Below are 57,671 nucleotides of genomic sequence, written 5' to 3'. Positions count from 1 at the left end.
GAATAAAAACGCTGGCTTCAACATGTTAGAGTAAATTTCTTTCCAATCTAATTTTTTATATTCATCCCATTCAGTTAATACAGCAACTGCATGCGAATCTCTACATGCATCTTTCGCTGTATTAACAACCTTTAATAAAGATCTATTTTCATTTTCACTTCTTGTACCTAGATAATCTAAATCTGCATATATTTGCTCTTCAGTCACTTTAGGATCATAGACTATAATTTCCGCTTGCTCATTCATTAAATAATCTGCAACATAAATAGCGGCAGATTCTCTTGTATCATTCGTGTCTTTTTTAAAAGCCCAACCTAAAATTGCTATTTTTTTTCCAGAAACAGTATTGAATAAAGTCTTTACTATTTTTTCCGCAAACCGTCTTTTTTGATGATCATTAAGTATAATAACTTGCTCCCAATAATCTGCAACTTCTCCTAATCCATAAGATTTAGCTATATAAACAAGATTTAAAATATCCTTTTGAAAACATGACCCTCCAAATCCAACGGAAGATTGCAAAAACCTGGAACCTATTCTAGAATCCATTCCAACCGCTTTGGCAACTTCATTTACATCTGCACCAGTTTTTTCACACAATTCGCTCATTGCATTAATACTTGAAACCCTTTGAGCCAAAAATGCATTTGCTGTTAACTTAGACAATTCTGAAGACCATACATTTGTAGTTAAAATATGTTCTTTTGATACCCAGTTTGCGTAAACATCTACCAAAGCGTTCACAGCTTCTTTACCTTTTTCTGAATCAATATCTCCACCTATCAAAACCCTATCTGGAGTTAATAAATCATCAACCGCAGTTCCTTCTGCTAAGAATTCTGGATTGGAAAGAATTTGAAATTTCACACCATTTCCAGTGTTCTCCAATATATTTTTTAAGGCTTCTGCTGTTCGAACAGGTAATGTCGATTTTTCCACTACAATTTTATCCGATGTTGAGACACGCGCGATTTGTCTAGCACATAATTCGATAAATTTAAGATCTGCAGCCATACCCTTACCCATCCCGTAGGTTTTGGTTGGAGTATTAACGGAAATAAAGATCATGTCAGCCTTGTCTATTGCATTATCAACTTCAGTAGAAAAGAACAAATTCCTTCCTCTTGCCTCTTTTACTATATCCGATAATCCAGGCTCATAGATTGGAATATTATTTACATCTTCATCATTCCAAGCAGCGATCCTTTTTTCATTAATATCTACCACTGTCACATTAATATGTGGACATTTTTGCGCAATTATTGCCATAGTAGGTCCGCCTACATATCCAGCCCCAATACAACATATATTTTCAATCTTCATTCTATAATTTTTTATCACATTTATTCCCTAAAACTCCTTTAACATCGTAAACTACAGCATTAGCTTTTTTTAGACCATTCAAATCCATGTCCAAAAATTCCTTATGTGAAACTGCTAAAACAATTGTATCAAATTTTTCGTTTGGTAAAGTTCTAGTAGTTGGTAATGAATATTCATGCGCCACTTCCTCCGGATTAGCCAAAGGATCAAAAATAATAACATTCATTCCATATTCCTTCATATTGCGAATAACATCAACCACTTTCGTATTTCTCACATCAGGACAATTTTCTTTAAAAGTAATACCTAGAACTAGAACATTTGCACCTTTTACCTTAAGATCATTCTGAAGCATTAATTTAACAACTTCAGAAGCAACATACTGCCCCATAGAGTCATTCATTCTTCTACCCGCCAATATAATTTCTGGATGGTAACCTAACTCCTGAGCCTTCTGAGCTAAATAATATGGATCTACCCCAATACAGTGCCCGCCAACTAGACCCGGTTTAAAAGGCAAGAAGTTCCATTTTGTTCCTGCTGCTTCCAATACATCTTGTGTATCAATACCCATCATGTTGAAAATCTTTGCGAGCTCATTAACAAAAGCAATATTAATATCTCTTTGGGAATTTTCAATTACTTTGGCGGCCTCAGCAACTTTAATGGTTGGCGCCAAATGCGTTCCGGCAGTAATTACGTTAGAATAGAGTTCATTTACCCTCTTCCCAACTTCTGGAGTAGAACCCGCTGTAACCTTTAATATTTTCTCTACAGTGTGCTCTTTATCGCCAGGATTAATTCTTTCTGGAGAATATCCAGCATAAAAGTCTTCATTAAATCTAAGTCCACTTATTTTTTCAAGTACTGGCACACATTCATCTTCTGTAACTCCCGGGTATACAGTAGATTCATAAATAACGATATCTCCTTTTTTCAAAACCTTCCCGACACTTTCGCTACTTTTATATAATGGTGTTAGATCAGGCCTGTTATTCTTGTCTACAGGGGTAGGAACCGTGATTATATAATAGTTACAGTTTGTAATATCATCTAAATTGGTCGAACAGTATAAACCATTTTTTTCTGAAGGAAATTCTACCAATGCAGATGCCAACAGTTCATCTTCAACCTCTAAAGTACTATCATGCCCTCCCATTAACTCATTAACTCGGTCCTGATTAATATCAAAACCAATTACAGGGTACTTGGACGCAAACAATCTTGCTAAAGGCAATCCTACATATCCTAGACCAATGACTGCTATTTTTGTATCGTTGTTCATTTTTTTTTTATTATTTATAAATTCTCACATAATCAAATCTGAGATGAGAACCAAAGTGTTTGTTTATTATAAATTTTCCCAGTACCATTTAACAGCCTCTTTAAGACCAGACTGTATATTATACTTTGGATCATAATTTAATATTGTTTTCGCTTTATCTATGGAAGCTAAAGAATGGGGAATATCTCCTGCTCTTTCTGGACCATGCTTAATTTCAATATCTCCTATTTTAGAATCATACTCAGAAAGATATTCCTTCAACAGTGTAGTTAACTCAAGTAAATTGGTTCGATCTCCAAAAGCGGTATTATATACCTGATTCAAAGCTTCTTTATTATCTGTTGTTAAGGCCAATAAATTCATTTGAACAACATTATCTATATATGTAAAATCACGGGAATAGGTACCATCCCCATTTATTACTGGAGATTCATGATTCATTAGCTGAATAACAAATTTTGGAATTACTGCCGCATAAGCGCCATTTGGATCCTGTTTTCTACCAAATACGTTAAAATATCGCAAGCCTATGGTGTCAAGATCATATGCGTTTTTAAAAATATCTGCATATAATTCATTAACATATTTCGTAATAGCATAGGGAGAAAGCGGTTTACCTATAACATCTTCTACTTTAGGAAGATTCTGAGAATCTCCATATGTAGAAGAACTTGCAGCATACACAAATCTTCTAACCTTAGCATCTCTGGCTGCAACCAACATATTCAAGAATCCAGAAACATTTACTTCATTACTGGTAATTGGATCTTTTAAAGAACGTGGAACAGACCCTAACGCGGCTTCATGTAGGACAAAATCAACCCCATTCGCCGCTTTCTGACAAGTTTCTAGATTACGAATATCCCCTTCTATAAGTGTGAAATTAGGATTATCAAAAAATACACTTAAGTTTTCCCGTTTTCCCGTTGCAAAATTATCCAAACAAATAACTTGAGCACCTAACTCCAAAAGCTTTTCACAGAGATTAGAACCAATAAAACCGGCACCCCCTGTTACCAGAACCTTTGAATTATTTAATGAAGAAAACTGCTCCTTATTCATTTATAACTATTTAAATTAATTTTAGAATTTGCAAAGATAGTATTTCTAATTTAAGCCATGCGTTTGTATATCTTAAAGAAATGTAAAACAATTCATGAATAGCTGTCAATACTGTCCGCCAAAAGGCACAACCCTAGTTGTGACTAGTGCTTCTTACCTTTACTGATATTCTTAACAGATACTCACTATATTCATTTTTACCTAAGAGCTCAGCTAGTTTCAAAAGTTGTTCCTTAGAGATATATTTTTTATCGAATGCAATTTCCTCTAAACATGCTATTTTAAGACCTTGACGTTTTTCGATTGTATGAATAAAGTTTGAAGCTTCGAGTAGAGATTCATGAGTTCCCGTGTCTAACCATGCAAAGCCTCGCCCCATTAATTGAACATCTAATAAATTTTGCCCAAGGAAGTCTTGATTTATAGTCGTTATTTCTAATTCCCCTCTTGAACTGGGTTTGCATTTTTTAGCCATTTCTATTACTGAATTCGGATAAAAATAAAGCCCGGTTACAGCATAATTGCTTTTTGGTGTATTTGGTTTTTCTTCAATACTTAAAGCTTTTCCTTTACTATCAAATTCTACCACACCATATCTTTCAGGATCCTTCACGTAATATCCAAATATAGTTGCCCTCCCGTTCTTACTAACATTATTAACAGCTTCAGACAAGAGCCCTGTTAAACCTTGGCCGTAAAAAATATTATCTCCTAATATCAGACAGACATCGTCTTTCCCTATAAATTCTTCCCCTATAATAAAAGCTTGGGCTAAACCATCAGGAGAAGCCTGCTCTTCATAATAAAAACGTAATCCTAATTCCTCTCCTGTCCCCAACAACTTTCTGAAATTTGGAAGATCTTCTGGAGTAGAAATGATTAAAATTTCTTTTATTCCCGATAACATTAAAACGGATAAAGGATAATATATCATTGGCTTGTCATAGATTGCCAATAATTGTTTTGATATTCCTCTTGTAATTGGATAAAGCCTCGTTCCGGTTCCACCTGCTAATATTATTCCCTTCATATAATTTATTAAATTGGAGCTTAATCCATATGATACTTCTGATATTTTCCGGATACTATATTCTGCATCCACTCTGAATTTTCAAGATACCAGTCTACAGTTTTCTCTAAACCTTCTCGAAATGTAACTGATGGCTCCCACCCTAGTTCCTTATTTATCTTTGTGGCATCTATAGCATACCTCTTATCATGTCCAGGGCGATCCTCAATATGCGTTATTAATTTAGCTGAAGCCCCTTTCTGCCTATTTAATTTTACATCCATTATTTCACACAACACCTTAACCAAATCTAAATTTTTCCATTCATTGAAACCCCCAATATTATAAGTAGACTTATTTAGACCTTTATGAAAGATTAAATCTATAGCCTTTGCATGGTCTATTACGAATAACCAGTCTCGGGTGTAATTACCATCCCCATACAGAGGTAAAGATTTATTCTCTATAATATTAGATATAAAAAGCGGTATCAGTTTTTCGGGAAATTGGTTTGGCCCGTAATTATTAGAGCAATTACTTATAACATAAGGTAAATTGTAGGTTTCCCCATAGGATCTCACAAAATGATCTGAACTTGCTTTTGATGCTGCATAAGGGGAATTGGGAGAATAGGGTGTTTTTTCTGTAAATAAACCTTCTGTTCCTAAACTCCCATAAACTTCATCTGTACTAATATGATAGAACCTTTTATTATTATCAAAATTAGGTCCCCAGAATTTCCTTACAGCATTTAACAAATTAACTGTTCCAATAACATTCGTCTTTACAAAAATCATAGGGTCATTTATAGACCGGTCTACATGAGATTCTGCTGCTAAATGAATTATATTATCAAATGCAAATTCCATGAAGAGATCTTCTATCGCTTGGGAATTATTGATATCGGCCTTTAAAAAAGTATAATTAGCAGCCTTTTCAATATCCTTCAAACTTTCTAAGTTTCCGGCGTAGGTGAGAGCATCTAAATTATAAATTTGATACTCTGGATATTTATTAACGAATAGACGCACTACATGAGACCCTATGAAACCGGCACCTCCTGTAATTAGAACTTTTTTCATGATTGATTTACCTTTTCTCTTATGGAATCCATTTTATTCTACTACACCTAGACTTAATTCAAATTAAGAACTATTCTTTTAAATCGAGTATAAGATCTCCGTATTTGAATGGAAAGTCAAATATATTAAATCTAAGTTTAGACTAATCTAATAGCAACAAACATCTTCTTTAAAAAAGGTTTGAAATCTTTCCCCTATAACTTTCAATATTCAAGTTAAACTTATACTAAACACTCTTCCGAATTTGTATTTGCCCGAATAGCAGAGTAATTTTATGTGAATTCAACCAAAAAAATTGATTATGAAAGATTACGGAACATTGTCACAAGCAATAAATAAACTGAAATTAGAGGAAGGATACGAATATGATTTCAATCTTCTAGATGAAAAAATAGAATTAAAGTCAGAAAAAGAATTCTTCCATCATGACGAATTTGAAGTGGATAAAGTACTTCGATTTGAAGGAATGAGTAATCCGGATGATAATGCCATTCTTTATGCTGTAACCACTAATAATGGCAAGAAAGGAGTTTTAGTAGATGGTTATGGTATCTCAAGTGGGCAGATTTCTAAAGCCATGTTAGATAAACTTGATCTGAAAGAGGATCGACCTATTTCAGACCGTTAAAATTGTACTAAACTAAACGTGAAAATTGCAAGAACCTGTGCGCTATTGTAAATTTATATCGAATTTAAAAAACTAATAAATTAAATCTATGAACTATTTAGGATTAGACGAGAAAAAAACTGCTAAAACCGTTGAGGAACTTAATGTGTTGCTTGCAGATTATCATATGTACTATCAAAAATTGAGAAACTTCCACTGGAATGTTATTGGAAAGAACTTTTTTGATCTTCATGAAAAATTTGAAGAATTATATGATGATGCTAAGTTAAAAGTAGATGAAATTGCAGAGCGGATATTAACTCTAAGATTTCAACCCACTAGTAATATGAGTGAGTACTTAAAGGCTTCTAACTTAAAAGAATCTCCTTCAGATATATCCGACTCAAAAATGATATCTACTCTGCTTAATGACCACGGCATTATTCTAAGTCAGATGCGAAAAGTAGTAGAGATCGCTGAAAAAGGCGGTGATGAAGGTACTATTGATCTTATTGGGGCTTATATTAGAGAATTAGAGAAAACAAGCTGGATGCTAGATGCATGGAAAATGAAGACGAGTGAAAATCATAAGACTGTATGATCTCACTGTACTTTTTGAAGGGTTTTAATTTAAATGAATCTATAAAGGGCATATGGAGCAAACTCTTGGGTTGGCTCGATGCCCTTATTCTTAATTTACCAAACTTTGTTTTGGCTGCTTTGGTATTTGTACTATTTATAGTAGTTGCCAAATACACTGCTAAAATTATTGATCGCATCCTTCGTAAAAAAGGATCCCAAGATTCCATCAGGCAAATCACTACTAAGGTTGTAAAAGTTGTAGTGATTTTGATAGGCTTCTTCTTCGCCTTAGGCCTCCTGAATTTAGATAAGGTATTAACATCCATTTTAGCCGGTGCCGGAGTAGTAGGTTTGGCCATTGGTTTAGCACTACAAGGCACATTAAACAACACCTTTTCTGGAGTTATACTTAGTTTCTTACCTGAAATACAAATTGGAGATTGGGTGGAAACCAATGGTTATAGTGGAGAGGTCACTGAAATTACTTTAAGAAATATCGTCATTAGAGGGTCTGACAATAATTACGTAGTGATACCTAATTCCAAAATTGTAGATGAACCTTTCAAAAACTTTACTTCTACCAAACGCTCTAGGGTTATGCTTAATTGCGGAGTTGGTTATAGCAGTGATCTTGAGTTTGTTCAAAAGCTTACCATAGATACGCTATCTGAATTATTCCCGCCTAGAGGAAATGAAGAAGTGGAATTTATGTATACCGAATTTGGGGATAGCTCCATTAACTTTGTCGCCCGTTTCTGGACAGATGTTTCTAAAAATAGAGATATTTTAATAGCAAACAATAAGGCTATAATAGCAGTTAAAAAAGCATTTGATAAGAACAACATCAATATTCCGTTCCCAATTAGAACGATCGATTTTACAAATCAATTATCAATAAATAATCCTAGCAAACAAGATTAAAATCTATTATTTAAAACACAAAGCCTCCACGTTGTTAACCAACTCTGGAGGCTTTTTTCATTCCATAAATTCAAAATTAATCGAACCAAAAAGAGCTATTTCTTGTCTCCCCTTTTTTTCCTAAGGTATTGAATTTATAGCTGAAGCTTAGCATGAAGTATTGTTGTAATACAGTACTCTCAACGTCCTCTATATAATCTTCACTCGCGGTTCTCCTGGTGTTGGTGTTTTGATTAAGTAAATCATACACTTTAAAGCTTAGCGTACCCTTGTCTTTTAAAATGGAATAAGCTAATGAACTATTCCAAAACACTGAATTTTGCTCAAACCCTGATTGTACATTAGGATTATGAACATACCTTATATCATTACTCCACTCCAATTTTTCAGGATACGATGTTGTAGTTCTCAACCTTAGCTCATGTCTCAAAAAATTCTGATCTTCGAAAGCATCTAAATCGAAGGTGTTTTTAGTAATATTCAGTTCATAGCTCGGTCTAATTTCAAAAAGATCTTTCCAAATAAAACGAAGCCCTAAATTAGGGCTGTATGTAAAAGTTTTGCTGGCATATTTGATGTTATTATTGAAATTAATATTTCTGTTTGCATTTACACTTGTTCCTATCTCATAATTAAGAGATCTAATACTATCTAATTCTATCTTTTTACTGTAGTTGATATTTGCATAAAGCTGATAATAGCCATTCACATTCTCATAAGTAGTTGTTCTAACAAATGAAGGATCTATAAACGACTTCTGAACTACTCTATCATCAGCAAAATTTAAATTAACATAGCTATAAATACCTGTTCTGGATTGAAAATCGTAATTATTGAAATTGAGATATAATCTATGAGTTTTTGCAGGTTTTAAATCGGGATTACCTTGAATGGTATGTAAAGGATTAGAAACATCTACGTACGGAGATAATTCTCTAATATCAGGAACACTATTATAATAATTATAGCCGCCATATAAACTTGTCTTCTGACTAAATTTATATCTTAAATTCCCGCCAAATTCAAATGCATTAAAATCATTTTCAAAGTTGATGTCTCTTAAAGCATCTTCACTTTCCAGTGTTCGAAATACATAAGCGGTGGTGAACCTAATTCTAAATTTATCTACATCATATATCAAACCTAACTCGGGTCTGGAACTTCGGTCCCTATTTGTAAAATCTGTACTTTGTTCTAAGTTAAATAAAGAATATGAGTCACTTTCCTCGTTAAAATCATACACTAATTGTCGATCATCTTTTTTACTATTGCTGAATCTATATTCTGCCTCCATAAACATCTTGTTTGAATAAAGAGGGACCCTCCAATTAGTACTAAGTTCCAGATCATTTGTTTTCTGATTTCCATCGGTATACTGATTTCTTAATATTTGCTCAGGATCCTCACCAAATATGAGGGTTTCCGAATTTAAATAACTATCAGAATCGGTATCATTAATCTTATTTTCCATGCTGAGACGTACAAATCCGCCATTAGATCCATATTTCTTATTCACACTTAGGTCATTACTAAAATCTCTTCCTTCCCTAAAATTACTATTATCATTATTAGAAGAATTGGTAAGTACCCGATCTTCATTTAAAGTTTCTTCGAGATTAGAGTACTTGGAATCAGATTTGCTGTAATTGAATTTTGGTCTTGCTTCTATCAAAAAGGTAGTATCAATCTTAGTTTTAAAATTTAAATTAACAGCATGATTATCACTGCTACTCACCGTGTTGGATGTAGAATTTGAAAAATAACGGCCATCCGGTAAAATATTCTCTCTGCTTCTTATCCTATCTTCATATGAATTGGAAGCTGAATAAAAATAGTCGGAACTCAACTCTGTCTTTTTCCCTAAATTATCGGCATAATTAGCACCTGCAGTTCTGGAATTCGTAATTCCCTGTCCGCCTCCAAATACTTTCCCTCCAAAGTTCAAAGTCCCATTATTAATGCTTATATATCTGGCTGAACCAAACATCTTCTGAATTTCTCCAAAACTAAACCCGGGAGAGTTGATGTTATTCCCCCCTGCCAGCACACTAATTCTCAAGTCATTATCGAAATAGTTTATTAAACCAGCATATTCAAAGCGTTCATCGGTTCCTCCACCTGCAGCTACCCTTCCAAAAATCCCTTTGTTCTTCTCTTCATCGATGGTAATATTAATAGTTTTATTCTGGTCGTCTCCAGCCTCTCCATTAAATGCCTCAGAATCCGATTTGGTATCGGTAACCTGTATTTTTTCAACGATCTCTTTGGTAAGATTTCTAGTGGCAATTGTTGGATCGTTTCCAAAAAAAGGTTTTCCATTAACCAATATTTTATTCACAGATTTTCCATTTACGGTAATATTCCCTTGCTCATCTACCTCTACTCCCGGTAGCTCCTTCAATAGATCTTCAACATTTGCATCTTTTTTCGTCTTAAAAGAATCTACATTAAATTCTAGGGTATCCTTTTTAATAGTGATTGGGGGACGTCTAGCTTGAACTACAACATCGCCTAGAGATTCTATCTGTTCTTCCAAAGTAATTTCCGGTAAAACCATATCCCGATTTTCAGAAAAACTGATCTTCCTCTCTACTGGCTGATATCCCACGAAGGAAATTAGTAGGTTTACTGAAGGAGATTGAGTCTGACCTTTCAAGTTAAAATTCCCGCCTTTATCGGTAATTGTATAGGTTATTAAAGAACTATCCTTTAAGGTTTCCACAAAAACGGTGGCAGCCTCCACTGGAGCTTTACTGTTAAAATCTATTAATCTACCCGAAATAGAAAACTCTTGAGAATAACTAAAAAAGGAAATTGCTGTAAAAACAACTGATAGGAAGAAACGGTTAAACATATGAATTTAGATTTTCTTAAGCCACTAAGAACCGAAATAATGCTATAACTATAGAAATAGTTGATTTTATTTAAGAAAAAATTAACATCATGTATGAGATTAGAAATTTCACTTGTTTATAAAAAAAAGATCCACAGTAGTGGATCTCTTAATCTGTTATAAGCAAGTTTAAAATTTGAAACCGAAGCCGAAGGTAAATCGTGTGCCTTCTCCCCCACCAAAAATACTGAAGGTCCCATTAATCGCTTCAGCACTATTTATCCAAACTCCTCCACCATAACTGTCATGCCAAATTTTACTATTGTCCGATTGTTCCCAAACTCTACCTACATCGTATCCTCCAAAAATTCCAATTTGAAAGGGTAGAAAAGAAGTTTTAAACTGGTTGAAACTATATCTAAGATCAGCTCCTGCGGCAAATGAAGTCTTCCCTGCAAATCTGTCTAATCTATATCCTCTTAATCCATTATCTCCTCCTAGGGTAGCTGCCTGATAGAATTCATAATCATCTTCCATATTAAACTGAGCTTGGACATTCGACTTAAGCACCAGTTTTCTATTTGGAATTAAAGCATTATAAAAACCTAAATAAGGTTTGAAGTATCCAAAATGACTATCCGTATCGGTTACATCTAATTTACCTCCAAGATTCATTTCGAATTTCATACCTCGAGTTGGGTTTAAATTATTATCGTAGCTCTCATATCTATAGGTAGCATCCAATCCTGCAAAATATTTCCTTTTGAATAGATCGGTATCATCACTTGTAAAATCTTCAGTAATAAAACGGTTTGCAGTTTCATCTACCTTAATACCTTCTATGGAGGCCATATAACCAAAATAACTTCCGAAGGGTGATTTTCTTACAAATCCGAATTCAACTCCAAGTTTCTCAATTTTAGCGCGGTTATAATCAAAATCCACTTCATCGTCAAAATTTGGAGTTTCATTTCCAAAGCCAAAGAAATTATTGGTAGAATTAGGGCTCTCGTAATATCCTCCTATTGCCAAATTAAATTTCTTAATAATACTGGCAAACTCACCTTGATAATCGATATTGAAACCATTGGTTCCAAAATAATACCCTGCAGAAAAAGTATGTCTTGCAGTAAAAGGATTCCTCTTGAATCCATTAATGGTAAGAATGCTTTGAACCCCTAACTTAAAGCCATCATCCGGATTATATCCCAAACCTGGTAAAATAGAATTCGATTTAAAGGTTTTCTTATCCTTATCAAAGGTATTTATCTCATAATTATCTCGAAATCTGAGTTTTGCCTTACCTATAGATTCAACCGTATTAGGTTTAGATTTGTGATCGTATATTTTAATCTTCTTACCGCTATCTTCGGCAACTTTATAAACATCGTTATTTTGCCCTCCTATTACTCGTACAAAAATAAGGTCTTTAGTAGGCTTTCCTGAAACTTCAAAAACATCATCATCATCAAGACCGTAAACCCATATTTCTTTTGTTTCTGACTTCTTATAAATTTTCTCACTAATAACTTCGGCTTTCTCTCCATCTTTGATTCTTGAGATTTTTACTCTGGTTTGGTTATTTTCAAGTCTAGTTATTTCAATATAATCATCCTTATCGGTTCCAGTAACAATTGCAAGTTTACTTACATACCCATAATATCTTTGGGCGATATCAACTATATTATCTCTTCTACCTTTTAAGCTTTTTATAAGATAGTCGGTACTTTCTCCACGAGTAGCCTCCGGAAGTTTGAGAAAGGCTTGTTCTATAATCTCATCAGTAAGATGTTCCTGAATATGTTTAGCCTGTTCAACCCAGGCTTCTTTGCCAAGATTTTGCAAGAGTGTTCTATCCAATCCTGTAGCAGCAGTATTAAACCATTTAACATCTTTTATATCATCACTATATACCGCAAACTGATTAGCAAAACCTGCGAGCCCCCGCAGTGTTCCTAGAAAAGCTCCATCAAAATTAGCAAAAGCCTGGTCCCTATCTCTTGGAATAGGTTCAAATTGAAAATTCCCGTCTGCATCTTCAAATTCAGCCCATCTCCATTGGTCTTGGTGCCTGTCCCAATCTCCTATTAGCATATCAAATATACGAGCTCTTATATAGGCCTTTTCATCTAAATGATATTTTTCATCTCTCCTTAATCGCTCAAACATTCCTGAAGTACTCTGTATATCATGATTTGGCTCTCCAAATGAGTTCAGCCCTAACCAACCATCTTCAGGCCTTTCAACAATCATATAAAGCTCATCACCATATTCGGCATTGTATTTTCCCAATGCTTTTTGCTTAGGAACATAGTATAATTGCGGATTTGTATGATAAATTCCTGCTGCATTAGACAGTGTGGGTATCGTTAGAAAAGCGTATGGATGTGCAGCTGTATAAAAATCGTTTAGCACATTTTCGGCAATAGTATTTTCCAATTGTTCCTGAATTGGGACATTTTTAAAAGCAACAGTTTGTAAGAATTGAACTGCGCTTTTCTTAATTCTACGCATGTTATATTCTCTTCCGGTAGTATCTTTTAATCTAACAGAAAGTGTTTGATGCCCACCTCCCTTTAATACCGGGGTAAGCCCTCCGTATAAAGTGTCAAGATCTGCTACCTTTACCTCTACTTCTTTCCCATATAGCTCTCTGTACCGCTGCCCCCAAACACTTTCATACAACGCACTTTTCTCGGTTTCCTCTTTATTATAAACCGAAGCTGAGATCTTAGAAGGGAATTTTTTCGGCAATTTCGAAGTGTCATATTCCTGGGGTGCAGCAAACACCTCATGTCTAAATAAAAGTTTGGCCTTATTATTCTCATTACCATAAAAACTTGCCCATGAAGATCCATCTTCAAAAACATCATAAACTGCAAACCCCTGATCTGGATATGCAAAAAGGCCATCATTGCTCAATACTGCATAAGAGCCTTTCGAACCTGAACCCGACACAATTTGCTTGATTTTACCATGTTCAATATATTGTAAAGAATGCTCATGCCCAGAAACGAATATCAGCCTATCAGAATCCTGAGCAATCGTTTCCAATCTATCTACCAGCGACTTATAACGCTCATTTTGCGCGTCTTGAATAGAAACTCCTCCACTGGTTCTAATAAGTGCTGCTAGGGAGCCTAACACAGGAATTGGAATTTTCTTTTGCGAAGGATAAATATGTCTGGTGAAATTGTATTGCCCACCATGTACTCCATTTGTATAAAGTGGATGGTGTAATGCTACAATAATAGTTTTATTTTGATTCTTACCCAGCTCCGATTCCAGTTCCAGGAATAAAGCTTCTCTGGTTTTTATGTTCGGGCAGTTATCATTAATTGTTGGGTGTTTATCCCAATCTTCAAGATACCATTGTGAATCAATAATTATCATCTGAATATTGTCAGATATTTCAACAATATCAAGACCACAACCAGATTTTGGGGAAAACTTGAGTTTCTCACCAAACTGCTCCTTTAAATAACTTTCCTCTCGCTCCAACCCGGCTATACCTTCATTATACCAATCATGATTTCCAGGAATAACAATAACGTTACCTTCATATTTTTCAATGGCATCCAACTGAGCATCCAGTCTATATTCAGCAGTTTCTCTTTCCGGACTATCCTTAGGAGGCAAGCCTACAGGGTATACATTATCTCCTAAAAACAGGGTATAATTATTAGTAACTTTAACTGAATCTATAAAATCTTTAAAAGCTATCAGGCCCTCTGAAATTCCACCCGTAGGAGAGTATCCACCATCTCCAAGCAGGTAAAAAGATTTTTCAATTTTTTTATTGGTAGGGTAGCCAAAATCTTTAGGCAGGTCTTTATCTCTATATTTCGCATCGTAGGTAGAACATCCAAAAAGGAGTACTGAAATAAGAAAAGATAAAAATATGTTATTTTTTTTCATAGAATTTTGCTGGAGCTTTTTTTTTGTAATTTGGCATTATATTTAATCTACATTTTAATGACTGAATTGATTAGTAAAACGGATGCTTTCGTACTTGATTTATTCAAGGAAAAATTACCAAATACCTACATCTACCATAACTATAATCACACTCAGCGTGTGGTTAAAAGTACTAAAGAATTAATTGAGAATTCCGAAATTAATGTTAAAGAAGAACAGATCTTGCTGCTCTCTGCCTGGCTTCATGACACGGGATACACTGTGAAATTTGTAGATCACGAGCATGAAAGTGCTAAGATTGCTAAGAAGTTTTTAACAGAAAATAATGTGAATCCGGAGATAATAAGCGAGGTAGAAAAATGTATTCTTGCAACAAAATTTGATTCTACTCCAAACGGCAAATTAGAGGAGATTATTCGCGATGCCGATAGTTCACATTTCGCTAAAGATTATTTTGATGAAACAAGCGAATTCTTAAGACAGGAATTGCAGCTGCTAAACATTCGTAATTATACTTCGGCAGAATGGATAGATGAAAATATTAAAATGTTTACCGATAGACATAATTATTATACCGATTATGCTTTAAAAAACTGGAAACCTTTAAAAGACCAGAACCTATCCAATTTATTGGAAAAACAAAATAAAGAGGTTAAAAAATTAAAGAAAGAAGAAGTTAAAGCGAAACTAAAAGCAGAATATAAAAACAATAACCCGGAAAGAAGTATTCAAACGTTATTTAGGGTTACCCTAAGAAATCACATCAAGCTTAGTGATATTGCCGATGCTAAGGCAAACATCCTGCTTTCTGTTAATGCCATCATCATATCGTTAGCGCTGGCCAATATAATCCCAAAACTTGATGCCGCTTCTAATAAACATCTTTTAATACCAACCCTAATTTTGGTAGTATTTAGCGTTGCATCGATTATACTTTCCATAATGTCTACAAGGCCTAATGTAACTGCAGGCGAATTCACAAAGGAACAGGTGGAAAACAGAGAGGTTAACCTTTTATTCTTCGGTAATTTTCATAAGATGCCTTTCGAGCAGTTTAAATGGGGTATGAATGAGATTATTAAGGATAAAGATCGGGTTTACGAATCGCTAATGCTCGACCTGCATTTGTTGGGCCAGGTGCTTAACCGAAAATATAAATTGCTGAGATTAACCTACACAGTATTTATGGTAGGTATTATCATATCGGTAATAAGTTTTGTATTAGCTTTTTACTTGGTTAAATAATCTACTAAACCATCATAGGTTATAGTTTTATCAGTAGAGTTTTCATCCGGGTGATATAAAATATTTACCCGGATAGCTCTTAACCCAATTACTCCCTGCACATCTTCCAATTCTAATAATTCTACCTCTTCCCCTAAATATTTCTTGGTTTGCAGATACTTTATATAACGTAAATACTCTCTTTCATCGCTGCTTTGAGAGTAAATTATAGCTATTTTCCCTTTTTGAGTAATACGCTCTTCGGTATTTTTTATAAAAGCTTTATCTATTCTCTTCTTAATAATCTCATAACGAGCATTATAAGTGCCATCCACATCAAACTTTTTCTCATCCATTCTATATCTTATAGATAAAGTACTGTTGAAAACCAGGATCAATGAAGCTGCATCTAACTGGATTGGCGTTGACCTTTGAAGCTGATAGAATTTATTTTCCATCTCACACATGGTACCCAATTGCCACAATCTTAAATTATAAAGGTAAACACTATTAAAAGGTTTATTATTGGTAAGCGAAGCACCTATATACATATTATGGTCTACCCCATCGGTTTTATACCTTTCAAAATAATGAGGATAGATCTTTTGAGCAGCTACTTGTTTTTTATCCAGAAAACGAGCCATCGTACGGTTTATGCGCTGTACAGTCTCATCATAATGCTTTCTGTGATTATATACTACTCCGGTTTCAGGATTGAGTTGTTTTTGATATTCCACCACCAGTTCATGCAGCTCTCCCGACTGGTTACTTAAATGATCCATCAACGGATTCACTTCGCGCTGCAACAAGTTGAAAACCTTCTGCTCACTCGAGGCGTTTAAATTATCGTCCAGATCTTCTTTGAATTCAGTAATTCTAAATCTTACCTGATCATATATTGGCAATTCCTCTATTTGATATGCCTTGTCTATAATAGTTTCAATAAGGTCTAACTGATGCATAAGATCCTTTTGAATGGCACAGTTCCGTGCTTCCGATGACCCCACGATATCAATTTGCCCGTAAAGCGGGTAGATGTCCTTAAAGGCGATATCTTTAAAAGAAGCCAGCCCATCTTCATCTAAATCCTTGATAAAGCGCTTTGCTTCTTTTTCAAAGATCCATAATACACTAGGATGTATAGAAGTACACTCACTTTGAATTACAGCCTTCACCCTATTTTCAAACTCACTTCTATTTCTTTCTACAGAGGTAACAATATATGGAAGGATGTCATCTAATTTAATAGCATTAATACTATTAAGTTCATTCTTTCTGGGAGAAACTATCTCTAAAACCCCAAGCAAGCTGGTATCATTGGCAATTGGGGCCAAAATACAACTCTTCACTCCATTTTTAATAAGGTTTTGCGAAAGGAGGTTATTAGAGGTTTTTTTTGCATATTCATCAATATTGGCAATACTAAAATAATTTTGTTCTTCTATAAGCTTACGAAAAGAAGCTTCACAAATTCCCGTTTTACAGTCATTTACCAATTCCTTATTCAGTATAAAGCTGTTGGCCGCCTTATTATCCATTCTCTCAAATACCATATCCCTTTTATTGAACACAGTAAAACCAACTCTTATATCGGGGATCCTGAAAATTGACTGAAATATCTCCTGAAACTTTAAAAGTTCATCCTGATTTGACGTCTCTTTATGTAGCAGAGTGGTTTTTAGTTCGGAGATGGCGTCATCTATAGTTACATCTATTAAATTAACAATTGTAAAACCTTTAAAATTCCAGCTATGTGGTGGGAATTTCTTTTTCCAAAGTTCTGCATCTTCAATATTCTGAATAAGAAGGTCTACATCCTCTTCGGTAATATCAATGGCGTTCTCACCCGGTTCAATCTCAATAAAATCTGCATTTAAAGCAATTCTATAATGTTTTAAGATGCCATTTTCATCTGGAATATCATAATATAAAGGCCTTGAAAAATCTATATCATAACCATAATGTTGATTCAAAATAAGAATACAGCCATAGATATAGAACATATCCTCGTCTATGTTCCTTATTATCAGCTCAAAATCGTCTCCGGCATTGGCAAGGATCTTCCTAAATCTATTAGAAGAATTAAAAATTATACTATGAAAAGGGACTGTGGCGGCCTTTATCTCGTTATTACTTAAAATACTCGGAAAAAGATCATCCAATAAAATGCGAATTGCATCTTTATATTTATAAAGATCATCTGGATCTTCTATCCCCTCCTCCAATTTAGGAAAGGAAGTCACATATTTTAATACTTCCTGAAGATAGTTTTTAGCAATGCTGCTCTGTTCTTTTTCAACCTGCTGCTTATACTGCTCTATAATTTTATGGAAACTAATTTTTATATGTAAAGGAAAGTCCTGTAGCTGATTTTTCATATTTTGAAATATAGCATAAAATTAGCGTTTCTTTAAAGCCGTTGCTCACAACTCATTGAAATTAACAATTTTTTATAAACTTAATCTCCTATTCAATTTCCAGTTATGTATTTTTGCCGCAAAATTATTTATTTATGAAACAGTTTATAGCTGCAATTTTTATATTAAGCCTTATTGGATGTAACAAATCATCTGATGGTTATTCAATTTCAGGAGAGCTGAAAGGTATTGAAAATGGAAAAATGGTGTATCTATCTGAATTAGATAAGAACCTTCAACCCACAAAGATTGATTCGACAGTAGTAAAAGATGAAAAATTCTCATTGGATTTACCTGAAGTTACACAATCTAACCTGAACTTCCTTGCTGTTGAAGGCGTGAATGGAAGTATTGTTTTTATTTCTGAGAACGAACCTATTGAATTTGAAATTTATAAAGACAGTCTCCCAACATCTGATGTTAAAGGAGGAAAGGAAAATAAAACCTTCTATACCTATTTGCATCATTTAAAAGATGTCAACAAAAAAGTTATGGGGGTAAGAACAGATATGCGTAAAGTGATGACTACTTCCCGCGACTCTGCTGAGATAGCCTCTTTACAAAAAACAGAATCTGAATTGAAAGATAACGATATCACTTTTAAGAAAAAGATAATCAAAGAAAACCCGAAAGCTTTCACCTCTGTACTTGTTCTTACAGATATGATAAATATGGGAACTCCTGCAAATGAGATAAAAACGCTTTTTGAAACCTTAGATGAAAAGCTAAAACAAGCTCCTTTAGCCGTTTCTTTAAAAGAAAACTTGGATAAAAGAACTGCGGTGGAAATAGGAAGTGTTGCACCAAACTTTACCGCACCAGATACTGAAGGAAAACCGGTTGCCTTGAAAGATGCTATGGGAAAAGTTACATTAATAGATTTTTGGGCTGCCTGGTGTAAACCGTGTAGAATGGAAAATCCAAATGTAGTGGCTACTTACAATAAGTACCATGATAAAGGTTTCAATATTATTGGGGTGTCTTTAGATAAGGAAAATCAGAAAGACAAATGGCTACAAGCTATTGCTGATGATAACTTAACCTGGACTCAGGTTTCTAACCTTAAATTCTGGCAAGAGCCTGTAGCGCAATTATATGGAGTACAAGCGATTCCTGCACAATTTATTCTTGATGAGAATGGGGTAATTGTAGCCAAGAACTTAAGAGGAGACGATTTAGATGCAAAGATCAAGGAACTGCTAGAACAGTAGTTTTTATTAAATAAGCAAAAAGCCTCGAAATAGATTAATTTCGAGGCTTTTGTATTTTATGAGTAAACTGGGTTTATTCCAAAAGGAAACCAATATTTACTTTAACACTCACTTCCAGTTCTCCTGGAGCAATGGTTTCCTGACTTCCACCGGCATCGCTGGCTTTCATCATTTCCATTCTATAAACAGGCTGATAATTGCTTGTTTCAATTTCACTGATACTTACCGCTTTTCCTATATTCTGCCCAAGCGGATTAACATATTCTAAAGCTTTACGTTTGGCATTTAGCACTGCTTTTCTTCGTGCTTCGGTTTTATGCTTCTCCATTTCAGAAGATTTGAACTGAATACCATCAATTCTATTAAGACCTGCTTCTAATAATCCGCTCATGATCTTTTCATAGTTCTTAAGATCTTCCAATTTAATAGAAATAGCCTGGTTTGCTACATAACTATAGGTCTTATCATTATAGTTGTAATTTTTATTCAAATTCAAATAATCTGTTTGAATGTTCTTCTCAGCTATACCCTGAGATTTCAGATATTTAATAATTGAGTTAACAGTATTGTCATTCTTGCGTTTAACTTCCTGCACATCTTTTCCCTCATGTTCAATTCTAGATTTAATTGTGACCTGATCTGGCGCTACCTTTACAATTCCCTCTCCTGTAACATTTACAGTTGGTGGAGGTGTAGGTATTTGTTGTGCTTGTACAGCAAAAGTCCCTAAAGCTGCAAATAATAATAAAATTGATTTCATAAGTTATTTTTTAATTGATTCAATCAACTTATACAAATAAGATACCAAGCTTATAATTTTCCTTGTTTTTGCAATACAAATAGAATTACAATTGGAATGGCCAACAAAATAACCATGAGTAAATGTTGTTGAAAGATCCAGGGAGCAAGTAGTAGTGTTAGTATATAACCACCAACTGCTCCACCAAAATGTGCGTCATGCCCAATGTTTCCTAAACGCTTTTTCATCCCGTATATGGTATACAATAAATATCCTATTCCAAATACATACGCGGGAATTGGAATTATGAAAAATAAGCCAAGCATCATATCTGGGCGAAGTAAGATTGCTGAATATAGAATTCCCATCACAGCACCACTGGCCCCTACTGCACTATAACTATATTCGTCTTTATGAAAATAATAACTTAATACATTTCCAAGAATCAAACTTGCCAAGTACACTATTACAAACCCGAAAGAGCCGAGGTCATAAATTACCACATTCGCAAAAAAGTAAAGTGTAAGCATATTCACTAGAAGATGGGATGTGTCTACATGAAGAAATCCTGAGGTGAAAAATTGAAATTTCGACCCTCTTTTAATATCGGCAACATTGAATTTATACTTTTCAAAAAAACTTACATCATTAAATCCTTTAAATGAAATTATAACATTTGCGGCAATAATGATGATGGTTATCAAGCTTAAATCTCCCATAGATACTTACGTTTAGTGCCAAATATACCATATATTTGTTGAAATTTTTTGTTGATGCAACTATTAGTTTTCTGGTTGATTTATCCACTTGTGTGGCTAATTTCAAAACTCCCTTTTTGGCTTTTTTACAAAATATCTGATGTGGTATATTTTATAGTATATCGTATTATAGGTTACCGGAAGAAAACAGTTACCGAGAACTTAACTCTTGTTTTCCCCGAAAAATCTTCTGAAGAAATTAAAAGCATACGCAGGAAGTTTTATCAGCATATGTGTGATATGTTCTTAGAAATGGTAAAAAGTCTTTCTATTAGCAATGATCAATTAAAAGAGCGTTTCACTTTTACTAATTTAGATGAGATTGTAAGAATTAGAAAACTGGATAAGAGCATTATTTTGATGTGTGGCCACTACGCCAGCTATGAATGGTTAAATGCCTTGCAACTTTATGGCCTGGATTATAAAGGTTATGGCATCTACAAAAAAGTGAAGAATAAGTATTTCGATAAGATGGCTAGGGACATTCGGGGACGATTTGATGGGGAGCTTATTTCTTCATCCAAAGCCACACTAACTATCACTCATAATGAAAGTGAAGGCAAACGAGGAGTCTATGCCATGATAGCCGATCAATCTCCTAAATTAAGTCGATCGAAGTATTGGAGTAATTTTCTGGGAGCTAATGTGCCTGTATTTTTCGGCTCTGAAAAACTTGCAAAGAACCTCGATATGGCTGTGGTTTATTTGCATGTCGAAAAAATTAAACGAGGATACTATAGCGCAACTTTCTTCCCTATCTCTGATTCCCCAAAGGAAGAACCCACATTTAAAATAACCCGAACCTATCTTGATTTGCTTGAAACACAAATAAAGAAAGATCCAGAATACTATTTATGGACACATAAGCGCTGGAAGCATAAAGATGCTATACTTCCAGCGGATGCTACAATAATTTCTAAAAATTTTTAAGAAGCCACTATGGCTTTGATTTCCTTAATCATTTTTTGAGCCAGCTCCTCTGCTTCCTGTTGAGATTTAGCTTCGGTATAAATTCTGATAATAGGCTCTGTATTAGATTTTCTTAGATGCACCCAATTCTCTGGGAAATCTATCTTAACACCATCGATAGTAGATATTTCTTCTTTCTTATGATTTTCCTGAACAGCTACAAGAATAGCATCCACATCAAGATCGGGGGTTAATTCAATTTTATTCTTGCTCATAAAATACTGCGGATAACTCTCTTTTATTGCAGAAACAGTTTGTTTCTTCTCGGCAAGATATGTTAAAAATAAAGCTACACCCACTAAACTATCACGCCCGTAATGACTTTCAGGATAGATAATTCCTCCATTTCCTTCTCCACCTATTACAGCATTAGAAGCTTTCATTAATTCTACCACATTTACTTCCCCAACAGCACTTGCTTTATATTCTTGCTTATAACCATTCGTAAGGTCTCTTAATGCTCGAGAGGAAGAGAGATTACTTACCGTACTTCCGGGAGTCTTCCCTAACACATAATCGGCACAGGCTACCAAGGTATACTCTTCCCCAAACATCTGTCCTTTCTCATCAATAATTGCCAATCTGTCTACATCGGGATCTACTACCACTCCAAGATCGGCTTTTTCTTCTACTACCAGTTTACATATATCTCCCAAATGTTCTTTCAATGGCTCGGGATTATGCGGAAAATGACCATTCGGTTCACAATACAGTTCTACCACCTCAACCCCCATTCTTTTTAAAAGTGCCGGAATGGCAATTCCTCCGGTAGAGTTAACAGCATCTACCACTACTTTGAAATTTGCCTTCGCTACTGCATCGGCATCTACCAATTTCAGCTTAAGCACTTCCTCTATATGCCTGTCTATATAATCGGTTATGACTGTAACCGTGCCCAACTCGTCCACATCAGCAAAATCAAAATTTTCATTTTCTGCATGCTCCAAGATCTTAACACCATCTGCACCATTTAGAAATTCCCCTTTCTTATTCAATAATTTAAGAGCATTCCATTGTTTAGGATTATGGCTGGCGGTTAAAATGATACCTCCATTTGCTTTTTCCAAGGGAACTGCAATTTCTACCGTTGGGGTTGTAGACAGACCTACATCTATTACATCTATTCCAAGACCAACCAAAGTGTTCATCACCAATTGTTGAATCATTTCCCCTGAAATTCGTGCATCTCGACCTATAACAACTTTAAGTTTTTGATCTCCATATTCATCTTTCAGCCAGGTTCCATAAGCAGCCGCAAATTTAACAGCATCAATGGGGGTTAAATTCTCTGCCGGCTTCCCTCCTATAGTACCGCGTATTCCTGAAATAGATTTTATTAAACTCATATTGTTATATTTTATATTTTTTTCCAAACCTAATTTAGAGCTCTACCCTATTTAGGCTTGGCAAATATACAAGCCTCGATAGCTACGCCCCAAAACTTAACATAATTTATACAAAAAGTGCAGTAAATTACTAACTTGTCCTGATGAACTATCTAGCACACATTTATCTCTCGGCTGAAGACGAACAATTGAAGATTGGGAATTTTATAGCCGATTCTGTAAAAGGGAAAAAATATCTCAACTACCCTGAAAAAATTCAAAAGGGTATTATTCTACACCGATCCATAGATAGTTTTACCGATTCTCATGACACCGTAAAAAAAAGTGTGCACAGGCTATTTCCCATTTACGGTCATTATAGCACTGTAATTGTCGATATTTTATACGATCATTTTCTGGCGGCTAATTGGCATGAATATTCAAAAATCCCTTTACCCCAATATACATCTGCTTTCTACCAATTATTAAAGGATAACTTTCAGCATCTTCCAAAAAGAGTGCAACAATTCTTGCCCATTATGATTGACAAAAATTGGTTGTTGAGCTATAAAACTATTGAAGGAATTGAAAAGATTTTATTTCAAATGAATCAGCGAACCAAGAACAGGTCGCAAATGCATCTTGCCGTACACGAACTGGAACTTTATTATTCCGATTTCAAAAGAGAATTTACTATGTTCTTTGAAGAGTTGGAAACCTATACTAATAAAAAAATTACTCAATTATAATTTTCACCACCCATGAAAAAGATCTTATTTCTATCATTACTTATTTTATCCTATTCCTGTAAAACGACTCCTGATACTAAAACATCTCCTCCCAGCAAAAAAGAAACAGGGCTTATTACCGAAAAAGCCATGGTAGTTTCTGCAAGAGCAGAAGCTTCAAAAATAGCAGCCGATATAATGAAACAGGGGGGGAATGCCTTTGATGCTATGGTGGCCACAGAAATGGCGCTGGCAGTTACTTACCCTTTTGCAGGAAGTTTAGGGGGAGGTGGTTTTATGGTTTATAGGAAAGCGAATGGGGAGACAGGAAGTTTAGATTTCAGAGAAAAAGCACCGCTTGCTGCCACTAAAAACATGTACCTGAATGAAGAGGGAGATACTATGCCTGATAAGAGCCAGGTTGGAGGTTTAGCAATTGGAGTTCCAGGCACGGTGGCGGGAATATTTTCTGCTCACGAAAAATTTGGAAGTCTTCCAATGGCAACTATTTTGGCACCGGTAATTGCATTAGCCCGAAACGGATACGTGGTAACTGAAAAACAGGCAGCCAGCTATAATCATTATCGCTCTACTTTCAATGAAGTCAATAAATCTCAAATCTTGTATGCAAAAACATTTAGCGCTGGAGACACTGTTAAGAACATAGCGCTTGCAAATACTTTAAAAAAACTGGCTACCAATGGTCGAGAAGAGTATTATGGTGGTGAGACTGGGCAAAAGCTAGTGAAATTTATTCAGGACAATAACGGAATTATCACTTTAGACGATCTTAAAGCATATCAAACCGTATGGAGAGATCCTGTCACATTTTATTATAAGAATCTAAAGGTAATATCTATGGCACCTCCCTCTAGCGGTGGGGTTGCCTTATCTCAAATTATGAAGATGATAGAAGATTATTCTCTTAAAGAATATGGGCATAACCAGCTAAAGACCATACAGGTAATTACCGAGGCTGAAAGACGGGCTTATGCTGATAGGAGTTACTATTTGGGTGATCCCGATTTTTATGACGTTCCTACCGATATTCTTACCAGTAAAGACTATCTTTTAAATAGAATGGAAAATTTCAGTTTTGAAAAGGCTACTGCTTCTTCTACTTTAAAGCATGGGCAAATTCCAGGATATGAGAGCAATGAAACTACACATTATTCTATAGTTGATTCGTTTGGGAATGCTATTGCCGTTACCTCTACCTTAAATGGCGCCTATGGTTCTAAACTCTATGTAGAAGAATTAGGTTTTTTTCTAAATAATGAAATGGACGATTTTAGCTCTAAACCAGGAGTTCCGAACATGTTCGGATTAATTGGCGCTGAAGCTAATTCCATTGAACCGGGAAAGCGGATGCTGAGCTCTATGACTCCAACAATAATTGAAAAGAACGGAGAGTTTTGGATGACCGTGGGAACTCCCGGCGGTTCTACCATTATCACCTCCGTACTACAAACCATATTAAATGTAGCCGAATTTGATATGGGTATGCAGGAAGCTGTGAATGCTGCGAGATTTCATCATCAATGGCTGCCAGATGAAATCATGTTCGAGCCTAATGCCTTTAGTACACATATTCTAAATGAACTTCAAGATAAGGGATATCATATAAATGAAAGAGATTCTCAAATAATTGGGAAGGTAGATGCAATTTTAAAACTGCCAAATGGAAAACTAGAAGGTGGTGCCGATAAACGTGGGGACGATACAGCCATAGGTTTCTAAGTTCAGAATTTAGATATAGCCAGCAAAAAAGAAAAAGCTGTCCAGAAAAGCTCTAGACAGCCTCTTCTATTAACACCTCTAAATATTTACTAAATAGAGATCATTAATAAAACTAACTCAGCAAGGCAATTATCCCCCCGGTTAATATGCCCTGTAAGTTAACTTTAAACCTTTTAATTCATTTATACTTTAAAAGAGTTATTCAAGCTTGAGCTTACTTCGAAAACTTGGTTTCGAAATTTCACCTATGTAAATTTATATTCATAATTGCTTTATACCTATGGGGGAATTCAAGTATATTTAACTATAGTTCAATACACATCAAGCATAACTCACATCGACAAGTTGATGATTTATGGCATAAATAATACTTTCAATTATTGTTTCGGAATGGGTACGTTTAATAATATTTGCTCGGTGCTTTTCTATAGTTTTAGTTGAAATAAATAAAGCTTCAGAAATCTCCTTGGTCTTATAGCCCTTGCAAAGCAGTTGAATAATTTCCTTTTCCCGTCTGGTGAAATGAAATTCTGCAAGTTTGCTATTCTCTTTAAAACAATTCTCCATTAAAGTAGAATTAGTACCAATCTCCTCCTTTAATATATGTTCATCATCACTAAAATTAATCATCATAATAAATTGGCCGTCCGTCATTTTATCCAGTTTAGATAAACTAATGGTTGCATTCCTAATTTTATCATCTTTTAGGCAAAACGCGGTCTTTGCCACCGCTTTCATATGTTTTCCTCTTGCAAAATTTAACAAACTGGCCTTTACTTTCGTCTTATTCTCACAGTTCACAAAGTCTATAAGCTTACCTTCCTCCTGTTTATTTATTTTAAAGGTTTCTCTAAAAGCATCATTCATAGATACAATTGTCTCCTTTTCAAGTAACACCACAGGGTTTGACAATAGGTTGAACAAACCTAAAAACGCTTCTTTCCAATAATTGGAAAAGGAGAAGGCTGTACCAGCGTGATCAACAATCCTCGCGCATAATTTTGAAACAGATGAAGTAGAATAAACAACTTCATCCACAACCTTCAGTAAAGAATCCTGCTGTACTTTCTTACTAGCGGTTGTATACATAATAAGCCAGCTTTTATTTAAGAAATGTGTAGATTTAAAATTGGATAAATTTTTAAGATCCTTTATTTCAAGAGAAATCTCATCAATTAGAATTACATCGGGGAGTAAGTGCATTGCATTCATATATCCCGTGTGAAGTGAAGGTGCTATTGCAATATCAAACTTTAAACTCAGCCTTTCCGAAAGAAAACCAATAAAATCTGAGCATTTACTTATAACTAATAATTGTTTCTTATCTAGATTCATCCCTTTAACCTTAAAATTAAACAAGCATATTAATATTAAATCAACTAAAACATGTAGGTAAAGGGGCCAATAAAATGCAGGGCACGGGGAAGAATAAAAATGTAGGGATAGCGATAAACAAACTAAAAATATACGATGCTATTGGGGAAAAATATCACTTTGAATTTGAAGGGAAGTGATCTTGTTAATATTCATGGGGAATATTAAACATTGAAATTAAGGGAAAATACCCATACCTCAAAAAAAAACAGGTAATATTTTCCTTACATAAATGATCATTTTCCAAATACAATCACTCATTTTCAGTAGATTAAGTGTTCAAAGATGCATAAAATAGAAACATTCTCCCGTTTTCTATTTTATTCATCTTGGAAAACGTCATTCTAACTTCACTCATTTTTAAGATACTTTATATGAAAGCCATATAACTTTATCCTATTATTAACACACTGCAATTTCACCTTACTTTTTAGTTAGCAACAGTTTAAGTACCTTTGCCACCTTGATTAAAAATATGGCAAAATCAGAAGAAAACATAGAGGTATTAGGGGCTCGCGTCCATAATTTAAAGAACATAGATGTAACTATTCCTCGTGAAAAATTAGTTGTAATTACTGGACTTTCCGGTTCAGGGAAATCTTCGCTTGCTTTTGATACTATTTATGCTGAGGGGCAACGCCGATATATTGAAACTTTCTCTGCCTACGCGCGTCAGTTTTTAGGAGGTTTAGAGCGGCCAGATGTAGATAAAATTGAAGGGCTTTCCCCTGTGATTGCTATAGAACAGAAAACAACCAGTAAGAACCCCAGAAGTACGGTTGGTACTATCACCGAAATATATGATTTCTTACGATTGCTCTACGCAAGATCTGCCGATGCTTATAGCTATGAGACTGGAGATAAAATGGTAAGCTATAGTGATGAGCAAATAAAAGAGCTTATTATTGAAAATTTTAAAGGGAAAAGAATTAATATTCTAGCTCCTATAGTACGGTCTAGAAAAGGGCATTATAGAGAACTTTTTGAGCAAACTGCTAAACAAGGCTTTTTAAAAGTGCGAACCGACGGTGAGGTAAGAGATTTGGTGAAAGGCATGAAGTTGGATCGCTACAAAATGCACGATATAGAAATTGTAGTAGACCGATTAAAGATAGAAGAAGATATTGAGGCGAATAACAAACGTCTTGAAGAGAGCATTAAAACTGCCATGTATCATGGAGATGATGTTTTAATGGTACTAGAACAAGATAGCGGAGAGGTAAGGTATTTTAGTCGTAATCTTATGTGTCCTTCTTCCGGAGTTTCATACCCTAATCCTGAGCCCAATAATTTCTCTTTTAATTCTCCAAAAGGTGCATGTCCTACTTGCAATGGCATTGGAACTCTTTATCAGGTGAATAACGATAAGCTTATTCCGGATAGATCGAAATCCATAAAAAGTGGAGCAATAATTCCTCACGGTCCTCAGAAAAAGAACTGGGTGTTTTCTCAGTTGGAACTTATTGCTGAACGTTTTGATTTTAAATTAAGTGATCCCGTTGAGAAAATTCCTCAGGAAGCTTTAGATATGATCTTGCACGGAGGAAAAGAAAAATTCTCTAAACCTTCTAAAGCACTAGGCATTACCCGCGATTTCAAAATAGATTTTGAAGGAGTGGCAACTTTTATAGAAACTACCTTCAACAACAACGATTCTACATCTCTTAGAAGATGGGCTAAAGAATATATGGATGAAGTGGTGTGTCCTACCTGTGAGGGAGCGCGTTTACGTAAAGAATCTTTATATTTCAGGGTTAACGGTGAAAATATAGCTCAACTTGCCAATAAAGATATTACCGATCTGGCTGATTGGTTCTCCACTCTAAGTGAAAACCTATCTCAAAAACAGCTCTTAATAGCTTCAGAGATTATAAAGGAAATAAGGACGCGGCTACAGTTTTTAGTAGACGTTGGTTTAACATATTTATCTCTTAACAGAAGTTCTAAATCTCTTTCCGGTGGGGAAGCGCAACGAATACGACTTGCCACACAAATTGGGTCGCAACTGGTAGGAGTTCTTTATATTTTGGATGAACCTAGTATAGGACTTCACCAGCGTGATAACGAAAAATTGATTAATTCTCTTATTGCATTACGCGATCTGGGAAATTCGGTTATTGTGGTGGAACATGATAAGGATATGATAGAGCGCGCCGACCACGTTATCGATATCGGTCCGCTCGCCGGGAAACACGGAGGAGAAATTATAAGTGAAGGTACACCCGCTCAAATAAAAAAACATAAAACCATTACCGCTTCTTATTTAAATGGAACTATGGAAATTGAGGTTCCTGAAAAAAGACGAAAAGGTAATGGTAAGAAAATAATACTAAAAGGTGCTTCTGGTAATAATCTTAAAGATGTGTCGGTAACATTTCCATTAGGGAAAATGATTGCTGTAACAGGAGTTTCGGGAAGTGGTAAATCTACTCTTATCAATGAGACCCTTTACCCTATTATGAACGCTCACTATTTCAACGGGGTAAAAGAACCAAAACCTTATAAGAGCATTAAAGGTTTAGAACATATTGATAAGGTAATCGATATCAATCAAACTCCTATTGGTAGAACTCCAAGATCCAATCCTGCAACCTATTCTGGTGTGTTTTCAGAAATACGTTCCCTTTTTGCTAAGACTCCGGAAGCTTTAATAAGAGGATACAAACCTGGAAGATTTAGCTTTAACGTAAAAGGTGGAAGATGTGAAACCTGTAAAGGTGGCGGATTACGAGTAATAGAAATGAACTTCCTGCCAGATGTTTACGTGGAATGCGAAACCTGCCAAGGAAAACGTTTTAACAGAGAGACTCTGGAAATACGTTATAAAGGCAAATCTATCTCAGATGTTTTGGAAATGACCATTAATGAGGCAGCCGAATTTTTTGAGCTAATTCCAAAAATATACAGAAAAGTAAAAACTATTAAGGATGTTGGCCTTGGATATATTACCTTGGGCCAGCAAAGCACAACCCTTTCCGGAGGCGAAGCACAACGTATTAAACTTGCCACAGAATTATCAAAAAGAGACACCGGAAATACTTTTTATATATTAGATGAACCAACCACAGGTCTTCATTTTGAAGATATTAGAGTATTAATGGACGTCTTGAATAAATTGGCAAATAAGGGAAATACAGTTCTAATTATCGAGCATAATTTGGATGTAATTAAAATGGCAGACCATATAATCGATATAGGTTATGAAGGTGGAAAAGGCGGCGGAGAGGTTATTGTATGCGGTACCCCCGAACAGGTGGCTAAGCATAAGAAAAGCTACACCGCCAAATTTCTAAAGAAAGAATTGAATTAATTAAGAGTTTGAAAATAATATAATGAGAGCAAAACAAGGAAACAAAGCCTGGAATGAGATAAAGACAAATGATTCTTGGGCAATATTTAAAATAATGGGCGAATTTGTAAAAGGCTATGAAAAACTTAGTCAAATAGGCCCATGTGTTTCTATTTTTGGATCGGCCAGAACTAAACCAGATCAAAAATATTATAAGCTTACAGAGAAAATAGCGCAGAAAATTGTAGATCACGGCTACGGAGTAATAACCGGTGGTGGACCAGGAATTATGGAAGCAGGTAATAAAGGAGCGCACTTAGCAGGAGGAACTTCAGTTGGATTAAACATCGACCTGCCATTCGAGCAACATGACAATCCTTATATCGATAATAATAAGAGCGTAGACTTCGATTATTTCTTTGTAAGAAAGGTAATGTTCGTTAAATATTCACAGGGTTTTGTAGTGATGCCCGGAGGTTTTGGAACTTTAGACGAACTTTTTGAGGCGATCACCCTTATACAAACCAACAAAATCGATAAATTCCCAATTATCTTAGTGGGAACCGATTTCTGGGGTGGATTGTTTGATTGGGTAAAGAGCACACTTCTGGATAGCTTTCAAAACATTAGTGCCGGAGATATGGATTTACTTCATTTAGTAGACACAGAAGATGAAGTTATTGAAATATTAGACCAATTCTATGATGAATATAATCTTAGTCCTAATTTCTAAGAATTAGGCTAATTATAAGTGTAGTTCTTTCAGTATTTAATATTCCTTTTTCTCGAATTATTAATTCAATAACCTGTACCCAAGAGTGAACGTTAAACTAGTTTTTATCATTATTATGGGATATTTGGGAAGCTCGCTTTGTTTTGGGCAATCCCATACCAATATAAGTGCCGTTTTAAATGATTCGCTTCATACAGTTAATATCCAGCAGGAAATAACATATCAAAATACAGGTGATGTTAGCCTTTCTGAAATATACTTTAACGATTGGGCGAATAGCTTTAAAGATAAGACTACTCCCCTTGCCGAAAGATTTGCAGAAGATTACCTAAGGCGTTTTCATTTTGCCAAATCCAGCGAACGTGGATACACGAAAATTTACAGCATAAATAATGAGAATGCCCAAGCCTACTCTTGGGATAGACCAGCAGCTAACCCCGATATTGTTCGTGTTGAATTAAAAAAACCTCTTGCACCTGGCGCAAAGATTACCATCAACTTCCTGTACACCGTTAAAATTCCTTCTGATAAATTTACCAGATATGGCTACGACGATGATGGCAACTATAAATTGAAATACTGGTATATCACTCCTGCTGTCTTCGACGGGCAATGGCATATTTACAGCGATAAGAACCTTGGTAATCAATACACTCCCCCTATTTCAGTAAATATCAAATTGTCTACCAGACCATATTTTCATGTGGCTTCAGCCTTAAGTATCGATAAATTAACTACCGAGGAAGCTTATAAAACCACCTATCTTTCTGGAAAAGACAGGGTTTCATCTCAATTATATCTTAATAAAATCATCCCTTTTGAATCTCATCTGGTTAATTCAACAGATATAATTACAAACATTGAAGATGACGGACTAAATAGTAAAATGAAAGAAATCATTTTAGACAGGATTCTTAAATTCCTTCAAAATAGATTGGGAAGTTACCCGCATGATAAAATCATGATCACCCGAGACGATTATTTGAATAATCCGGTGTATGGCTTAAATCAATTGCCTCATTTTATTAGACCTTTTCCTGATGGATTTCAGTATGATATCAAGCAATTGAAAACTATTACAGGCGATTACCTAAAGAATACCATACTAATTAACCCCAGAGAAGAACAGTGGTTATACGATGCTATTCAAATTTCCATAATGATGGATTATGTAGATACCTACTATCCAAAAATGAAATTGTTAGGAAATTTGAGCGATGTCTTTGGTATTAAATGGTTTCATGCTGCCGATATGGAATTTAACCAGCAGTATCCCTTTCTTTTTCTGCATATGGCTAGAATGAACATGGACCAGCCACTAACTACTGCGCAAGATTCTCTTGTCAAATTCAATAAGAACATAGCGAATGCTTACAAGGCCGGAACCGGAATTAAGTATATAGAAGATTATTTAGGTGATAACAGTGTAAAAAAATCCATCTCCGAATTTTATCAGGCTAATGTCCTGAAGCCAACCAATGCCAATAATTTTAGAAAGATCCTTCAGAAGAATTCGAGCAAAGATCTCAATTGGTTCTTTGAGGATTACGTAGGCAGCAACGAGAAAATTGACTTTACCATTTCTTCAGTTCACAAAAATAAAGATTCGCTTGAAGTAACAATTAGAAATAAGCGACACAATAATATGCCGGTTTCACTTTATGGCCTTAATGATGGTAAAGTGGTTTATAAGACTTGGGTTTTAGATATTACTAAGACTAAGAAGATTAGTATCCCAAAAGACAGTATTGAGCGCTTAGCTTTAAATTATGAAGCCAAGATTCCGGAGATCAATCAGCGAAATAATTATAAAGCTGTTACTACTCTTTTTAATAAACCAATTCAATTCAGGTTATTGCAAGATATAGAAGACCCTAAGTACAATCAGCTATTCTTTATGCCCGAATTTGAGTATAACCTATATGATGGTATTTCGATTGGTCCTAAATTGTACAATAAAACCTTCCTTAATAGAAACTTCGATTTTAAGATCTCTCCTAAATTCGGGTTTACCAGTAAAACCCTTGTAGGTTCTGCATCTCTATCTAATACTCACTATTATGAAGATCAAAATCTCTTCGCCATTAGATATGGAATTAGCGGAACCAGATTTTCATACGGTTACAACCTCTTTTATGAGAAATATACTCCTTATCTGGGCTTCTACTTTAGAAATTCTTATTTGCGAGATAATGAACGCCAAAGTTTGCTACTAAGAAATGTGAACGTAGGAAGAGATATCGATCCTTTAAACCCAATAGACCAACCCGACTACAATGTGTTTAACGTGGGATACCGATATCGAGATACGAATTTGGTAGATTATTTTTCTGGAGGTATAGATTATCAACTTGCAAAAAATTTCAGCAAAATTGCGGTGAATCTGGAATATCGAAAGCTTTTCAGAAATAACCGTCAGTTAAATCTTCGATTTTTCGCGGGTACCTTCCTTTATAATGATGAAACAGATAACGACTATTTCAGCTTTGCTTTAGACAGGCCTACAGATTACCTTTTTGATTATAATTACTACGGTAGAAGTCAGAACAGCGGATTGTTTAGTCAGCAAATTATCCTGGCAGAAGGAGGTTTTAAATCGAAGTTAGAACCGGCATTTGCAAACCAGTGGATGACCACCATTAACGGAAGCACGAATATTTGGAAATGGATCTTCGCCTATGGTGATGCAGGTTTGGTGAAGAACAAGCATAGTGATGCTAAAATTGTATTCGACTCGGGAATAAGAGTTAATATGGTAGCCGATTATTTTGAAATTTATCTTCCGGTCTACTCTAATTTAGGTTGGGAGATAGCCCAGCCAGATTACGATCAGAAAATAAGATTCATAGTAACCCTAGATATTAATACACTAATTAAACTATTTACCAGAGAATGGTATTAAGCAGCTTAAGATATATTAAATCCCTGTTTATCAAATAATATCTTCGTAAAAAGTATTTGCATAATTCGCAATATATATTCCTATATTTAATATTTATTAATAATATTTTAATTAAACCTCTTTTTAATAGTAATATTAAAATTTATACTGCTAATTTTTGAATTGTATTTAACCTTAGTTTTCTCTATATTTGTAACATTCAAAAATAATTTCATGCAAAGCGAGACATTATCTAAAAAAGCGATTTCTTTTGACGATTTTAAAATTCAGGTTTTAGAAGACTACAAGATAGCGGTTACCAGCCGTGAATGTAGTTTACTGGGAAGAAGAGAGGTTCTTACCGGAAAAGCTAAATTCGGAATTTTTGGTGACGGGAAAGAGATTCCACAATTAGCAATGGCTAAGGTTTTCAAGAATGGCGACTTCAGGTCGGGTTACTATCGTGATCAAACCTTCATGATGGCTATTGGAGCTTTGAATATTCAACAGTTCTTCGCAGGATTGTATGCAGATACCTCTATTGAAAACGAACCTATGTCGGCCGGGAGACAAATGGGAGGGCATTTTGCAACCCATAGTTTAAATGAAGATGGAAGCTGGAAGAACTTAATGCAACAAAAGAATTCCAGTGCCGATATTTCCCCTACTGCAGGGCAAATGCCACGATTATTAGGTTTAGCCCAGGCGTCCAAAATATATAGAAATGTCGACGGCATTGATGCCGAAAAATTCTCTGATAACGGAAATGAAATTGCCTGGGGAACTATTGGAAATGCCAGTACGAGTGAAGGTCATTTTTGGGAAACCATAAATGCAGCCGGAGTATTGCAAGTACCCATGGTAATGAGCGTATGGGATGATGAATATGGAATTTCTGTACATGCAAAACACCAAACTACCAAAGAAAATATCTCGGAGATCTTAAAAGGATTTCAAAGAAATGAAGATACCAAAGGTTACGAAATTATTCGCGTGAATGGCTGGGATTACGTCGCACTTGTTGAAGCTTACGAAAAAGCATCGAAAATAGCACGTAAAACACATTCCCCTGTTCTTATACATGTTAAAGAACTTACGCAACCTCAAGGTCACTCTACCTCAGGTTCGCATGAACGTTATAAAGATGAAGACAGACTTACTTGGGAAAGAGCACATGATTGTAATGTGAAATTCAGAGAGTGGATCATCGAGAACAATTTTGCTACCTCTAAGGAGTTAGATGAATTAGACAAGGATATAAAAAAACAAGTAAGAGACGGTAAGAAAGAGGCTTGGGCAGCGTATGCGAACCCAATGAAAGCTAAATTAAAAGAACTTTCTCCGCTCTTAGAAGCTGCAGCTAACGATAGCAATAATAAAGCTAACATTCTAAAATTCAAGAAAGAATTACTTGAGTTAAAAGATCCGTTGAAGAAAGATCTTCTGGTAGCCGCTAGAAAATCCCTTCGCTATCTCATTGGTAATGAGAGTGCTGCCAAAGCCAATCTAATTGATTGGATAAATGATTATACAGATAAATCTCAACCGGAGTATAGCAGCCACTTGTATAGTGAATCTTCAGAAAGCGCTTTATTAGTAGAGGGAATTGCTCCTACCTATGCTGATGACGCCCCGGAGGTAGATGCAAGAATTATTCTTAGAGATAACTTCGATAAGATTTTTGAAACACGTCCTGAAACCTTGATATTTGGTGAAGATAGTGGAGAGATTGGCGATGTAAATCAAGGGCTGGAAGGACTTCAGCAAAAATATGGTGAATTAAGAGTAGCCGATGTTGGAATTAGAGAAGCTACTATCTTAGGACAAGGTCTGGGAATGGCAATGAGAGGGTTGAGACCAATAGCCGAAATACAATATTTAGATTATGTTCTTTATGCTCTTCAAATAATGAGTGATGATCTTGCAACCCTGCAATATCGTTCAAAAGGAAAGCAAAAAGCTCCACTTATAATTAGAACAAGAGGTCACCGTTTGGAAGGAATCTGGCACAGCGGATCTCCAATGGGTGCTTTAGTACATCTGCTTAGAGGGATACATATTTTAGTACCAAGAAATATGACCAAAGCCGCAGGGTTCTATAATTTATTATTAGAGTCTGATGAGCCTGCGTTGGTAGTAGAATGTCTTAACGGATATAGATTGAAAGAAAAATTACCTAATAACCTTGGGGAATTTAAAACCGAAATCGGGGTTGTTGAAACCCTAAGAGAAGGAACAGATATTACCTTGGTGTCTTATGGTTCTACCTTACGATTGGTAGAAGAAGCGGCAGATGAGTTACAGGAAGTGGGAATAAGTGCCGAAGTGATTGATGTACAATCTTTACTACCTTTCGATATTAACCATGATATTGTAAAAAGCGTTGCTAAAACAAATAGACTGTTAGTGATAGATGAAGATGTACCGGGAGGTGCCTCAGCCTATATCTTACAACAAATAGTAGAGGAACAGAATGCATATGTATATCTTGATAGCAAACCTCAGACGTTAACCGCCAAGGCACACCGACCTGCTTACGGAACTGACGGAGATTATTTCTCTAAACCTTCAACAGAAGATATCTTTGAAAAGATTTATAGTATTATGAATGAATCAAATCCATCAAAGTTTCCAAGTTTTAAATAGATTTTTCATAGAACATTAAATAAAGAAAGCCCTCATTACATGCGGGCTTTCTTTATTTATTATCTTAAAAATAGATTCAGACTATGGAATCCATTTTTTCTCAAAATTAGGTTTGCGTTTTTCTAAGAAAGCATTTCTTCCTTCTTGCGCTTCCTCAGTCATATACGCTAATCTAGTAGCTTCACCTGCAAAAACCTGTTGTCCCACCATTCCATCATCGGTAAGATTCATTGCAAATTTCAGCATTCTAATAGACATTGGAGATTTACCTAACACTTCCTGAGCCCATTCATAAGCTGTATCTTCCAGTTCGGCATGTGGCACTACCGCATTCACCATTCCCATTTCAAAAGCCTCCTGAGCTGAATAATTCCTTCCTAAGAAAAAGATCTCTCTCGCTTTTTTCTGGCCAACCATCTTTGCTAAATATGCCGAGCCATATCCTCCATCAAAACTGGTCACATCGGCATCAGTTTGTTTGAAAATAGCATGCTCTTTACTGGCTAATGTCATATCACAAACTACATGAAGACTATGCCCTCCTCCTACTGCCCATCCAGGAACTACAGCAATTACAACTTTAGGCATAAATCGAATAAGACGTTGCACTTCAAGAATATTTAATCGGTGCATTCCATCATCTCCTACATAACCCTGATGGCCTCTCGCCTTTTGGTCGCCACCACTACAAAAAGAATAAACTCCATCCTTAGAAGAAGGTCCTTCTGCCGATAATAGAACAACTCCAATAGATGTATCTTCCTGAGCATCATAAAATGCATCATATAATTCACTGGTGGTTTTGGGTCGAAATGCGTTTCTAACATCTGGCCTATTAAAGGCTATTCTGGCAACACCGTTTGCTTTTTTATAGGTAATATCTTCGTATTCCTTTGCGGTCTTCCATTCAATTTTACTCATATGCTTTATTTTACGTAAAAATATTGTTTAAAATCACGTTACACAAATGTATTCTACTCTCTAAAAACATACATCAAAAAGGCCCGAGCATATATTTACTCAGGCCTTTTATTGTAATCTAGTAGAATTCTATTTTTATCTATTGAGCGTATTTGGCCATAAGAGGTTGTAATTTCATTCCCCAGGCTTGTCCAATTGCCATAGATTTTTCAGAAATTGTTGGAATCTCAGAGATCATTTTCTTCCCTACCGGAGTGTTGTAAAATGCCAGTATTGCATCTACATCTTCCTCTGTATAACTTTCCATATATACGGCTGCAAGTTGTTCATATAGATCGCCCATGCTAGATTTAACCTCTGCTTTAAAAGCCTCTCTATTTCCTTCTGGCACCATATTTACTATAGGTTTGATCATAACATCAAATTGAGGACCAGAATTAAGTTCAATTAACTCTATGGTTTTAGCTTTATAAGCTGAAGAAGCTTCCTGAGAGAATCCGGTGAATCCAATAAATAAAAAGGCAGCGGCAAAAATTACTTTTTTCATATTAATTTTTTGATGATTGTTTAAATCTAAAATAGAACTATTTTCAGAAAAAAACATTTTTAATTGAAATAATTACCTGTAATATGATGGTCGTTTAGATTTTTCGGGGATACCTTTTTGATATTGATGCAAATTGCAAAATTCTTGATATATTTGAGCAAATTGATGATAATGAAAACCGGACTTTTTTTTCTTTTTTTTCTTTTCTCTTGTTTAATGGTTGCTCAGGAATTTCCTGTTACAAGAACTTCATCTCCCGATTTTATCATTAAACGCTTAGACATAACTCCTTCACTTTCTAATTTAAGCCCTGAAATTCCAGTTACAGGTAAATTCAGAATTCGAGAAGTTAACTTTGATACCGATAATAAGTTGCGTGAAATCAACATTACCGAAATGATGGAGCAAGATGAAAGAATGAAATCCAGAACCGTAGAATTAGCTCCCCCTGTTATGGTTATAGAAGAGAAAAAATCCTTTTCAATTACTGGTAGCAATGATAACTGGAGTGCTAAACCACATTTCTTTAATCAGTCATTTAGTCCACAACTCCCTTCTAGCGGAACAAGAAATACGGTATATCGCGATGCTTCGGAGAGTACGGGTTCGAGTTATTTAACCCGATATTCACCATTTTATAGACGGTATTATTAATTCTCTTTCTGTAAGTAGATTCCGTCTTCTTTAATTTCAATTAATCGCTGCTTATATAAGGTTCCAACAGCTTTCTTGAAACTTTTCTTACTCATTTGTAAAACCCTTTGAATTTCTTCAGGCGAAGATTTATCAGTTAGTTTCAAACAACCACCTTTAAGGGAAATTTCATTTAAAATATCCTGGGCGTTAGGCTCTATACTTCTATACCCGGGACGCTGTAAAGTGATATCCAACTTTCCATCAGGTCTCGTTTTCTTGATCCAACCCTTAAGTCGATCACCGGGCTGCATATCTTGAAAAATATCATCCTTAAAAATTAATCCCTGATGTAGCTCATTAACAATTACATTCACACCAAGATCGGTAGGATTCGCAACAATTAGGTCTACCTCTTCAAAAGGCGCAACCGTTAATTCTGTATTATCTAAAAATGCATTGGTTTTACTTGAACCTACCAGCCTGTTTGTAGCTTCATCTAAATAACAAAAAATAAGGTACCAGCTATTCTTACGCATTTTAGTTGCCATCTCCTTAAAAGGAACGAACAAATGCTTTTCTAAGCCCCAATCTAAAAATGCTCCATATTCTGATACTTCCACACATTTTAAATAAGCGAACTCATCTAATTTCACATATGGCTTTAAAGTGGTGGCCACAGGACGCTCGGAATGATCTAAATAGATAAAAACCTCGATCTCATCTTCCAATTGAAAATTAGCCGGAACATATTTATTAGGTAACAATACCTCATCTCCTTCTTCATTTCTTAGAAACAAACCGGGTTCGGTATCGCGATCAATTATTAACGTGTGGTATTCACCAAGATTAAGCATATATCAAATTTAAAATGCAAAGATACTTTATATAAACGGGTTTGTGAAACAACAAAAAACCGTTTTCTAATTAGTTTAGAAAACGGCTTTTATAAATGTGAATTTATATTTATGCAAATACACTTTCTTTCTTAAAATGCTTTGTAAGCAAGTAATATACTACTGCGCGGTATTTACTTCTATTAGATTTTCCATATTTTTCCATAACTGAATTCAAGCCTTCATCAAGTTTAGCATTATCAGCAAGACCAAGTTTTTTAATTAGGAAGTTATTTCTAACTGTAAGTAATTCACTCTCACTAGAACCTGAAACAGTTTCAGCATCTTTATTAAAAATGCTTGGCCCACACGCTTTAGTAACTTTTCTCAACAGCTCTACATCGGCACTTACTCCAACTTTATCCTTTAAGTCTTTAAGGTACTTTTCAACCTTTTCATCAGTTTTACTCATCACTTTGTTTTTTAAGTTTTTGTTGGGATTAATTTACGGTTTTTTTAACAAAAAACGCAACAAGTAATTCTAAGATTTCATAAAATTGAAGTATTCCAATAAGATTTCATCATTGAGTTTACGAGGTGTGAAAATTTCTAAAAGTTTTGGCTGGTTAGAAGACGAGAAAAAATCATTTAATTGGCTCTTGATTTCTTCTGAATTACTAGCAGAAGAATAACTTATTTTATACATCTCGCAAAGAGCCTTGGCATTGTGATCATGGATAGTTTCAAAATAAGTGTCAAAATTCTCTGAATTCTTATTTCCTGGTAAGATCCTGAAAATTCCACCTCCCGAATTATTTATAACGATTATTCTGAAAGTAGAAGGAATATAGTTATTCCATAAGCCATTACTATCATACAAGAAACTTAGATCACCACATATTAAAATCGTGGGATCTTCTGATATCACCGCATTACCTACAGCCGTAGAAACACTCCCATCGATACCGCTGGTTCCTCTATTACAGTACATTTTTTGAGTACTCTTCCATTTAAATAATTGGGCATATCGCACAGTCGAGCTATTACCTAACTGAATATTATAATTTTCAGGTATTGCCGGCACAAGATACTGGATCGCCTTAAAATCGGAATAAGGAATTTCGGCAACATATTCGTCATGTCTTGCTTGGCGCGATCTTTTAACCTCTTTCCAGGATGGCCCGTATTCACTATTACAATTTTGAAGTAAGGGTGAAAATGATTTAAAAAATGAATTTACCGAAGTTTCAAAATGTTTGTTTAAACAAAAAAAGGTGTTGTAAGCCTTTTTAGAATCTATATGCCAGTGTTGTTGCGGCTGATAATTCCTTAAAAAAGCCTTTATTTTTTTTGATACGATCATTCCTCCAAACGTAAGGAGGATCTCAGGCTGTAATGCTTCAAATTGTTCTACTGAATTCTCAGCTTTTTCAATAGGTCCTATTAAAGTATCTATTCTAGTAAAGAATTCAGGATGATGGAGATTCGAGGTAGTTTCAGTAAGTACAATCACCGATTCGTCTTTCGCCAAAAGCTCTATGAATTGCTGTTCTATAGAGTTTGGTTGTGCCACACCCACGATCACCATTTTTTGTTTTGCATTATTCCATAGATGCGCAAATGGAGAAAGTTCTTCCCCAGTATAAATTCTATTTTTTATTTCGGGAAGTATCTGCAATGGCTTCACAGAAAGTTCCTCCGTCATTTCATATAATGGTTCATAAAAAGGAACATTAATATGTACAGGTCCCATTTCTTCTAAAGACTTATTTAAGCCAAGATTGATCTCTCGTTCATTGTGCTTTTGAGCTTCAAATTGTTTTTGCTGGAGCTTTTTATCGGTAACAGCTTTTTCCAGCACCACTTCCGAATACAGATTAGCTGAGTATAAAATGTGGTTCTCAAAGACATTCTTTTGACGAATGGTTTGTCCGTCACCAATATCAATTCGCTCTATCGGCCTGTCTGCAGAGATAACTACCAAAGGTATGTCGCTGTAAAAAGCTTCAGCAATAGCCGGATAATAATTTAATAATGCCGAGCCTGATGAACATACCAAAGCCACAGGCTGTTGTAATTGTTGGGCAATACCCAACGCAAAGAAAGCGGCACTACGCTCATCTACAATACTATATGCAGTTATTTTAGGATGATGAGTGAACCCAATGGTTAAAGGTGCATTTCTCGAACCGGGGGAAATTACCACCTGTTTTATATTTTTTGCTACGCAAAGTTCTACAATAGACTGGGCAACAGGAATTTTAGAATATTTCATACACCTTCAAAATTACAATTTCAAAAGAAATTATGTAATGGGATTTAAGCTTATTTAACAAGAACTGCTTTCATGGTCTGAGCTTTATTTTGAGTTTCCTCCCACTCCTTCTCTGCATTTGAATCCTTTGTAATCCCTCCCCCAATATATAAAACAGCTTTATTTCCAACTAGCTGCATACAACGTAAGTTTACAAATAATCGGGTGGTCTTAACTATGCTAGCATATGCCTGATTTTCCCTATTATTTCTGTTGCTACTACGGTGGTGAGTTACAGGAACATTCAATTCCCCCAGAAACCCGGAATAATAAGATCTGTGATAAGCTTCATTTTTTAAAATAAAGTCTTTAGCAGCCTCTTTCGGAAGTCCGCATATGGCTGGAGTTGGATGCAAGGTAAAGATCAGCTTCTTTAAGGCATTTTCTACATTCACTTTTAAAACACCTTGAATATCTGTTCTTAGATGAAGCAAACTACCTGCTCTAGTAGTATAAGGTTCAGAATGTTCTATTTTATCCATGCTTTGAAGTTGCTCCAAATCATTTAAAACAGAATCGGTAACAAGTTGCTGTTCTACCTTTTCTTTCTCCCCCCAAGTTACATCTTCCGTTCCCTGATATTTTTGAGTCCCCGCCAGTGCCATGGTCTTGAATCGTGACCTTTCAACCTCCAACAACGCTTCTGGGGTAGCGCCCAGCCATAAGCCTATTTCAGGATGAAACCAGATATACACAAAGGCTGAACTATAAGTAGCTAATAATTTATGGAACAACTTAACTGCATCTTCTAAAGAGTCAGCAAAATCAAAAATTTCCTGGCGTGACAACACTACTTTTTGAAGTTTTCCGGAGCGAATGGTGGCAATGCCTTTTTCTACTAATTCAATATGAGAATTCTTTGCCGCTTCAGCTTCAACTGCTATATCTTTAGAACTATCGCTGTTTTCTGAAGAACTATTTAAAACAGTTTCTATACAAGTGGATTTCTCTAAAGGAATTAAAATGGCTGACTCTTCTTGATCGAATGGAGCAAAGACAAATCCGCTTTCGGTATAATCATCAACCTGATATAATTGAGAATCACTTTGCAAAAATGCTTTAACCCGAGGTTCCGCCTGATGTCTTGAGGGCTTAGATTCCGGTTTACGATATGCTACAAAAGGTAATCCCTTTTGCAACTGAATATGTAGTTGATCAAAAAAATCGTCAGAAATAATCATTTACTTGGTTTTGGGAAGCGCTATAGTGGTAAGTTTAACAAGAGAAATTAAATTATCCTCAATATCGGTGATTCTTATCTCCCAAAGCTGGGTAGTTCTGCCCTTATGAATAAAAGTAGCTTTTGCAAAAACGTCGCCTTCTTTAATGCTTTTTAAATGATTGGCTGAGATCTCTATTCCTCTTATATAAAATTCAGAAGTATTCAAAAAAATATAAGAGGCCGCACTCCCCACACTTTCGGCTAGCGCAACAGTAGCTCCTCCATGTAGAACTCCATCGGGCTGATGCACTCTGGGCGTGACAGGCATTTTAGCCACTAAATAATTTTCGGAAACATCTATAAATTCAATATCCAAAGTTTCCATTAATGTGCTTTTACACATTTCTCTGCATTTTGCCAGAATTAGTTCCTTATCCATTCTATAAGATTGTTTACTTTGTAAAAATACAAAACCCATAACGATGAGCCCTAAAGAAAAAAAGGTATCTTATAAAATATCGAACACTTATAGCACCTTAAATGATTTTACATCAAAAACCAAGAATGTTTGGATAGTGTGCCACGGTATTGGGTATCTAAGTAGGTATTTCCTGAAGTATTTTAATGAACTGGATCCAGATGAGAATTACATTATTGCACCACAAGCACAATCGAAATACTATTTAAATGGAAAATACACACATGTTGGCGCTTCCTGGCTAACTAAAGAAAACACAGAAGCTGAAATTGATAATGTACTTAATTATTTGGAACAGGTTTATGAGGAAGAACAGCTACAAGATGCTCCTAACCTAATTATATTTGGGTATTCTCAGGGAGTAAGCGTTGCCGCCAGATGGGTAGCAAGAAACAAAATTGAATGCTCCCAACTTATATTACATTCCGGCAGGATTCCCTCCGAATTACTACCCGAGGACTTTGAATTTTTGAAGGCTACCCTTTTTACTTTTATTTACGGCACGAAAGACGAATATTTGAAAGATGGGCTTATCAAAGTGGAGGAAATCAGACTACATAAGCTGTTTCCTGAAAATCTACAAATTATTCCTTTTGAAGGTGGGCATGAAGTGAATAAATCTTTAATTGGGCAACTTCTAAAATAGAGATATAAGATAACTTATGCCGATTAAAAATTAGCGTAATTTCAGCTTTGTTAGCTTCTAATTATAGATGCTATTAAATCTTTTCACCATTTGATATATAAAAAAAGGCACAACCTAAGTTGTGCCTTTTCATTATATGTAATCTATGTAATTAGAAAAAACTAACTTTTTTCTTACTTCACTTCTTCAAAATCTACGTCTTCAACGTCGTCTCCTTGAGAAGCATCTCCAGCTCCGGGCTCACCGTTAGCACCTGGTTGTGCTCCCGCTGCTCCACCTTGAGCTTCTGCTTGCGCTTTATACATCTCTTCAGAAGCAACTTTCCATGCTTCGTTGATTTTATCTAAAGCAGGTTGAATTGTGTCGATCTCTTTAGTTTCGTAAGCTTTCTTCAATTCCTCTAAAGCATCTTCAATTGGTTTTTTCTTATCATCAGATAATTTTTCACCAAATTCTTTCAATTGCTTCTCAGTTTGGAAGATCATAGCATCAGCTTCGTTAAGCTTTTCTACTTTCTCTTTCGCTTTTTTATCAGTTTCAGCATTCGCTTCAGCTTCCTGCTTCATTTTTTGAATTTCTTCTTCTGTCAATCCTGAAGAAGCTTCAATTCTAATATCCTGAGATTTACCGGTTGCTTTATCAGTAGCACTTACTTTAATAATACCATTAGCATCAATATCAAAAGTCACTTCAATTTGAGGTGTTCCTCTTTGTGCTGGTGGAATACCATCTAAATGGAATCTACCTATGGTCTTATTATCTGTTGCCATTGGACGCTCTCCTTGCAATACATGGATCTCAACCGATGGTTGGTTATCTGCTGCAGTAGAGAACACCTGAGATTTCTTAGTTGGAATAGTAGTGTTAGACTCGATTAACTTTGTTAATACTCCTCCCATAGTTTCAATACCTAAAGAAAGTGGAGTAACATCAAGTAATAATACATCTTTAACATCTCCGGTTAGAACTCCCCCTTGAATAGCAGCTCCAATTGCAACTACCTCATCTGGGTTCACTCCTTTTGAAGGCTTCTTACCAAAGAATGCTTCTACTTCTTCCTGAATTTTAGGAATACGTGTAGAACCACCTACTAAGATTACTTCATCTATATCACTTTTAGAAAGACCTGCATCTTCTAAAGCTTTTTTCACAGGAGCCATAGAACGTTTTACAAGTTCGTCTGCCAACTGCTCGAATTTAGATCTTGTTAAAGTTTCCACCAAGTGTTTTGGTCCGCTTGCAGTTGCTGTAACATATGGCAAGTTGATTTCTGTTTGAGAAGAAGAAGATAATTCAATCTTCGCTTTTTCAGCTGCTTCTTTCAAACGTTGCAAAGCCATAGGATCTTTTCTTAGATCGATGTCTTCAGCTTTTTGGAAAGTATCTGCAAGGAAATCGATAATTACCTCATCGAAATCATCCCCACCAAGGTGAGTATCCCCATTTGTAGAAAGTACTTCAAAAACACCATCTCCTAATTCAAGGATAGAGATATCAAAGGTACCACCACCAAGGTCATAAACCGCAATCTTTTGGTCGGTAGATTTTTTATCCATCCCGTAAGCCAATGCTGCTGCAGTAGGCTCGTTGATAATTCTGCTAACTTTTAAACCTGCAATTTCACCGGCTTCTTTAGTAGCTTGTCGTTGAGAGTCATTAAAATATGCAGGAACAGTAATTACTGCTTCATTTACATCATGTCCTAAATAATCCTCAGCTGTTTTCTTCATTTTCTGCAAGATCATTGCAGATAATTCTTGTGGAGTATATAATCTTCCGTCTACTTCAACTCGTGCTGTATCATTATCTCCTTTTTTAACTGTATAAGGAACTCTTCCTGCTTCTTTAGTAGATTCAGAATATTTATTCCCCATAAAACGCTTAATAGAAGAAATGGTTTTTGTTGGGTTAGTTACCGCTTGTCTTTTAGCCGGGTCACCTACCTTGATTTCACCACCTTCTACAAATGCGATTACAGATGGCGTAGTTCTTTTACCTTCGGCATTAGGAATTACCGTTGGCTCGTTACCTTCCATTACGGCAACGCATGAGTTGGTAGTACCTAAGTCAATTCCAATTATTTTGCTCATAACTTTATACGTTAATTTATATTATTGTTCTTGTTTAACATCCTCAAATAGTCAATCATTATGCCAGCCAACACATTATGACAGGTTGTCATAATAGTTTTCAACGGTATTTATTCTTCTTTTTTCATTAGGATTTAATTCTTTGCAACAAAGCTTGAAAATATATAGGCTTGAAATAACAAATCCTTATTTTTGCCTATCAAATTGAATGAAAGAATGCGAGAAATAGAATGTATCAGTGTTTTTGATATGCTTAAAGTAGGTGTTGGTCCTTCCAGTTCCCATACTTTAGGTCCCTGGAGAGCTGCCCAACGATGGATTGCAGAATTACAACAAAAACAGCTATTCAATGAAGTAGAACGCATTCATATTGATCTTTATGGCTCACTTTCCCTTACCGGAAAAGGACATGCAACAGATATAGCCGTAATGCTTGGCTTATGTGGCTTCGATCCTGTATTGATGGAGATTGAAAAAATAGATCCTGAAATATTTAATATTCGTGCCACAAAATCCATCCTTTTAGATGGCGAGAACGCCATTCATTTTGATCCTGAAACGGATATAAAATTTAATAAGAAGTTTCTTCCTTTTCATCCGAATGGTATCACCTTTCGTGCAACTTTGCGAAATGGCAAAAAATCTTCCTCTTCCTTTTATTCAATAGGTGGTGGTTTTGTAGTGAAAGAAGAAAGAAAGAATGCTTCGAAAAAAATAAAGAACTTTCAGGAATTTCCTTTTCCTATTGAAAAAGCTACAGAGCTACTTACATATTGTCATAAAGAAGGAAAAATGATCTCAGAGATCGTACTTGCAAATGAGCGCTCGTTGAGAACTGACCAGGAAATTGATACCGGGTTAAAACATGTCTGGCAAGTGATGTTAGAATCTATGTATACCGGATGCCATACTGAAGGTACCTTGCCGGGTGGTTTAAATGTACACAGAAGAGCTTTTGACATGCATAAGCGATTAATCGGTGAGAATACCTATAATTCTCCTCAGGAATGGCTTGAAACTATAAGAAAGACAGAAGTAAAGTTCAGACAAATTCTGAAATGGGTTAGCTGCTTTGCTATTAGTGTAAACGAAGTGAATGCTTCTTTGGGTCGAGTTGTTACCGCCCCAACCAATGGAAGCGCAGGTACTGTCCCAGCTGTACTCATGTATTATATGGTTATAGAAAATCATGATGCTACCTTTGAAGATGTAAAACGTTTCATGCTGGTGGCAGGAGAAATTGGAAGTCTCTTCAAAAAAGGTGCTACTATCTCAGCTGCAATGGGGGGATGTCAGGCTGAAATTGGAGTCTCCTCTGCTATGGCTGCCGGAGCATTAACAGAAGTGATGGGAGGAACCCCAGAACAAGTACTCATGGCCAGTGAGATTGCAATGGAACACCATCTTGGGCTAACATGTGATCCTATTGCCGGATTGGTGCAAATACCATGCATAGAAAGAAATGCTATGGGAGCTATAAAAGCCATAAATGCTGCTGAAATTGCTATAGAAAGCGATGCTACAAAAGCAAAAGTGCCACTAGATAAAGTAATTGAGACTATGTGGGAAACAGCACGGGATATGAATTCTAAATATAAGGAAACCTCAGAAGGAGGATTAGCAGTAAAAGTGAGCTTAAGCGATTGCTAAATCTTAATTAAATGTCTACTTTTTCTTCATCTTACATTGAAAATCATTAAATGAACGATAAAATAAAAAATCTTCTTAGAAACTATGGGAAGATGCTCGGGGTTTATTTTATTTTCTTCATGCTTTTAGGAATGTTATCTGCGGCCTTTCCCGAATTAGATTTTGAACGCTATAAGCAGTTGGAAATGGATCTCCTCTTAGAAGGGCACCCGTGGAAATTCGTTTTTATGGCAGTGCTATTTGCCCCCATCTTAGAGGAAGGAATGTTTAGAAGCATTATTAAACCCACTAGAAATAACCTTTCTTTCTTTCTATGCTGTTGGATAGTCTTCTTTCTAAGTGAATTTATTCCAACTGATGTCTACTGGCCATTAAAGCTCACAGTTGTAATACTTATCTCACTCCTACTATTTCTATTTTTCAGGGAATTCCTGCCAGATAATTTCCAGAAAAAAACATGTCAATTCCTTACCAAACATTATCTGCCGGTTTGGTTAATCACTTCGGTAGTATTTGGATTGGTTCACATATTTAATTATGTAGATACTTTTCAAATAAACACGATGCTCATTCTTCTTATTATTCCAAGGATTATTGCTGGCTATTTCTTCGGAAAAATTAAAATTGAGAACAACAATCTTCTCTGGTCTATGGGAATGCATGCTATGAACAACGCAGCGGTGGTTATCTTTCTAATTCCAAGATTCCTTTAAGCTTTAACAAAGCCTTATAAAACGTTCCTTCTATTCTTTGTAATTTGAAGCTGAAAAAAATAATTTATGAAAGCTGCACAAATACAGGAAAAAGGTGGAGATTTTGTTCTAGTAGATATGGACAAACCTTCTCCTAAAGAAAATGAAATTTTAATTAAAGTTGAAGCTTGTGGAATTTGCCATAGCGACGATCTTTTAAAACAAGGACTCTTTCCAGGAATCGAATACCCACGAGTTCCGGGCCATGAAGTTGTTGGAATTGTTGAAGAAGTAGGCAAGAATGTCTCCAAATGGAAAGTTGGTCAACGTGTAGGCGTTGGTTGGCATGGCGGACACTGTTTTGAATGTACCCCTTGCAGAAAAGGCGATTTCGTGAATTGCGAAAATGCCAAAGTTTGTGGAATTTCTTATGATGGTGGTTATGCCGAATATATGTGTGCTCCAAACGAAGCTATTGCTGCTATTCCTGAAGAACTTTCTTCAGCAGCTGCGGCTCCACTTCTATGTGCCGGAATTACCGTGTATAATGCACTAAGAAATTCCGGGATACGTGCCGGAGATGTAGTGGCCGTACAGGGAATTGGCGGACTTGGTCACTTAGCTGTTCAATATGCATCAAAAATGGGAATGCGCACCGTCGCAATTTCAACCAACGATTCTAAAAAAGAATTAGCTAAAGAGCTGGGAGCTCATCATTACATCGATATTTCTAAACAAGACCCTGCTGAAGAATTGCAAAAACTGGGAGGAGCAAATCTTATTTTAGCAACCGCACCACATAGTGATGCTATCACAAAAGTTGTAAATGGACTAGGGATAGACGGAAAGCTTCTTATGGTTGCTGCTACCGGAGAGCCTATTGAAGTTTCTCCCTTACAATTATTGATGGGTAGAAAATCTGTGGCAGGATGGCCAAGCGGTACTGCTATTGATTCGGAAGATACTCTTAATTTTAGTGTTCTTTCAGGGACTGAACCTATGATTGAAGAATTCCCGTTGAAAGATGTTGCTAAGGCCTATGATAAAATGATCAATAACAAAGCAAGATTTAGAGTAGTATTACGCCCATAATCTTATTTTTAACCCTACTGAAACTGCGGTAATCTGGTAAAAGTAATTTTTACGGATTATCGCAGTTTTCTTTTACACGCGTATCTACTATATAGATGATCTTCCAGCCTTCAGCAGACTTGAACAGCTCAAAAGAATTCACTCCGCAATGACTCAATTTCCCGTTCACATAAAATGAATAAGGAGTAATAGCGCTGGCCAGCGCTCCATTCACTCGAATATCAAAGCCATGTAAGCGTTCTTCGAATTTTGTAGATGTAGGTATAGATACAATCGCCTTTAAAAATTCGGCGTAGCTTTCGTTTTTAATAGTGGAAGTTCCAGTAGAGTCGGTCATTATAGATTGCATGCTTATGGTTGGGTGCGCCACCTTCTTTAATCCTATAGAATCCTGCTTATGAAAAGCCTCAAAAAATTCTTGAATGGTTACCTGAACTTCCGAATCTCCCAATTTTTCCTGAGAAAATCCTGTCATTCCTATAAATAACATCAAAATACATAGTAAAATCTTCATTATCCTTAAGTTTGAATGTAGTGGACTAATTTACTACTTTTACTCCACAAAAAACACAGCGAATGTCAGTTGCTAAAAAACAATATAAACGTATCACCACGAAGTCTTTGGTAGATATGAAGTCTAATGGCGAAAAGATCGCTATGCTTACCGCATACGATTATACCATGGCAAAAATAGTAGATGGAGCGGGTATAGATGTAATTCTGGTAGGAGATTCTGCAAGTAATGTAATGGCGGGTCATGAAACTACACTTCCAATAACTTTAGACCAGATGATCTATCATGCTGCCAGTGTAGTGCGTGGAATAGAGCGCTCTTTAGTTGTTGTCGATCTTCCCTTCGGAAGTTACCAAAGTGATCCAAAAGAGGCCTTGCGATCTGCTATTCGAATTATGAAAGAAAGTGGTGGCCATGCTGTTAAACTTGAAGGTGGAAAAGAAATAAAAGAATCTATAAAGCGTATTCTGAATGCAGGGATTCCTGTGATGGGCCATTTAGGATTGACACCACAGTCTATATATAAATTCGGAACTTATACAGTTAGAGCTAAAGAGGAAGAGGAAGCTGAGAAATTAAAAAGCGATGCCCTACTTCTTGAAAAACTGGGATGTTTTGCTATGGTTTTAGAAAAGGTCCCTGCTAAATTGGCAAAAGAGGTTTCTGAAAGTGTAAGTATTCCGGTAATTGGAATTGGTGCAGGAAATGGAGTAGACGGACAGGTACTTGTAACACACGACATGCTGGGGATGACCCACGAATTCAATCCTAGGTTTTTAAGGCGATATCTTGATCTTCATGAAGAAATGACCAATGCTTTCAAAAGCTACATGCAAGATGTAAAAAGTCTGGATTTCCCATCAGATGAAGAGCAATATTAATTATTTTTTTGATCTACCTCTACTTACAATTTCATACCCAACATTTTGAGTGTAAACAAAATAATATCCACCAAGGAGAACTTACAGGTGCTTTACGAAGATAATCATCTAATCGTAGTTAATAAGCGCCCGGGAGATATCGTTCAAGGCGATATCACCGGAGACATACCACTAAGTGAGGTAGTAAAAGAATATATCAAGGAAAAATATAACAAACCGGGGAAGGTCTATTTAGGTGTGGTACATAGATTAGACAGACCCACAAGTGGAATTATTCTTTTTGCAAAAACATCAAAAGCGCTGCCTAGAATGAATAAACTCTTCAAGGAAAAGGAGGCTAAAAAAACCTATTGGGCGCTGGTAAAAAATGCTCCTCCAAAACAGGAGGATACTTTAATTCATTACTTAAAGAGAAATCCTAAACAAAATAAGTCTTTTGCCTATATCAAGGAAATCCCGGAAAGTAAAAAAGCTATTTTAGATTATAGAATTCTAAAAAAACTAGACAATTACTATCTTTTAGAAATTGATCTTCATACCGGTAGACATCACCAAATTAGAAGTCAGTTGTCATTTATAGGCTGCCCCATTAAAGGCGATCTTAAATATGGTTTCGACAGAAGCAATAAAGATGCTAGTATAAGTTTACATGCTAGAAAACTCTCATTTACCCATCCGGTAAAGAAGGAGGATGTGAGTATTATTGCCCCTCTTCCAAAAGATCCTATTTGGGATGCTTGTATATAACAGACGATATAATTAGTATATTTAAAAATATTATTATCAATTAAAAGCTATAATTATGAAATGGCAAGGTAGAAGAAAAAGCTCCAATGTCGAGGATCGTAGAGGCTCTTCAACAGGTGGTAAGGTAGCCGTAGGTGGCGGAATAATTGGTCTAATTTTTCTTGCCATACAATTATTTTCTGGAGGTGATCCAGCTGAGATAATTCAGCAATTAGAAAATCAATCGGTTCCTGCCAGTACAGAGCAAAGAGAACTGACATCAGAAGAAAGACAACTTGGAGATTTTTCAGCTACAGTTCTGGCAGATACAGAAGACGTTTGGAATGAGATCTTTCAGGAAAATAATATGAATTATAAAGAACCGGGAATGGTCCTGTTTTCAAACTCGGTACAAACTGCTTGTGGTGGGGCTTCAGCAGCCTCCGGACCTTTCTATTGCCCAGCAGATCAAAAAGTGTATATGGATCTCGTGTTTTTTGAAGAATTACGCACACGCTTCGGAGCTGAAGGTGGAGATTTTGCAATTGCCTATGTAATTGCTCATGAAGTAGGCCATCATGTTCAAACGATTTTAGGAACTTCAGGTAAAGTGAGACAACTACAACAAGGAAGAAGCCAGGCAGATGCTAACGAACTTTCTGTTGCCTTAGAATTACAAGCCGATTTTTATGCAGGATTATGGGCACATTATAATAAGCAGTATTTGGAAGCCGGAGACATTCAGGAAGCCATGAGTGCAGCAAAAGCTGTAGGAGATGATGCCATTCAAAAACGTACTACTGGAAGAGTGGTTCCAGATGCTTTTACACATGGAACTTCTAAACAACGTATGGATTGGTTCATGAAAGGCTATAACTCGGGAGACATTTCTCAAGGAGATACTTTTAGCGCGGTATTAAACTAAGAATCAGGAAACCTATAACTTAGTTGATGTCGGAAATAGACTTTTTTCTAATACTTCTAATACTTTCCACTATAACAGCACTCATAATTAGTGCGCCTCCAATAATCGTTTTTAAAGAGGGGTATTCTTCTAAAAAAAGCATACCCAATAGTATAGCATATAAGGGTTGAGCACTACTCATAATGCTGGCTGCAGTGGTCGAAAAGTTACGTAGACTTATTAAAAACAGTGTGTGCCCCATACAAGTGGTCACTATTGCCAATGTTAATATGGGGGCCCACTGCCCTACTACTTCAGTAAAATTGCTAAAGAATACTACCGGCATCAGCACAACTGCCACCACTACTATTTGGTACATCATTAATACCGAACCGTTATATTTTTCGATCTCTTTCTTCATTAAAATATTGCGTAAGGCATAGAATACCCCTGATAAAATTCCGAATAAAACGGCAATGAAGTACTTATTCTCAAAGCTTATTTCCGGCACCAAAAAATAAATCCCAAATAGCACGAGACACCCCAGCGCAAGATGACTTTTGCTAAACTTCAGTTTCAAGATTATAGGTTCTAGGAAAGCGGTGATAACCGGATAAGTAAATAGCGATAAAATACCAATTGCCACATTAGAATATTGAAGTGCAAAAAAATAGAATACCCAGTGTCCAGCCATCAAACCCCCACTTATTACCACTTTTAATACGTCCTTCTTGTTGTCTATTCTAAGATCGAATTTCTTCCATTTACAAAATATATAGAATAAAACTGCAGCCAGCAAAGTGCGATAAAATATGGTAACCGTTGGATTGAGAGTTATGTATCTTCCTAAAACTCCGGAAGTGCTAATTAGGAAAACCGCTAAGTTAAGCTCTAGTATTTTTACTAAGTGTTGATTTTTATCAGTCAAATCTTTGTATTTATCTGCTAACAAGCAAGATTTTATCTTTTATGATCTCGGCTACTGGTCTGTTTTCAATTTTACTCTCCAGCCAGGAAAGAATATCCAAATATAGGAAAGCTCTTCTTTCGTAAGGGTGATTTTCATATTGTTTCAGCGTGGTGTGCAATTTTTTGAATTCATCTTTAATATTTAGAGGCGAAACATCTGGTAAATTTCTTAGGAATTTGATCATCTCCTTTTGCACCTCATGCATATCATTCATACGGATCAAAAATTTATACGTAGATCGGATCAACCTTTCCAAATGATAATCTAAGCCTGCTTCATAATGAGCTACAAGATTCAATATTCTTGAAAAACACATCAAATCTTCTCTCATTTCTAAAGAGGTATTATTAATTATTTTCTTTAAAAATTCAATGCATTTTTTGTTTTGTCCATCTCCAAAGTATAAACTAGCTATTTTATAATAAATCACCATGATATGATGTCCATCCAATCGGTCTTCATATTTTTTTATTCTCTTCTGAATCTTATCAACCAGCATTTCTCCCCCACTAAACTCCCCTTTCATAAATCGCAAATTCAGTTTATTCGAATAGATATATAAAAATGACAGTGCCGCAGTATTGTCATCATCCGGAATTTTAGAATCCTTGATCGTGGCTTCCAAATCAGAAAGTACTTTTTCGAAAAGTTTTACATGATTCAAATAAAATAACGACTCCAATAAGTAATGATTCCCTTTTAAATAGGAAACGGGATGAAGCGATACCATATGTGGATTCTCATTAAAAAGATTTATCCATTTCAGGGAATATTTATAGCTGGAAAGGAAATCTTGAGTAAGAAAACTATACCATAAAAAGGCCTTATATAGTAATAATTTCTCCCTAAAGCCCAATTCACTAAAGTTATACTGCGGTAAATTCCTGTAAAAATTCTCTCTAATACTTATGGTTTCCTCTTCGGTTCTGGCATATCCCATCTTTAGAAAAATACCATAAATTTCGAGTGATAAGTTGGAAAGTTTACTCGCAATAACATTCAGTTTACTAAGCCGCTCCGATTCTTTGATCAAGGTATCTGCACGATTATGAATACTTCGGGTAATGTATTGTGATTCTATTATTTTCTCCCACTCCAGGATCTCATATGCCACATTTTTTTCTTCATAATGTAATGCTGTAATCTTCACCTTATCCAGCAATTTCAAACTTTGTTTATAGAGACCCTTTCTATATAAAATAAGAGCAAAATCTAATTGTTCCCTAATTTGAATAGGAACACTTTGATGCGCAGGATTCAATCTTAAACTTATAAGTATCTGTTTATAAAGGTGTGCCTTGACATTAGAAAGCTGCTGCTTGCTGATGTTGGTATTTTCAAGAATCAGCTTTTCATTATACCGGGCTTGTTTAGCCATTACCTTAAATAAATTAAGGAATTTACTATCGGTATTCACCCCTATTCTACCCACGTAAAGTGAGAATTGTCGTTTTTCGGAGGGAGAAAGGGACTTTATAAGCGTAAAAAGGTTGTCGGTTAAGTCGTTGGTCATTGTAACGATTATGTTTTCAACTTACTGATAATCAGTATAATTAGCGGTTTTATTTTTAATCAATTGTCGTAATTACAGTGTGTTATACTAAAACAAGTGAAGATGATTCTAATACTTTAGTTAAAGATAAAGTAAAATAGATCTGTTATGAGCACAGAAAAGGTAGAAATTTTTGACACAACATTAAGAGACGGAGAGCAAGTACCTGGTTGTAAACTAAATACAGCCCAAAAATTAAAGATAGCATCGCGCCTCGATGAAATTGGCGTAAATGTTATTGAAGCCGGTTTTCCTGTTTCCAGTCCCGGAGATTTTAAATCGGTTACCGAAATCTCTAAACTCGTTAAAAATGCTACTGTTTGTGCACTCACCCGGGCTGTGAAGAATGATATCGAAGTTGCTGCGGAAGCTTTAAAATATGCTAAATACCCAAGAATTCATACGGGAATAGGTACCTCCGACACCCATATAAAATACAAATTCAACTCCACGCGTGAGGAAATAATTGAGCGAGCTATTATGGCGGTCTCTTATGCGAAAAGCTTCGTAGAAGATGTTGAATTCTATGCTGAAGATGCCGGAAGAACCGATAACGAATTCCTAGCAAGAGTTTGCACTGCAGCAGTAAAAGCCGGAGCTACGGTATTGAATATTCCAGACACAACAGGATACTGTCTTCCTGAAGAGTATGGGCAAAAGATCAAATATTTAAAGGAAAATGTAAAAGGCATAGAGAATGCGAGGCTATCCTGTCATTGCCATAACGACTTGGGAATGGCTACTGCAAATGCTATTGCCGGTGTCGCTAATGGTGCTCGCCAAATTGAATGCACCATCAACGGAATTGGAGAGCGCGCGGGAAATACGGCCTTAGAGGAGGTCGTCATGATCTTGAGACAACACCCTCATTTAAATTTAATGACAGACATTAACCCAAAATTATTATTTGATACCAGTCAGATGGTCTCCAGAGAAATGGGAATGTACGTTCAGCCAAATAAGGCCATTGTTGGAGCTAATGCCTTTGCGCATAGCTCAGGTATCCATCAGGATGGAATGATTAAAAACAAACAAACCTATGAGATTATCGACCCGGCTGATGTGGGAGTAACCGAATCAGCAATAATTCTTACCGCAAGAAGTGGAAGAGCCGCTTTGGCATATAAAGCTAAAAAAATGGGGTACGAATTAACCAAACTTCAACTAGATACTGTTTACAGAGAATTTTTAAACTACGCCGATCTTCGAAAAGAAGTCGTCGATAACGACATTCATGTTATCATGGAATTGTCAAGAAAACGAAATATAGCTATTGCCTAATGAAAAGAACACTTTTTGATAAAATCTGGGATGCGCATGTAGTAGAAACTATTACGGCCGGACCTGATATTTTATATATTGATAAACATCTAATACATGAAGTTACAAGTCCTCAAGCCTTCAATGAATTAAGAGAACGTAACATCCCCATTTTAAGGCCGGACAAAATAGTTGCTACGGCCGATCATAATACACCTACAGAAAATCAACATCTACCTATAAAAGATCTTTTGTCTCGCAATCAATTAAAACAACTCAGTACGAATTGTGAGGAAAATAATATAACACTCTATGGTTTGGGCCATCCATATAATGGAATTGTACATGTTATGGCGCCCGAACTGGGAATTACCCAACCAGGAATGACCATAGTATGTGGAGATAGCCACACCTCTACACATGGGGCATTTGGTACAATTGCATTTGGAATTGGAACGAGTCAGGTAGCACAGGTATTTGCAAGTCAGTGTTTGCTTGTGGAAAAACCTAAAAAACTTCGTGTAAATGTAAACGGGAAACTTAAAAATGGAGTACTTCCTAAAGATGTAATTTTATACCTAATCAGCAAATTAGGCACAAATTCAGGTACGGGCTATTTTTGTGAATATGCCGGAAATGTATTCGAAGAAATGTCTATGGAAGGTAGAATGACCGTTTGCAACATGAGCATTGAAATGGGAGCCAGAGGAGGTTTAATAGCCCCAGATGAAACTACTTTCAGTTATGTTGAAGGGAGAGAGTTCGCACCAAAAGGTGTAGAATTCGAAAAAATGAAGGCTTATTGGAAAAACCTAAAAACCGATGAAGGTGCTGAATTTGATAAAGAATATTCTTTTAGCGCTGAAGATATAGAACCCATGATCACTTACGGTACTAATCCCGGAATGGGAATTAAGCTAACTGAAGCTATCCCACTAAACCAGGGAAATAGTGATAAAAAGGCCTTGGAATATATGGGCTTTACCGAGGGAGAATCGCTCATAGATAAACCCATTAATTATATCTTCATTGGCAGTTGTACCAATTCGAGAATTGAAGATTTTCGTACTGCCGCTTCCTATATAAAAGGAAAACAAAAAGCCGCCAATGTAAACGCTCTTATTGTACCAGGATCCAGGCAGGTAGC

General features: G+C 35.8%; 45 protein-coding genes (2 of these 45 running past the window's edge). 22 read left to right on the top strand and 23 right to left on the bottom strand.

The window, feature by feature from the left end; translation table 11 throughout:
* The 5 genes from L1I30_RS13295 to rfbB form a co-directional block, all read right to left on the bottom strand.
* Window positions 1–1,323, bottom strand: the 5' portion of a protein-coding gene (locus L1I30_RS13295) for a nucleotide sugar dehydrogenase (protein ID WP_236134789.1). The gene continues 72 nt to the left of window position 1, outside the view; 1,323 of the gene's 1,395 nt are visible here — the first part of the coding sequence; it begins with the start codon at window positions 1,321–1,323; the stop codon falls past the left edge of the window.
* A gap of 1 nt (window position 1,324) precedes the next feature.
* Complete coding sequence (locus tag L1I30_RS13290) at window positions 1,325–2,608, bottom strand: nucleotide sugar dehydrogenase (protein WP_236134788.1); 1,284 nt, start codon at window positions 2,606–2,608, stop codon at window positions 1,325–1,327.
* A 66-nt stretch (window positions 2,609–2,674) separates the two neighbouring features.
* Complete coding sequence (locus L1I30_RS13285; protein WP_236134787.1) at window positions 2,675–3,670, bottom strand: SDR family oxidoreductase; 996 nt, start codon at window positions 3,668–3,670, stop codon at window positions 2,675–2,677.
* 133 nt (window positions 3,671–3,803) lie between these two features.
* Entirely contained in the window at window positions 3,804–4,700 is an 897-nt protein-coding gene (gene rfbA, locus L1I30_RS13280) for a glucose-1-phosphate thymidylyltransferase RfbA (RefSeq protein ID WP_236134786.1), read from the bottom strand.
* A gap of 20 nt (window positions 4,701–4,720) precedes the next feature.
* Entirely contained in the window at window positions 4,721–5,761 is a 1,041-nt protein-coding gene (rfbB, locus tag L1I30_RS13275) for a dTDP-glucose 4,6-dehydratase (protein WP_236134785.1), read from the bottom strand.
* A gap of 301 nt (window positions 5,762–6,062) precedes the next feature.
* Between rfbB and L1I30_RS13270 the strand changes: the two genes are divergently transcribed.
* The 3 genes from L1I30_RS13270 (at window position 6,063) to L1I30_RS13260 (ending at window position 7,871) form a co-directional block, all read left to right on the top strand.
* On the top strand, window positions 6,063–6,389 hold the full coding sequence (locus tag L1I30_RS13270; RefSeq protein ID WP_236134784.1) for a phosphoribosylpyrophosphate synthetase: 327 nt from the start codon (window positions 6,063–6,065) through the stop codon (window positions 6,387–6,389).
* An 88-nt stretch (window positions 6,390–6,477) separates the two neighbouring features.
* On the top strand, window positions 6,478–6,969 hold the full coding sequence (locus L1I30_RS13265) for a Dps family protein (protein WP_236134783.1): 492 nt from the start codon (window positions 6,478–6,480) through the stop codon (window positions 6,967–6,969).
* Window positions 6,966–7,871 carry a mechanosensitive ion channel family protein gene (locus tag L1I30_RS13260; protein WP_236134782.1) on the top strand — a complete coding sequence of 302 codons (906 nt, stop codon included), beginning with the start codon at window positions 6,966–6,968 and terminating at the stop codon, window positions 7,869–7,871. Before L1I30_RS13265 ends, L1I30_RS13260 begins: the two co-directional genes overlap by 4 nt.
* A 76-nt stretch (window positions 7,872–7,947) precedes the next feature.
* Here the strand turns inward: L1I30_RS13260 and L1I30_RS13255 are convergent, their stop codons facing one another.
* Both L1I30_RS13255 and L1I30_RS13250 read right to left on the bottom strand, forming a co-directional pair.
* Window positions 7,948–10,725 (bottom strand): outer membrane beta-barrel protein, encoded by a 2,778-nt coding sequence (locus L1I30_RS13255; protein WP_236134781.1) that lies wholly within the window; start codon window positions 10,723–10,725, stop codon window positions 7,948–7,950.
* Window positions 10,726–10,893: 168 nt separating this feature from the next.
* Window positions 10,894–14,622, bottom strand: coding sequence for a metallophosphoesterase (locus L1I30_RS13250; protein WP_236134780.1), 3,729 nt, complete (start codon window positions 14,620–14,622; stop codon window positions 10,894–10,896).
* A gap of 57 nt (window positions 14,623–14,679) precedes the next feature.
* On the opposite strand from L1I30_RS13250, the gene L1I30_RS13245 reads away from it, so the two are divergent.
* On the top strand, window positions 14,680–15,867 hold the full coding sequence (locus L1I30_RS13245) for a Pycsar system effector family protein (RefSeq protein WP_236134779.1): 1,188 nt from the start codon (window positions 14,680–14,682) through the stop codon (window positions 15,865–15,867).
* Here the strand turns inward: L1I30_RS13245 and L1I30_RS13240 are convergent.
* Window positions 15,852–18,224 carry a GAF domain-containing protein gene (locus L1I30_RS13240; RefSeq protein ID WP_236134778.1) on the bottom strand — a complete coding sequence of 791 codons (2,373 nt, stop codon included), beginning with the start codon at window positions 18,222–18,224 and terminating at the stop codon, window positions 15,852–15,854. The genes L1I30_RS13245 and L1I30_RS13240 overlap by 16 nt on opposite strands.
* A 134-nt stretch (window positions 18,225–18,358) precedes the next feature.
* Here L1I30_RS13240 and L1I30_RS13235 point away from each other — a divergent pair, with 134 nt between their 5' ends.
* Complete coding sequence (locus L1I30_RS13235; RefSeq protein WP_236134777.1) at window positions 18,359–19,474, top strand: TlpA disulfide reductase family protein; 1,116 nt, start codon at window positions 18,359–18,361, stop codon at window positions 19,472–19,474.
* Between the two features lie 73 nt (window positions 19,475–19,547).
* Here the strand turns inward: L1I30_RS13235 and L1I30_RS13230 are convergent, their stop codons facing one another.
* Together L1I30_RS13230 and L1I30_RS13225 are read right to left on the bottom strand one after the other, a co-directional pair.
* Window positions 19,548–20,234: an SIMPL domain-containing protein gene (locus L1I30_RS13230; protein WP_236134776.1), complete on the bottom strand. Its 687-nt coding sequence runs from the start codon at window positions 20,232–20,234 to the stop codon at window positions 19,548–19,550.
* 50 nt (window positions 20,235–20,284) lie between these two features.
* Window positions 20,285–20,932: a rhomboid family intramembrane serine protease gene (locus tag L1I30_RS13225; RefSeq protein ID WP_236134775.1), complete on the bottom strand. Its 648-nt coding sequence runs from the start codon at window positions 20,930–20,932 to the stop codon at window positions 20,285–20,287.
* Window positions 20,933–20,986: 54 nt separating this feature from the next.
* Between L1I30_RS13225 and L1I30_RS13220 the strand changes: the two genes are divergently transcribed.
* Window positions 20,987–21,901 carry a lysophospholipid acyltransferase family protein gene (locus L1I30_RS13220; RefSeq protein ID WP_236134774.1) on the top strand — a complete coding sequence of 305 codons (915 nt, stop codon included), beginning with the start codon at window positions 20,987–20,989 and terminating at the stop codon, window positions 21,899–21,901.
* Here the strand turns inward: L1I30_RS13220 and glmM are convergent.
* Entirely contained in the window at window positions 21,898–23,286 is a 1,389-nt protein-coding gene (glmM, locus tag L1I30_RS13215) for a phosphoglucosamine mutase (protein ID WP_236134773.1), read from the bottom strand. The genes L1I30_RS13220 and glmM overlap by 4 nt on opposite strands.
* A gap of 143 nt (window positions 23,287–23,429) precedes the next feature.
* Here glmM and L1I30_RS13210 point away from each other — a divergent pair, with 143 nt between their 5' ends.
* Window positions 23,430–24,014, top strand: a complete 585-nt coding sequence (locus L1I30_RS13210) for an acyl carrier protein phosphodiesterase (RefSeq protein ID WP_236134772.1) — start codon at window positions 23,430–23,432, stop codon at window positions 24,012–24,014.
* Between the two features lie 12 nt (window positions 24,015–24,026).
* A complete protein-coding gene (gene ggt / locus L1I30_RS13205; protein WP_236134771.1) occupies window positions 24,027–25,733 on the top strand; it encodes a gamma-glutamyltransferase in 1,707 nt (568 codons plus the stop codon).
* Between the two features lie 321 nt (window positions 25,734–26,054).
* Here the strand turns inward: ggt and L1I30_RS13200 are convergent, their stop codons facing one another.
* Window positions 26,055–27,092: a response regulator transcription factor gene (locus L1I30_RS13200; protein ID WP_236134770.1), complete on the bottom strand. Its 1,038-nt coding sequence runs from the start codon at window positions 27,090–27,092 to the stop codon at window positions 26,055–26,057.
* Between the two features lie 490 nt (window positions 27,093–27,582).
* On the opposite strand from L1I30_RS13200, the gene uvrA reads away from it, so the two are divergent.
* The 4 genes from uvrA (at window position 27,583) to L1I30_RS13180 (ending at window position 36,656) form a co-directional block, all read left to right on the top strand.
* The gene (gene uvrA / locus L1I30_RS13195) at window positions 27,583–30,417 is read left to right on the top strand and encodes an excinuclease ABC subunit UvrA (RefSeq protein WP_236134769.1); all 2,835 of its coding nucleotides are present in this window, start codon (window positions 27,583–27,585) and stop codon (window positions 30,415–30,417) included.
* A gap of 22 nt (window positions 30,418–30,439) precedes the next feature.
* On the top strand, window positions 30,440–31,129 hold the full coding sequence (locus tag L1I30_RS13190) for an LOG family protein (RefSeq protein WP_236134768.1): 690 nt from the start codon (window positions 30,440–30,442) through the stop codon (window positions 31,127–31,129).
* 85 nt (window positions 31,130–31,214) lie between these two features.
* Entirely contained in the window at window positions 31,215–34,031 is a 2,817-nt protein-coding gene (locus tag L1I30_RS13185) for a gluzincin family metallopeptidase (RefSeq protein WP_236134767.1), read from the top strand.
* A 213-nt stretch (window positions 34,032–34,244) separates the two neighbouring features.
* Window positions 34,245–36,656: an alpha-ketoacid dehydrogenase subunit alpha/beta gene (locus tag L1I30_RS13180; RefSeq protein WP_236134766.1), complete on the top strand. Its 2,412-nt coding sequence runs from the start codon at window positions 34,245–34,247 to the stop codon at window positions 36,654–36,656.
* An 81-nt stretch (window positions 36,657–36,737) separates the two neighbouring features.
* Here the strand turns inward: L1I30_RS13180 and L1I30_RS13175 are convergent, their stop codons facing one another.
* Both L1I30_RS13175 and L1I30_RS13170 read right to left on the bottom strand, forming a co-directional pair.
* Complete coding sequence (locus L1I30_RS13175) at window positions 36,738–37,577, bottom strand: 1,4-dihydroxy-2-naphthoyl-CoA synthase (RefSeq protein ID WP_236134765.1); 840 nt, start codon at window positions 37,575–37,577, stop codon at window positions 36,738–36,740.
* Window positions 37,578–37,716: 139 nt separating this feature from the next.
* Window positions 37,717–38,124 carry a DUF2059 domain-containing protein gene (locus L1I30_RS13170; RefSeq protein WP_236134764.1) on the bottom strand — a complete coding sequence of 136 codons (408 nt, stop codon included), beginning with the start codon at window positions 38,122–38,124 and terminating at the stop codon, window positions 37,717–37,719.
* A 171-nt stretch (window positions 38,125–38,295) separates the two neighbouring features.
* Between L1I30_RS13170 and L1I30_RS13165 the strand changes: the two genes are divergently transcribed.
* Window positions 38,296–38,778 carry a hypothetical protein gene (locus L1I30_RS13165; protein WP_236134763.1) on the top strand — a complete coding sequence of 161 codons (483 nt, stop codon included), beginning with the start codon at window positions 38,296–38,298 and terminating at the stop codon, window positions 38,776–38,778.
* On the opposite strand, the gene L1I30_RS13160 is transcribed toward L1I30_RS13165, so the two are convergent.
* The 5 genes from L1I30_RS13160 to L1I30_RS13140 all read right to left on the bottom strand — a co-directional run bounded on the left by L1I30_RS13160 (window position 38,775) and on the right by L1I30_RS13140 (window position 43,508).
* Window positions 38,775–39,614, bottom strand: coding sequence for a CvfB family protein (locus L1I30_RS13160; protein ID WP_236134762.1), 840 nt, complete (start codon window positions 39,612–39,614; stop codon window positions 38,775–38,777). The two genes, L1I30_RS13165 and L1I30_RS13160, sit on opposite strands and share 4 nt — an antisense overlap.
* A gap of 109 nt (window positions 39,615–39,723) precedes the next feature.
* Window positions 39,724–40,065 (bottom strand): DUF2853 family protein, encoded by a 342-nt coding sequence (locus tag L1I30_RS13155; RefSeq protein ID WP_236134761.1) that lies wholly within the window; start codon window positions 40,063–40,065, stop codon window positions 39,724–39,726.
* A 69-nt stretch (window positions 40,066–40,134) separates the two neighbouring features.
* Window positions 40,135–41,868 carry a 2-succinyl-5-enolpyruvyl-6-hydroxy-3-cyclohexene-1-carboxylic-acid synthase gene (gene menD, locus L1I30_RS13150; protein WP_236134760.1) on the bottom strand — a complete coding sequence of 578 codons (1,734 nt, stop codon included), beginning with the start codon at window positions 41,866–41,868 and terminating at the stop codon, window positions 40,135–40,137.
* Window positions 41,869–41,918: 50 nt separating this feature from the next.
* Entirely contained in the window at window positions 41,919–43,088 is a 1,170-nt protein-coding gene (locus L1I30_RS13145; RefSeq protein WP_236134759.1) for a chorismate-binding protein, read from the bottom strand.
* Window positions 43,089–43,508 (bottom strand): PaaI family thioesterase, encoded by a 420-nt coding sequence (locus L1I30_RS13140; RefSeq protein WP_236134758.1) that lies wholly within the window; start codon window positions 43,506–43,508, stop codon window positions 43,089–43,091. It abuts the gene before it with no gap.
* 43 nt (window positions 43,509–43,551) lie between these two features.
* On the opposite strand from L1I30_RS13140, the gene L1I30_RS13135 reads away from it, so the two are divergent.
* Window positions 43,552–44,193, top strand: a complete 642-nt coding sequence (locus tag L1I30_RS13135) for an alpha/beta hydrolase (protein WP_236134757.1) — start codon at window positions 43,552–43,554, stop codon at window positions 44,191–44,193.
* A gap of 173 nt (window positions 44,194–44,366) precedes the next feature.
* Here L1I30_RS13135 and dnaK read toward each other — a convergent pair whose 3' ends face one another.
* Complete coding sequence (dnaK, locus tag L1I30_RS13130) at window positions 44,367–46,283, bottom strand: molecular chaperone DnaK (protein ID WP_236134756.1); 1,917 nt, start codon at window positions 46,281–46,283, stop codon at window positions 44,367–44,369.
* A 216-nt stretch (window positions 46,284–46,499) separates the two neighbouring features.
* Here dnaK and L1I30_RS13125 point away from each other — a divergent pair, with 216 nt between their 5' ends.
* From L1I30_RS13125 to L1I30_RS13115, 3 genes are all read left to right on the top strand, one after another.
* Window positions 46,500–47,933 (top strand): L-serine ammonia-lyase, encoded by a 1,434-nt coding sequence (locus L1I30_RS13125; RefSeq protein ID WP_236134755.1) that lies wholly within the window; start codon window positions 46,500–46,502, stop codon window positions 47,931–47,933.
* Window positions 47,934–47,983: 50 nt separating this feature from the next.
* Entirely contained in the window at window positions 47,984–48,646 is a 663-nt protein-coding gene (locus L1I30_RS13120; protein WP_236134754.1) for a CPBP family intramembrane glutamic endopeptidase, read from the top strand.
* 66 nt (window positions 48,647–48,712) lie between these two features.
* Window positions 48,713–49,717, top strand: coding sequence for an alcohol dehydrogenase (locus tag L1I30_RS13115; RefSeq protein ID WP_236134753.1), 1,005 nt, complete (start codon window positions 48,713–48,715; stop codon window positions 49,715–49,717).
* Window positions 49,718–49,766: 49 nt separating this feature from the next.
* Here L1I30_RS13115 and L1I30_RS13110 read toward each other — a convergent pair whose 3' ends face one another.
* Complete coding sequence (locus L1I30_RS13110) at window positions 49,767–50,231, bottom strand: nuclear transport factor 2 family protein (protein ID WP_236134752.1); 465 nt, start codon at window positions 50,229–50,231, stop codon at window positions 49,767–49,769.
* 62 nt (window positions 50,232–50,293) lie between these two features.
* On the opposite strand from L1I30_RS13110, the gene panB reads away from it, so the two are divergent.
* Genes panB through ypfJ form a run of 3 tightly spaced genes read left to right on the top strand, consistent with a single transcriptional unit; the run spans window position 50,294 to window position 52,763 of the window.
* Entirely contained in the window at window positions 50,294–51,112 is an 819-nt protein-coding gene (gene panB, locus L1I30_RS13105) for a 3-methyl-2-oxobutanoate hydroxymethyltransferase (RefSeq protein WP_236134751.1), read from the top strand.
* 45 nt (window positions 51,113–51,157) lie between these two features.
* Window positions 51,158–51,859: an RluA family pseudouridine synthase gene (locus L1I30_RS13100; protein WP_236134750.1), complete on the top strand. Its 702-nt coding sequence runs from the start codon at window positions 51,158–51,160 to the stop codon at window positions 51,857–51,859.
* A gap of 55 nt (window positions 51,860–51,914) precedes the next feature.
* Window positions 51,915–52,763, top strand: coding sequence for a KPN_02809 family neutral zinc metallopeptidase (ypfJ, locus tag L1I30_RS13095; RefSeq protein ID WP_236134749.1), 849 nt, complete (start codon window positions 51,915–51,917; stop codon window positions 52,761–52,763).
* 19 nt (window positions 52,764–52,782) lie between these two features.
* On the opposite strand, the gene L1I30_RS13090 is transcribed toward ypfJ, so the two are convergent.
* Complete coding sequence (locus L1I30_RS13090) at window positions 52,783–53,670, bottom strand: DMT family transporter (RefSeq protein ID WP_236134748.1); 888 nt, start codon at window positions 53,668–53,670, stop codon at window positions 52,783–52,785.
* Between the two features lie 10 nt (window positions 53,671–53,680).
* Window positions 53,681–55,225, bottom strand: coding sequence for a hypothetical protein (locus L1I30_RS13085; protein WP_236134747.1), 1,545 nt, complete (start codon window positions 55,223–55,225; stop codon window positions 53,681–53,683).
* Between the two features lie 147 nt (window positions 55,226–55,372).
* Here L1I30_RS13085 and L1I30_RS13080 point away from each other — a divergent pair, with 147 nt between their 5' ends.
* Both L1I30_RS13080 and leuC read left to right on the top strand, forming a co-directional pair.
* On the top strand, window positions 55,373–56,545 hold the full coding sequence (locus L1I30_RS13080; RefSeq protein ID WP_236134746.1) for a 2-isopropylmalate synthase: 1,173 nt from the start codon (window positions 55,373–55,375) through the stop codon (window positions 56,543–56,545).
* Window positions 56,545–57,671: the 5' portion of a 3-isopropylmalate dehydratase large subunit gene (leuC, locus tag L1I30_RS13075; protein ID WP_236134745.1), read on the top strand. Its footprint extends 256 nt past the window's final position; the window shows 1,127 of its 1,383 coding nt (coding positions 1–1,127); it begins with the start codon at window positions 56,545–56,547; the stop codon falls past the right edge of the window. The genes L1I30_RS13080 and leuC overlap by 1 nt, the downstream gene beginning before the upstream one ends.

Origin of the sequence: Gillisia lutea, from assembly GCF_021568705.1 — a bacterium.
Lineage (GTDB): Bacteria > Bacteroidota > Bacteroidia > Flavobacteriales > Flavobacteriaceae > Gillisia > Gillisia lutea.
This window is presented reverse-complemented; position numbering and strand designations above follow the sequence as displayed.

Coding starts and splice junctions, on each gene's coding strand:
- L1I30_RS13290 (WP_236134788.1), bottom strand. CDS start 2,608: ATGAACAACGATACAAAAATAGCAGTCATTGGTCTAGGATATGTAGGA.
- L1I30_RS13285 (WP_236134787.1), bottom strand. CDS start 3,670: ATGAATAAGGAGCAGTTTTCTTCATTAAATAATTCAAAGGTTCTGGTA.
- rfbA (WP_236134786.1), bottom strand. CDS start 4,700: ATGAAGGGAATAATATTAGCAGGTGGAACCGGAACGAGGCTTTATCCA.
- rfbB (WP_236134785.1), bottom strand. CDS start 5,761: ATGAAAAAAGTTCTAATTACAGGAGGTGCCGGTTTCATAGGGTCTCAT.
- L1I30_RS13270 (WP_236134784.1), top strand. CDS start 6,063: ATGAAAGATTACGGAACATTGTCACAAGCAATAAATAAACTGAAATTA.
- L1I30_RS13265 (WP_236134783.1), top strand. CDS start 6,478: ATGAACTATTTAGGATTAGACGAGAAAAAAACTGCTAAAACCGTTGAG.
- L1I30_RS13260 (WP_236134782.1), top strand. CDS start 6,966: ATGATCTCACTGTACTTTTTGAAGGGTTTTAATTTAAATGAATCTATA.
- L1I30_RS13255 (WP_236134781.1), bottom strand. CDS start 10,725: ATGTTTAACCGTTTCTTCCTATCAGTTGTTTTTACAGCAATTTCCTTT.
- L1I30_RS13250 (WP_236134780.1), bottom strand. CDS start 14,622: ATGAAAAAAAATAACATATTTTTATCTTTTCTTATTTCAGTACTCCTT.
- L1I30_RS13245 (WP_236134779.1), top strand. CDS start 14,680: ATGACTGAATTGATTAGTAAAACGGATGCTTTCGTACTTGATTTATTC.
- L1I30_RS13240 (WP_236134778.1), bottom strand. CDS start 18,224: ATGAAAAATCAGCTACAGGACTTTCCTTTACATATAAAAATTAGTTTC.
- L1I30_RS13235 (WP_236134777.1), top strand. CDS start 18,359: ATGAAACAGTTTATAGCTGCAATTTTTATATTAAGCCTTATTGGATGT.
- L1I30_RS13230 (WP_236134776.1), bottom strand. CDS start 20,234: ATGAAATCAATTTTATTATTATTTGCAGCTTTAGGGACTTTTGCTGTA.
- L1I30_RS13225 (WP_236134775.1), bottom strand. CDS start 20,932: ATGGGAGATTTAAGCTTGATAACCATCATCATTATTGCCGCAAATGTT.
- L1I30_RS13220 (WP_236134774.1), top strand. CDS start 20,987: ATGCAACTATTAGTTTTCTGGTTGATTTATCCACTTGTGTGGCTAATT.
- glmM (WP_236134773.1), bottom strand. CDS start 23,286: ATGAGTTTAATAAAATCTATTTCAGGAATACGCGGTACTATAGGAGGG.
- L1I30_RS13210 (WP_236134772.1), top strand. CDS start 23,430: ATGAACTATCTAGCACACATTTATCTCTCGGCTGAAGACGAACAATTG.
- ggt (WP_236134771.1), top strand. CDS start 24,027: ATGAAAAAGATCTTATTTCTATCATTACTTATTTTATCCTATTCCTGT.
- uvrA (WP_236134769.1), top strand. CDS start 27,583: ATGGCAAAATCAGAAGAAAACATAGAGGTATTAGGGGCTCGCGTCCAT.
- L1I30_RS13190 (WP_236134768.1), top strand. CDS start 30,440: ATGAGAGCAAAACAAGGAAACAAAGCCTGGAATGAGATAAAGACAAAT.
- L1I30_RS13180 (WP_236134766.1), top strand. CDS start 34,245: ATGCAAAGCGAGACATTATCTAAAAAAGCGATTTCTTTTGACGATTTT.
- L1I30_RS13175 (WP_236134765.1), bottom strand. CDS start 37,577: ATGAGTAAAATTGAATGGAAGACCGCAAAGGAATACGAAGATATTACC.
- L1I30_RS13170 (WP_236134764.1), bottom strand. CDS start 38,124: ATGAAAAAAGTAATTTTTGCCGCTGCCTTTTTATTTATTGGATTCACC.
- L1I30_RS13165 (WP_236134763.1), top strand. CDS start 38,296: ATGAAAACCGGACTTTTTTTTCTTTTTTTTCTTTTCTCTTGTTTAATG.
- L1I30_RS13160 (WP_236134762.1), bottom strand. CDS start 39,614: ATGCTTAATCTTGGTGAATACCACACGTTAATAATTGATCGCGATACC.
- L1I30_RS13155 (WP_236134761.1), bottom strand. CDS start 40,065: ATGAGTAAAACTGATGAAAAGGTTGAAAAGTACCTTAAAGACTTAAAG.
- menD (WP_236134760.1), bottom strand. CDS start 41,868: ATGAAATATTCTAAAATTCCTGTTGCCCAGTCTATTGTAGAACTTTGC.
- L1I30_RS13145 (WP_236134759.1), bottom strand. CDS start 43,088: ATGATTATTTCTGACGATTTTTTTGATCAACTACATATTCAGTTGCAA.
- L1I30_RS13140 (WP_236134758.1), bottom strand. CDS start 43,508: ATGGATAAGGAACTAATTCTGGCAAAATGCAGAGAAATGTGTAAAAGC.
- L1I30_RS13135 (WP_236134757.1), top strand. CDS start 43,552: ATGAGCCCTAAAGAAAAAAAGGTATCTTATAAAATATCGAACACTTAT.
- dnaK (WP_236134756.1), bottom strand. CDS start 46,283: ATGAGCAAAATAATTGGAATTGACTTAGGTACTACCAACTCATGCGTT.
- L1I30_RS13125 (WP_236134755.1), top strand. CDS start 46,500: ATGCGAGAAATAGAATGTATCAGTGTTTTTGATATGCTTAAAGTAGGT.
- L1I30_RS13120 (WP_236134754.1), top strand. CDS start 47,984: ATGAACGATAAAATAAAAAATCTTCTTAGAAACTATGGGAAGATGCTC.
- L1I30_RS13115 (WP_236134753.1), top strand. CDS start 48,713: ATGAAAGCTGCACAAATACAGGAAAAAGGTGGAGATTTTGTTCTAGTA.
- L1I30_RS13110 (WP_236134752.1), bottom strand. CDS start 50,231: ATGAAGATTTTACTATGTATTTTGATGTTATTTATAGGAATGACAGGA.
- panB (WP_236134751.1), top strand. CDS start 50,294: ATGTCAGTTGCTAAAAAACAATATAAACGTATCACCACGAAGTCTTTG.
- ypfJ (WP_236134749.1), top strand. CDS start 51,915: ATGAAATGGCAAGGTAGAAGAAAAAGCTCCAATGTCGAGGATCGTAGA.
- L1I30_RS13085 (WP_236134747.1), bottom strand. CDS start 55,225: ATGACCAACGACTTAACCGACAACCTTTTTACGCTTATAAAGTCCCTT.
- L1I30_RS13080 (WP_236134746.1), top strand. CDS start 55,373: ATGAGCACAGAAAAGGTAGAAATTTTTGACACAACATTAAGAGACGGA.